Source organism: Anabaena sp. CCY 9402-a (assembly GCF_963920945.1).
Classification (GTDB): Bacteria; Cyanobacteriota; Cyanobacteriia; order Cyanobacteriales; family Nostocaceae; genus Trichormus; species Trichormus minutissimus.
This window is the reverse complement of the sequence record NZ_CAWUDL010000017.1, coordinates 1-57,671: the sequence shown is the minus strand read 5'-3', so window position 1 is coordinate 57,671 and position 57,671 is coordinate 1. Positions and strand designations below refer to the sequence as shown.

The following is a 57,671-nucleotide window of genomic DNA, read 5'->3' as shown; positions in this document are numbered from 1 at the left end:
CTACTACAGATGTTAACGAGTTTACAAAATCCTTTAGTTAAGCAAATCCGCAAGCTGCACTCTACCAAGGAACGGCATAGACAGCAGTTGTTTTTATTGGAAGGGACGCACTTGCTTGAGGAAGCGTGTGCGGTGAGTTACCCGCTAGAGGTGGTGTGTTGTACTCCAGAATGGGAAACAGCCCATATAGAATTATGGGATTTAGCTTGTAGTTTATGCGATCGCGCTGAAATTGTCAGTCCCGAAGTTTTAAGTGCGATCGCTACTACTGTACAACCAGATGGGGTGGTAGCGATCGCTAAACGCAGTGAACACCAACAGCAAGCCCCCTACACTGGCATAGTTTTAGCTGTAGAAACCATCCAAGACCCTGGTAACTTAGGGACAATGATTCGCACGGCGGCTGCGGCTGGTGCATCGGGTTTGTGGTTGAGTCAAGATAGCGTAGATTTAGATAATCCTAAAGTCTTGCGTGCTTCGGCTGGACAATGGTTTCGTCTAGCAACGTCGGTAAGTGAAGATTTAAAGACGACAGTTCAGAATTGCCAGCAGGCGGGTATGCAGGTAATAGCCACTTTACCCACCGCACAGTTAACTTATTGGGATGTAGACTGGCAAAAACCTAGTTTGATTTTATTGGGAAATGAAGGTGCTGGCTTGTCGGCTGATTTAGCCACAATGGCAGATAAGCAAGTCAAAATTCCCCTCAGTCCAGGCGTAGAGTCTTTGAATGTAGCGATTACCTCAGCTTTAATGTTATATGAAGCCCAGCGACAAAGGCGAGTGTGAGGAGTGAGGAGTGCTGAGTAAAATACCCGGAAATTTTGTGGACGGAAACCGTCCCTACAAAATTCTTTCTTTTACAAAACGTAATTACGAATTACGAATTACGAATTACTTTTTGTTCTTCCTTCTAGATATTGTTCAATATCAGCAACAGCGTCTTCCCATGCTGCTAAATCAGCATCAGTCACATCTTCACTCTGGTCGACTGCATTGGCGTTACTCGTAGAGATATCTGGTATCGCCTCATCCTCAGTCTCACTTTCGGTTAAGATACTTTCCAACTGTTCTAGGGCTGCTTCCAACTCTTGATCAGCCTTGCGGCGATTGTGTTGCTGATTTTGCTCCATAATTTTGATTTAAAATTTTTGATTGACAAATTAGATGTTAATTGTAATGCCTATAATTTTACATTTTGCCCATCTAAAATCATATTTACAGCTATTTGCTGTATAAAGTTTACACACTTCTACACTAAACAGGTAGCCTTCAAACTCAAGAGACATTTTACCCACACACAAATTTGTAGAGACGTTACAGTGCAACATCTCTACAATGTCTAACTGTTCAGCAATTTAGCTTTTAGTAATGATTACCCGTTTTACGGTGGTTGATGGCAGTTACATCATCGGGTTTGATGAGCTTACCATTGTCAACGGTGGCGTAAACTACCCAATGGTCGCCGCATTCCATACGCTGACTAACTGAGCATTCCACATAAGCGAGGGCATCAGTTAGCACAGTACAACCGTTTTCAGCTTCTGTAGTGGTGAAGTTAGCAAAACGATCTTCTCCGGGTTTGAAGTTTTTGCGGAAATGCTTCATATATTCGCCGTGGTTCTCTTCTGAGAGGATATTCAGGGCAAATTTACCACCGGGATACATGAGGGATTCTATCGCGCGTTCTTTAGCGATCGCCACAGTTAAACCTGGAGGATTGAAGGTAGCTTGAGATACCCAAGAACCCAGCATTCCTGTAGATACTTCGCCTTGCTTGGCTGTAATCACGCAAACTGAACCAACAATCCGTCCTACAGCTTGTTCCACAGGGGTAGCGGCTTGTTGGGGTACACGTAATTTCTTGGCTTTCTTCAAGGTTTGGGCGAAGTCTGTACCCACTTCTTCGCAATACTTGAGGGTAACATCGTCGGGTTTAAACTTGACTTTTAAGGTGTCCACACCGAAGCGATATCCAGCATCGCGGAGTTTACCTTCAATCATGTCTAAGGCTTCACCACTCCAGCCGTAAGAACCAAACACCCCAGCTAGTTTGTTGTTATCACCCACCTTCAGGACAATACCCAAAGCGGTGTGAATGGGGGTTGGTGCATGACCGCCAATGGTGGGTGAACCGATGAGGAAGCCGTCCGCTTTCTCTAAATTGGACTGAATTTCTTCAGGAGTGGCAAATTCGCAGTTAATCGATTGGACTGCTACACCACCTTTAGTTAGTCCGAGTGCGATCGCCTGTGCAAGAGTTGCGGTATTACCGTAAGCTGAGGCATATAATAACGCCACAGAAATTTCCCGGTCTTTTTGAGCTAGACTCCAATCAGCGTAGGCTTGGGTAAGTGCCATTAAACTGGTACGTACCAAAGGCCCGTGACCTACAGCATACATTCTCACCTGTAAGTCGGAAATCTTCTCCAATGCTGCTTCCACATGGATAGCATGGGGGGCCATCAAACAGTTGTAGTAGTAACGCTGGTCTTCCTTGAAGGATTCCCAGTTGTCATCAAACACATCATCACTACAGATATGCACCCCAAACAGCTTATCTGTGTAGAGAATCTGGGTTTGTTGGTCATAGGTGCAAAGTCCTTCCGGCCAACGGGGGCTAGGAATCGGCAAGAACTTCAACACATGACCCTTGCCTAAATCAAGGTTTTCTTTCCCCCGCATCACCAAGATATTTAAGCTGTCATCGGGGAACGCCGCCCGTAAATTAGCTGCACCAGGAAGAGAACAAACAAAGGTAATTTGCGGAGCTAATGCTAACAAAGCCTTGAGAGTAGGTACACGGTTGGGGCTAAAGTGTCCCAGGATGACGTAATCCAATTTTTTCAAATTGAGCGTCTGCTGTAATGCTTCTAGATAGATAGCAGTAAAAGTTTCCGCAGGCGGGTCTGTAATTGCAGTTTTATCACCTTCGATTACATAAGAGTTAGAGGTAGTACCTCTTTCTAAGGCATATTCAATTTCAAACCGCAGACGTGACCAACTACGCGCTCTGAGAACTTTAGTATCTGTAGCAATGGGAAGAACTTGTACGTCACGGGGCTTGGAATCGCTCATAGATTTTTTTTCAGGTTTGTCAAAAAATTGTAAAAACCGGGTAGACTTTGCCCAGTTTTTTGCGGATTCGATGAAGCGGCTTAAATCCATAGTATTGGGAATGAGGAATTGGGAATGGGGAATTGGGAATTGGGGTAAAATCTCCTCTGCCTCCCCTGCTTTCCCTGCTTCCCCTGCTTTTTTAGTAGTAATTACCTACCTTACGGTGACGAACTGCGGTGAATCCGTCAGATTTGGAAACACGACCTTCTTGGACTGTGCAGTATAAAAGCCAGTGGTCGCTACATTCCATGCTGCTTTGGACTTCGCATTCCATGTATGCTAGAGCGTCTGTGAGGATGGGAGAACCATTTTTAGCGGTTTGGGTTCTCACTCCTGTAAAGCGGTCAGAACCGGGCAGTAAACGCTTGAGGAAGTGCTTTTTCAGTTCTTGATAATTGCCTTCTTCTAAGACGTTGAGGACGAAGCGATCGCCTACTTGCATTAAGCTATCAATGGCGCGGTCTTTGGCTACAGCAATGGTGAATCCTAATGGTTGCAAACTCGCCTGTGCTACCCAGGAAGCTAACATCGCGCTGCTAACATCACCTTTTTTGGTGGTGACAATATACAACCCGTTGCTAATCCGTCCTAAAGCCTTTTCCATGTTGACATCAAGGGCTTTGATTTGCTTGATGTTGCGTTCCCGTGTCAGCAATTGACCCAAGTCTGTACCTGCTTCGGTACACATTTGGTAAGTGGATGCACCGGGAACTTCTCGAATCCGAATGGCTGGGAAGGCTTCTTTTACACCCAAGTCGATAAACTTCCGGCGAATTGTATCAACCGGTTCGTCATCGCCACCGAAGCATTCAAACAAGCCGACTACTTGCTTATCTTTAATTACAGATAGCAAAGAACTAATACCAGCTTGGGCTGCAACGGAGGTTGTCGGCGGCATACCGATAATTAAACCAGCTGCTCTACCTGCCAATTCTTGGATTTCTTGGATGTCAGTGGTGCTGAGGTCAATGATTTCTACACCCAGACCAGTTTTTTGGATACCTTCAGCTATGGCTTGACCAAGGCGATCGCTATATCCATAATCGGAGGTGTAGAATAAACCAACAGTGGTTTCGGCTTTGGCTTGTCTTTGACTCCAACTTTGGTAGCACTCGGTCAAGACATCCAGGTGATGATACAACAACGGCCCGTGACCGTTGGCGATAATATTAATCTTGCCCAGTTCACCCATCCGCTTCATTGCGTTCAGGAGAGAACGAGCATTTGGCCCCATGAGACAGTCATAGTAGAATCTAAAATCAGCTTCGATCGCTTCTAAATCTTCATCAAAAGTGCGATCGTCACAGAAGTGCATCCCAAAAGCATCACAGGTAAAGATGGTTTGGGTTTTGCGGTCATAACTAAAGATGGTGTCTGGCCAGTGGAGGTTAGGCGCACTCACGAATTCGATTTCGTGACCTTTACCAATATCGATGCGATCGCCACTTTTGACAATCCGCTTAGAAAATGGATCATGTACCAAACCTTCCAAAAATTGCAACGCAATTTTAGAAGCCAAAACAGTTGCTCTTGGTGCTAATTGCAGCACATCTTCCACCAAACCACTATGATCTGGTTCTGTATGACTGACAATAATGTAATCAATAGTCTTGGGGTTAACCAGACCTTTTAGTGTATCTAAATACAGTTGGCGAAACTTCTGGTGAGAAGTATCGACTAAAACTGTTTGTTCGCCTCTAATTAGATATGAATTATAAGTCGTACCGTTTTGCAGTCCGAATTCGATATCGAAGCGATCGCGATCCCAGTCTAGACAGCGAATCGCCGTAGTGTTAGGGGCAATTTCTACAGTTTGTACAGTTAGCCGATGCTGAACATTTTCTGCGTTGGCGTTGCCGGTCGTAGACATCGCTACCATTATTTTCTTCGTCTCCGAGCGCAAATAAACAGTATTGTTTCTTTGCCCCATTGTGCAGCTAACTGGATTTTTAAGTTGTAATGAAAACGCTATTTCTCGAAATTCAATATGTAGCAATTATTGCGGTTTCTCGGAATCATTTTTAACTAGAAAAATCTCCGAAAAACCAGCGTGTATAAAGAGTATTAAGTTTTAATTGTTGCTGTTTCTTGGCATAATTTAAATTCCCTCACATATCATACATACCTTATTTAACATGGCAAGATTTCCGTAAGGAAAAGCATAGATTTCTCTACATTTATAAGCGTTGAAACCTCAAGATGTAGAGATACTGCATCAAAATATCCTTAATTTATTTATGGAAATTTTCTTATCATATATATAATGTTTCTCGCTGAAGTGAGATACAAGAAATCTATCCCAACCACCTAGGCTACCGTGTCAACACAAGTCTTATAAACTTACCCCACAAAGTTTTAATCCCCCCGAACCCCTCTTAAAAAGCTTTTGAACTCCGTGAACGAGTCTTTGAACTTCGTGAACGAGTCTTTGAACTTCGTGAACGAGTCTTTTAGCTCCGTGAACGAGTCTTTTAGCTCCGTGAACGAGCCTTTTAGCTCCGTGAACGAGCCTTTTAGCTCCGTGAACGAGCCTTTGAACTCCGTAAACGAGTCTTTGAACTCCGTAAACGAGTCTTTGAACTCCGTGAACGAGCCTTTTAGCTCCAATTCAAGAAATAACAACCAAATTTTCTCAACACCCTTACACCCCCCAGCAAAATGGTAAGATTTTCCATATAAAACTGATAGGAAAGCAGCGTGTCGATAACAGAGAATAAAATAACAGTAGATTCTTTAGAATGGTTTTATCGGGAAGCTACACCAATTGGACAAACTGACTTATTACCTGTAGTCTTACTACATGGAATCCCATCACAAAGTTACAGTTGGCGGAACATTTTACCAGCATTAGCCAGCCAAGGAACAAGAGCGATCGCACCAGATTGGATTGGTTCTGGCTTTTCTGCTAAACCGGAAAAACAAGAGTTTTCTTACACTCCCGACGCTTATATCAAAGCATTATCAGGCTTTATTGAAGCATTAGAAATAGAAAAATTTTCTCTAGTAGTCCAAGGTTTCTTAGCTTCTGTTGGTCTGCAATATGCTTTAAGAAATCCCGAAAAAATTGCCAACATTGCTATTTTAAATACACCCATTTCTCTGGATGCAAAATTACCTTGGAAACTGCAACAGATGGGTTTACCTTTTGTGGGTGACATGATGACTCAAGACCCCTTATTAGTTGACCGCACTTTAGAAGGCGGTAGTCGTTATCGCATTGAAGACAAAGATTTAGATGTATATCGCAAACAATATTTAAAGACTTCCGCCGTCGGACGTGCGCTGTTAACCACGATTCGCAATCTGCAACTACCAGCAGCCATGACAGAAATTACATCCGGCTTTCAACAATGGCAACAACCAATTTTAATTCAATGGGGAATGATTGACCCTTGGTTGCCTATAGATGTAGCAGAAAGTTTTGCCAAGTCCGTACCCGATGCAGAAGTGATTAAACTCAACAACGTCGGTCACTATCCCCAAGAACACTATCACGAAACAATTCTACAAGACCTACTACCCTTTGTACGTCGAAGTTAGTGAGTGCTGAGTGCTGAGTGCTGAGTGCTGAGTAGTGAGTAATGAGTAATGAGTAATGAGTAGTGAGTAGTGAGTAGTGAGTAGTGAGTGGTGAGTGGGCATTGTATTTTTCTCCCCCTGCTTCCCCTGCTTCCCCTGCTTCCCCTGCTTTCTTTTCCCCTGTCACCTGTCACCTGTCACCTGTCCCCTCCTTCTCCGGTACAGGATCATAACCACCGGGATGGAATGGATGACAACGTAAAATCCGTCGGGTAGCCATCCAGCCGCCCCGAAATATGCCAAATCTTTCTATGGCTTCGATCGCATACATTGAACAAGTCGGTTGAAAGCGACAGGTGGGTAGGAATAGGGGAGAGATAAATATTCTGTAGCCTTTAATCAACCAAATAAATAATTGCTTCATTACTGTCGCCCAAATCTTATAAATTGGTAACAAGGATAAAACGTTTTCTATCTTGTAGCATCTTTGTTAACTCAATTTCCTGATTTCATCTTAACCCCATCTCTATGGCTGCAAATTACTATTGTTGCAGCTTGGGTATTTTTTATTCTAGCGATCGCTGGATTAGTAAGTCGCTTTGCTACTAGCGATCCGGAAATCATCCGTAAAATAGTTCATATTGGTGCTGGCCATGTCATTTTAATCGCGTGGTGGCTGAATATTCCTGCCAGCATAGGTATTGGTGCTTCAATTTTAGCCAGTATTATCACTCTGTTATCCTACATTTTTCCTCTTCTTCCCGGCATTAATAGTGTAGGAAGGCAAAGCTTAGGCACATTTTTTTACGCTGCTAGTGTGGGAATTTTAGTAGCTTACTTCTGGTATGTACAACAACCCCAGTATGCAGCGATTGGGATGATGATTATGTGCTGGGGTGATGGACTCGCCGCTTTAGTTGGTCAACGCTTTGGTAAACACAAGTATAAACTTTTGGGAGCGCAAAAAAGCTGGGAAGGCTCTTTAACTATGGCATTAATGAGTTATGTCGTCTGTGGTTTAATTTTACTGGGCGTATTCGGCAATATTTGGCAAACTTGGACAGTCTCATTAGTAGTTGCATTTGTCGCCACTAGTTTAGAAGCTTTTTCGTTTTTAGGTATTGACAATTTGACCGTTCCTTTAGGTAGTGCAGCTTTGGCATTTATGTTAATGGAGCTATGGGGTATTTAGAGGGAGTGAGACACAGTAGAACAGGACTTACGCAAAAACTCTCTCAAACCCTTATTTCTCTGTGTTCTCTGCGTCTCTGTGGTATGCGCTACGCGCACGTTATTCCGTAATTTGTGCGTAAGTCCTATAGAATAACTGACTTCATCCCTCTATTATCCAATGTCGGCAATAGTTTTTTCCTCTGCTGTTCCCTGTTCCCTCTATTGGCATATGTACCAGTAGAGTTAAAATACAGACATTCTTCTGTGCGGTGGGCTATGCTCTACCGGAGGTAATCGCCTTTATGTTGGGTCAGTTACTAGATGGACGCTATAAAATCACCAAAGTCTTGGGTGCTGGTGGTTTTGGTCAAACCTTCATTTCCGAAGACACTAAACTTTACAACAATCATTGTGTAGTCAAACTACTCAAACCAATGGCAACTGATCCCATGACCTTACAAGTTGCTAGGCGGTTGTTTCAATCAGAAGCACAGTTATTACACAAGTTAGGTACTCATGACCAAATTCCCCAACTATTAGCGCACTTTGAAGAAAACGAGGAATTTTTTCTAGTTCAACAATTTATTGATGGTCATCCCCTCAGTGATGAACTCACCCCTGGAAAACGGCTGAGTGAAGCATATACCATTGCCTTGTTGCAAAATATCCTGCAACCATTAGCCTTTGTCCATCAAAATCAAGTCATTCACCGCGATATCAAACCGCCAAACCTGATTCGCCGCAAGAGTGACGGCAAAGTTGTGCTAATTGATTTTGGGGCGGTGAAAGAAATTAGTACGCAGGTGGTGACTGGCGAAGGTGTCACGAAAATGACCGTAGGTATTGGTACGGCTGGCTATATGCCCAGTGAACAGAGTCGGGGTAGCCCCAGATTAAGCAGCGATGTCTACGCTGTGGGGATGATTGGTATTCAAGCTTTAACGGGGTTAATGCCCCATCAATTGGAAGAAGATATCCAAACGGCGGAAATTGTCTGGCGACAATTAGTACAAGTCAGCTCGGCTTTGGGGGATGTATTAGATAGGATGGTACGCTATGACTTTCGCCAACGCTATCCTTCGGCGATGGAAGCTTTAGTAGCTGTACAACAGTTGGGGAATGCTTACGCAGCAACACAAACACCTACTAATCCAGGATATACACCGACGATACCGTTTGATCCCGCACAGCAGCAACCAATTAATTCTCAGCCTCCCTTGTATTCGCCTCCACCGCCAGTTCCAGTCCAGTATCGTCAAGAGATTCCCCAACAACCTCAGTCTGCTGCACCTGCTGTATCTGGCGATAGTCCAAAGGTAGGGTTTGGTTTTTATTTGCAATGGGTGTTAGTGAATGTTGTGGGTTTGATTGGAGGGGGCATTTTTGCGGCGATCGCTCATGTAATAGTAGAGCCTATCTTCGGTACAATCCTGAGTTATCAAGCTGTAGTTGCAACGATGGCCTTGACAATCGGCTTCATGCAATTACTAATGCTGCGAAGACACATCCCCATATCTGAAAAGTGGTGGCTATTAGGAACTACTTTAGGTGCTTGTATTTCCGTTCTCCTAGGGAATATGATGTTTAGCGGTGATTTGGATAGTGTAATCGGACTGTCCTTCATGTCAGTAGGCCTCATCGTCGGAATTATCCAATGGTGGCTACTGCGGCGATTTGTTAAGCAAGCTGGCTGGTGGATTTTGGTTAATTTACTGTTTGGTTGGATAGGCGGTATTCTTTCGGGAGCAGTATTAGTATTGCTGTTAAAAAATCCCAAAGAACACCAGTAAACATCAGCAAGTTTCTTATTCGTAATGATAACGACAACAAAGAAAATCAATTTGAGTATTTCCCACCCGATACATCAGCCGATGTTCTAAATCGACGCGTCGTGACCAAATATCTGCATCTAAATACTTTAATGGTTCTGGTTTACCAATCCCCTCGAAGGGATTTTGCATCACAGCCGTCACCAAATCCAAAATTTTCGATGCTTTCTGAACATCTTGCTTGAACCACCAAGCTAAATCCTCTTTAAACCTAAAGCTAAAACCAGGACTGCGATTAACTATAACTGGTTGAATTTCCTCGCTGTCAGCTTTCTTGTTTTTCCTCTTGCCCAATTCCCAACTCCTGCTGAAGTTCTGCAATAGATCGAGGTTGAATCTTGCCGGTTTTCGACTCCTCTATTGCATCAAATAATCGACGTGCATTTGCAGGAGAACGCAAAAGATAAACTGTTTCTACCAAACTTACCAAATCTGATTCAGCAATCAAGGCTACATTCTCACTGTCACGACGGTTGATGATATACACTTGATGATTTTTTACAACTTGGTCTAACAACTTGAAAAAGTCATTTCTCGCATCGGTGGGAGATGTGATTTCGTAAGAAAACATGGATTTATGTACATATTCCTGTACATAAATTATAAGACACTATTAATCATATTGCTATTATTTTAGTGAGATTAAAGCATGGCTCATCAAACTTACATAACTGATGTGTTAGTTGTTGGTGGTGGAACTGGAGGGACTGCTGCGGCTATCCAAGCAGCGCGGCGCGGTGCTAACACTATCCTAGTGAGTGAATTTCCTTGGTTGGGAGGAATGTTAACTTCCGCCGGAGTCTCTGCGCCTGATGGGAACGAATTAATGGCGTTTCAGACGGGTTTATGGGGCGAATTTTTACGAGAATTACAGCAACGACAACCAGGGGGATTAAATAATAGTTGGGTGAGCTTTTTTAGTTATGATCCCCGTGTGGGAGCAGAAATTTTTGCTGATTGGGTAAAGGAACTAGCAAATCTGCATTGGATTTCTGGACAAGTCCCTCTAGAAGTTTTAAAGCAAGATAACTGTATTACTGGTGTGCGGTTTGCAGATTTTACAGTGCAAGCCAAAGTTATTCTCGACGGGACAGAGTTAGGCGATTTATTAGCCTTAGCAGAGATACCCTACCGTTGGGGTTGGGAATTACAGTCTGAATGGGAAGAACCCAGCGCACCCATTGAATTTAATGCTATCACGACCAAATATCCTGTACAGTCACCAACTTGGGTTGTTGTAATGCAAGATTTTGGTGCAGATATCGCACCCGAAATTCCTCCCTTGCCAAATTATGATCCTTCGCTGTTTGTCGGTGCTTGGGAAAAATATGGTGCAGAGAAATTCTTGAATTATGGACGCTTGCCGGGTAATCTATTTATGATTAACTGGCCTATATGTGGTAATGACTACGGTGAAGGAGTAGGACGACTGATAGAGTCAGCAGCAGCTAAAAGTGAATTTTTACAAGAATGTCATTTGCAAAGCCAAAATTTCGCCCATTATATCCAAAATCAGCTAGGTAGGCGTTACGGTTTGGCAGAGTCAGTTTTTCCCCATACCCATCCTGCTTTTGCACTGCATCCCTATTACAGAGAAAGTCGCCGCTTGGTAGGACTCACTACTGTCAGAGAACAAGATATTCTACCAGTTGCAGGGGGTCGGGTGGCAGCTTTATTCCCTGATGCGATCGCAATTGGTAATTACGCCAACGACCATCATTATCCCAGCTTTGACCTACCGCTACAACCAAAATCCATTCGTTGGGGAGGAAGATGGACGGGAACGCCCTTTACCATTCCCTACCGTTGTTTAGTTCCAGTAACCACAGATGGTCTATTAGTGTGTGAAAAAAATATTTCTGTCTCTCATATCGCCAATGGCGCAACTAGATTGCAACCTGTTGTCCTGGGTATCGGTCAAGCGGCGGGGATGGCTGCTGCTATGTGTGTGGCGTTAAATTGTCAGCCGCGAGACATACCTGTACAAGCTTTGCAGAAAGCTTTATTGCAAGGCGATCGCTCTCCTGCCGCTATCATACCTTTATTTAATCTTTTACCTAATCATCCAGAATGGCGGCAATGGCAAACGTATTATCTCAATGAGCCTCAAGCCTATCCCCATAGTGGCAATTGTCCCGCTTCATCGGTGGATAATTACTATCATTCAGATACCCAGCAAGTATTCACACGGGGAAATGACTGTTTCACAGGGATTCTTCAGATTTTAAATCAGCAGGATTACAGATTCACTATCACTACTCCATCTGCTAATCTAGGGCAAACTTGGCAGCTTGTGACCTGGCGATCGCATATAGACGCGCAGCTGCAAGAATTGACCCATGAGCAACAGTTAACTGTTTGGGGTCGTCTAAATTATTCTGGTAACTGGTTATTAGTGGAAAGTTTGGTAGTATAGCCGACTTTATTTTTTTTTTCGGTAAAAAGCACTACTTTTTTGAGAATTTTCCGGACTCGTTACATAAAACTCAGTAGCAATAGATAGGAAAAATCACAAAGAGATATCTACAATGCGTGCTACTGTTAAGTTTTTAATTTCGAGTCTGGTCTTTGCTTCACTAACAGTTAATTTTTCACAACTGGTCAATGACAATTTCTTCATGTCATCAACTACTTCACAAAATTTAGTCTCATTAAAACCTAAACCTCAGCGTAATGAGCCAGAAGGTGCTACCCCTGTTCGGGGTAGTGGACGGAGGAGTTTAATGGAATCGCAAAGGAATACTTATCCTACTGTTTAGTAGATCAAAGATGATACCTGTTGTGACATGAGAATTTTTCTTGTGACCAGCAAATTCAACACTATTTACCTCTTTTAACTAGCCTTTTTAGCAAGAATACAATTTTTTAAATTCTGCCATAACAACTACCAAGTAATTAACCACCCCAATTGACAGCATCACCACTCTTCAGACTAGACATAACGCTTAATTTTATTTCCAGGGTATCATTCAGGTTAATTCACAATATTACAACAGGGTCAATAACTTCATAGTAGGCTAGATTTAGCCCTAATTTTTTCAACACACAAGACACAAATCTGCGGTTAAGCTACATCGAAACAAAATGCGGAGTTTCGAGCTTCTCGTCTTGCTTGATAACTGATTAGACCTCTTGCAAAAGTCCGAAAATCAGATGTGTCATTCTGAATGAAATATAGAATATTTGAGATGTGACAGCTTAAGCATTTATGCAAAAGGTCTATTGAATGGGGGTGCAAAGCTGTACACCCCTAAAGATTTACCTCTAAACCTGCTATCACTCTATTCATTTAACGTGAGTTCGACGAATTTTAAAAACCCCTCTCCATATCTTGCTCCTGCAAGGAGAGAGGCTTCAAAACCTTTATTTTTCGTTGATATTTCCAGATATTTAAGCCCCTCTCCGCGTCGGAGAGGGGTTGGGGAGAGGTCATCGAACTCACGTTAATTTATATTTTGGTAGTTCACGAACATTTCTTCATGTTGATGCAAGTTTGTTTATTTTTTCATCGCTGGATAATGTTGCAAGACATTCTGCAAATATTGTCCAGTGTAAGACCTGGGATTTTTGGCAACTTCCTCTGGTGTACCGACGGCGATAATTTCTCCGCCTTTATCGCCACCTTCTGGCCCCAAATCTATTACCCAGTCAGCACAACGAATTACATCTAAATTGTGTTCAATTAATAAAATAGAATTACCTTTATCTACCAATCTTTGCAAGACATCTAATAATTTATGCACATCATAAAAAGATAACCCCGTTGTTGGTTCATCGATTAAATAAAGTGTCTTACCTGTGGCGCGACGGGATAATTCTGTGGCTAGTTTCACTCTTTGTGCTTCGCCACCAGATAAGGTAGTTGCTGGTTGTCCTAACTGCACATAACCCAATCCAACATCAACTAATGTTTGTAACCGATTGACAGCTTTAGGAATATTTTCAAAAAACTCTAAACTCTCCTCAACTGTCATATTAAGAACGTCAGAAATAGACTTATTTTTATATTTCACCTGCAAAGTGTCGCGGTTATATCTTGCACCTTTACAAACTTCGCACTGTACATAAACATCAGGGAGGAAATTCATTTCAATGATATTTACACCCTGTCCACTACACGCTTCACAACGTCCACCTTTAACGTTGAAAGAAAATTGTCCTGGTTTGTAACCCCTGGTTTTAGCTTCTACGGTTTGCGAAAATACATCCCGAATTACATCAAAAACCCCTGTATAAGTCGCAGGGTTAGAACGGGGTGTGCGTCCAATGGGCGATTGATCAATGACGATGGCTTTATCAACACTATTTAATCCTTGAATTTTATCGACATCTTTAGGTATAGGAACTTTTTTAGTTAAATGATGTTGTAATGATGGGTAAACTAATTCGTTAATTAAAGTTGATTTTCCAGAGCCAGAAACACCAGTAACCGCAACAAGTTTACCTAAAGGAATTTCGACATCGATATTTTTTAAGTTGTTGCGATGGGCATTTTTAATGATTAAAGTGCGACCATTTCCTTCGCGACGTTCTGCTGGGGTATGAATTACTTTGCGTCCTGATAAATATGCACCTGTTAACGATGTTTCGGCTGTGAGTAATGCTTGGAAATCACCTTGGGCGATAATATTACCACCATGAACACCTGCACCGGGGCCAATATCAACTATATAGTCGGCGGCGCGGATGGTTTCTTCATCGTGTTCTACGACAATTAAAGTATTACCCAAATCACGTAATTTGGTTAATGTTTTGAGCAATCTATTATTATCTCTTTGATGCAAACCAATACTTGGTTCATCTAAAACGTAGAGAACTCCTGTTAACCCAGAACCAATTTGTGTGGCTAGGCGAATACGTTGCGATTCCCCACCAGAAAGGGTCATGGCTGCTCGATCTAAGCTGAGGTAATCTAAGCCTACATCTAATAAAAATTGTAATCTAGCTCTGATTTCTCGTAGCACTAAATCGGCAATCTTAATTTGCCGATCGCTCAACTTTAAATGATCAATTCTCTGCCGACAATCACGAATCGAAACACTCGTTAAATCTAAGATGTTATATTGACCTAACCTCACTCCTAAAGCTTCCGGTTTTAATCTTTTACCACCGCATACTTCACATGGTTGATCAACTACATACTGCTCTAATTTTTGCTTAATTAATTCCGAACCGCCTTCATATTGTCGCTGTAAAATGGGGATAGCACCTTTATATTGCGGTGTTTTTTGATTGTCTGTTGCCTTTTCACCATACAAAATAACTTGCTGCTGTTCTGGTGTTAGCTTGTGCCAATTTGTTTGTAATTCAAAACCATGATTGCTACCGACACTATAAAGTAATTCTAAATAATAAGAATTGTCTTTATCTGACCAAGGTGCGATCGCAGCATATACTGGTGCTTCAGGGTCAGGTACGACCAACTCTGGGGAAAATCTTCTTAACGTTCCCAAGCCGTGGCACTGAGGACAAGCACCGTAGGGGGAATTAAACGAGAATAAGCGCGGTGATAATTCATCCATCACCGCCCCATGTTCGGGACAAGCAAAGTTTTCCGAGAAGACTAATTCTTGTTCTTCCTCTGGAGGATTCTCAGTAATAGGACTCACCAAAATTTTGGCAATACCGCCCGATTGTTTGAGACACGTAGATAAAGAATCGAATAAACGTTCTTGAATCTCCGGCTTTTTCACCAAACGGTCAATGACTACTTCAATATTATGGGTATAATTTTTATCTAGTTCAATTGAGTCTGACAGTTCCCGGACTTCGCCATTGATGCGGACACGGACAAACCCTTGGGAAGCCAAACTAGATAATAACTTGCGATGAGTTCCCTTTTTACCCCGCACCACAGGCGCGAGAATTTGGAACTTAGTCCGGTCTGGTAGTTCCATAATGCGATCGCACATTTCGTCTATAGTTTGAGGTGCAATAGAGCGATCGCATATAGGACAATGGGGTTCACCAGCCCGACCAAATAACAGCCGCAAATAATCGTAAATTTCCGTTACTGTCCCCACTGTGGAACGGGGGTTATGAGATGTAGATTTCTGGTCAATGGAAATCGCCGGACTTAAACCTTCGATTGCTTCCACATCTGGTTTATCTAATTGTCCCAAAAACTGGCGAGCGTAAGCACTAAGAGATTCTACATAACGCCGTTGACCTTCAGCGAAAATCGTATCAAACGCCAAAGAAGACTTACCCGAACCTGAGACACCAGTAAACACGATTAGGCGATCGCGCGGCAACTCCAGGTCAATATTCTTCAGATTATGCTGTCTTGCGCCGCGAATCCGAATTGTATTCTGGGGGTTGGTGTAGGGGAGGTGTCCATTTAGGGATGCGGCTAGCTTGTGATCTGACATATTGACAGGCCAATAATGAGAGGCAGCGTGAAACAGTTCTTAATAATACTATCTTTATCAAGGTTTGTTATCACTATGTCTATAGCAGTACAATAATACTACTTTGCTTCACCTTTGAGCTATTTACACCTGAACCTGTTTTTAGTAAGGACTTTAGTCCTTAGAATATTCAGGCATAAACGTCTGACTACAAACTGCTCAAAATTTTTGCGATAGACTACTACTGTGGCTGAACTGAAATAATTTTACACTCTTGCAATCGTCTTTCTAGAAGATATGCCACCGGAGGAAATGATAATTTAATTGTTAAATTTTCTCCTTGCAATTCTCGACAATCTGGCTGTAAGTAATCACCGTTTCCATTACCCCAATCACAGCGATTTTGTGTATATTTACGCCATAATTCTGCAATCTCTTGGAGAGTTTTACAAGGTAGTAAATTTTCTTCTCCTTCTGTGAGATAACCATCATTATTTACATCGGCTTTCGCTCCTGATTCTCGCATGAGCATGGCATAAGATATTTTAAGTGCGCCTGTATATTTATTTTCAAATTTAGCAAAATCAGTTACAACTAACTCACCAAAATTACCTTGTTTGAGTTCTGCTTCTAACTGGGGTAAGCGAGATTTGCTAATAATTTCTGCCAGTTTATTTTCAGCTTTTTGGGATGCTTGTTTTAAAGTAAGTTTTGCCTGTGTGATATCAGTAAAATTTTGCGGCTCTTGGATAACTTTTTGGTGAATATTAGTAGTAACTGCCAATATTTGACGGTAGTCATCAAGTGCTTGCTCTACTTTACCAGATTGTTGATTGATTGCGGCATTATTTAGCAGTGTAGATAAACTATTGACTACACTTTTAGCAATATCTGGTGTAATCACGTTAAATGAACTATAGCGAATTAATTGCGCTAACTGATTCTGCTGTTGTTGTTGCCAAGCGATGATACTGGAAGCGAAAATAAATAATAGAGAAATCGCTGTCGCACTTCCTAATAAGAAACGATTTTTCAGTCGGGCTTGTTGACTAGCTCGAATATATCCTTTTTCTTGGGGTGTGACATAATCTTGGTATTTATTATAATAGGTTTCAGCTTCAATAAGTTGTTTTTTTGGTAAGAGAAAATCAGGGTGTTTTTGGTTGTGTTCCCATTCCTGAAGTTTCTTTTCTAACCGATGTTGTTGATGCAGGCGATCGCGGTTTTCATCTAACCACCAACGTAAGTTAGACCAGTGACGAATTAAAATTTCATGGGCTACTTCTACTGTCACCTCACTTTTCATTAATTGTAATTCCTGGGTGATGCCATCTGCACTTCGGCTTTGACTAATATTTGATTTATCTTCTAGCATATTGACAATAATTAACTTAGCTGCAATAAACTTTTCTAGAGTTGCTTCTACTAAAGCTGGAGGATATTTACCCCGCAATAAATCAGACTTTAATACCTGTTTTTTAGTATCTGGTGTACCTTCACCCAGGCGCGTTAATGAAAGAAAAATCCATTGAGCAATAGTCTGTGCTTTTGCTTCTAAACTATCATAAACAGTTTGAGCTTTACGTTCTAAAGCTAACTTAATTCCACCAATTTTTTCTTGATACGCTGAAACTGTTAATTCACCAGTATTTTGATTGCGGTATTCCCATAACTGTTGTAAAACAAACTGCAATAAAGGTAAATCGCCAGCAGATTCTTGTAAATCCTGTAGCAGTAATTCAACTAAACCCGGCTGTACTTTAAGTTCTACTTGTGCTGCTGGTTTTTCGATAATCTGACGGTAATTTTCTGGTGTAAGTCTTGGTGGAACTAACACATGAGACTCTTGCAACTTTTGAGATAGCCAAGGTAATTCTAGACAGGACGAAATAAAGTCAGCACGCAGGGTAATGATTAACTTGAAACGATCTGCCGCATATTCTAAAGCTTCCTGAAGTATATCTAAAAAAACTTGGCGATCGCTACTAGCAGCTAAAGTAAAAATTTCCTCAAATTGGTCGATGACTAACACTACCATCGGTTCAGTGCGTCTGCGTAACCAGTGAACAAAACCCTCACCACCTAAATGTAATAACCCTTCCATTTGTAATAGTGTTTCCTCACCATCAGCCATAATTCTTGCTAATTCTTGAAGGGGATTTTCCCCAGTACGTAGATATTTTATCCACCAAGTTTCACTGCTAGGAATTTGTTTACCTTGACGTAATTGTGCCATTAATCCAGCTTGTACTACGGAAGATTTCCCACTACCAGAAGCACCAACTATAGCTAAAAAAGATTTGTGATTAACTTGATTAATAATCCTTTGGGTTAAAACTTCTTGGCCATAAAAATATTTAGCATCTTGCTCACTAAAAGCTTTTAATCCCATATAGGGACAAATTCCTAAATCAATGCGTTGTGATTGTGGTTGTAAAGTCGCAGGTATGACTTCAATTACACCTTGTACACCGCCTAACCAATAATTAATTTTACTGCTTGCAAGTTCTTTATCTAATCCTGTAATCCAACCAGCAACAGATAAACCTGTTTCTAAATTAGTTGCTTCTAAAGTTTTCAGTAAAGCTATAGTAAATTCTGTGGAATTTTCCGCAGTAGCTGCACCTATAATTAAACATTGACTAGATTCAGCTTCCTGTCGTAAATCCTCTAACCAATTTTGCATTTCAGAGATATATTTAATGTCAACAAGACAATCTAAAACTACTACTTGTTGAGCAATATTTGATTGACGTAATTGTTGACGCAACCAATCACGACTGAGTTTAATGTCATTATTAATAACTAAAACAGCTTCACCTGTGGCTGTTGCTGCAATGCGTCCCCGCAGGTAAAGTAGAGATGTCCCATCTACTAAAAGTGCTTCACTTTGTTGATAGAATAAGCAATGATGAATAGCTTGATGTACATCAGATAAATCTCGGATTTGACAGAATTTGAGGTCAAAACCACCCACAGCAGCCAATTTTTTACCGATAGCTAGCGATAATTCCCCATTTGATAGCCCATCTACTATTAAAGCTTGGCGGAGCGATCGCAATTCAAATTCTGCATTTTTGTAACCTAAAACCAACTCCCCCACCGCTTCAACAATTAACTTGGGAGTTTGTAAAGGCTGTTCTTGAGGAAGATTTTCAGTTTCCCCTCGACTGCGTTTTTGCTGATAAATTAAACGTAGTCCTTGATTAAGTTTATCAATATATTGTAAAGTCCGATGATAAACGTATTTATATAGTGTTTTAGCTTCAATCTCTCCTTTAGCATCAGCCGCTTCACCCAATAATCCCCGTATCAAAAAATAGGTAAATACCCCATGACCTAATTCGGGAAATTCCCACGATTCTTGGTCTTTGTCACAGGAAAGTAAAGCATAAAATCCCTTATTATAACGTGTCGCAGTTTGTAATTTTTCTAATAGCTTGGGAGTCAAAGCATCCCTCAAACTTAAACCGCCACTATGACAAGCATCCAAAATAACTATCTGTTGCGAAGTTTGACAATTAGCTAATCTTTGTAAAAGTTCATCTATTAATAAACCAGTGTTGAGTAAATTATGTTTTTGAGTATCAGTTAGAGACAACACAGCCTGTTGAGTATTAACTTCAAGCTTACCGTGTCCACAAAAATAGAATAAAAGGATATCTTGAGGATTAGCAGATGTGACTATTTGTTTGAGACTATGACGAATTTCTGAGAGAGATGGGTTTTCTAAAGTTTGAATTTCTATTGAGATATATTTTTGATTTGCTTGTTGTAAAGCTTGAGCTACTCCTTGACAGTCTGCAACTGCGTAGGATAATGAATCGAAATTTTCATCTTGATATTCTCCTACGCCAACTAGTAAACAACGAAATGTTTTTTTAGTTGTTTGTGTTACTTGAGGCTGAGATATTTGACGAGATAAAGGCATATTTGTTAAAATCGCAATATTTCTCTATCATAATTGTCTGGATGTGGTTCAATCTCCCATACCAATCCTTCACCTGGTTCAAATAAAAGCTCAAACTCTAATTTTTGTGTAGCTTCTGTAGCAATGCGTTCATTATCAGCAAATGATTGTAAATCCTCAGTGAACAACCTTAACTTAAATCCACGAGGAATCAACCCATTTAACGATAAACTACGTAACTCAATTCGCCAAATTCCCGCCGTTATTTCTCCTTGTAGTTTGACTTGCAACTCATATAATTCGCCAGCAATTGTTAGCTGACGACATAAAACACCTCTCTCACTTTTAGGTGTTGTACCTCGACTCACAAAACTACTTTTTAAATCTAAATAACTCCAGCCAACTTCTTGTGCTAAATCAGAAATTCCAGTTTGCGCCCATTGTATAATTGACCATTGTTCTGGTAATCCTAAACGTAGTTCATATAACCGTTGTCGCCAACCCCCATGTTCTAATAACGCTCCCCATAAACTAAAGGGAACTGCACGACGAGGAAAAGCTAAAGCGGGATTTCCTAATCTTACGAGTAAATTATTTGCTTGGGTTAATGGTAAACTAGTTAGAGGCTCAATTTCAGTCTTAGTTACTACATCAGGACACAATTCCTTAGTTATCCACAGTAAATTAATATCCCGTGTGAGATTTTCTATATCTAAAGAATAGGTGCGATAGCCTCCGTTATAATTCCCTTGTTGTTTGAGTTCTAAATGTGTCGTATAACCCCAAATTTTCACCCAACCATCTTCAATATTCACTTGTACAGCCACATAATAATCAGCCACCCAACTAGGAATATCCACCCATTCTTGAGGAACACGAATTTCCTGAGTATCAATAGCTTGACTGGGGATTAAAACTATCCTTGTTTGATCAACATTAATAGCTGTACCATTAGTAAATTCCCAAATACTATTGAGCGCATTGAGATTAAATAGAGGTTTTGCTGTCACTTCCCAAGCAGCTTCCAACCAAGGTAGAACAGTTAACAAAGCCAGCCGATTGATATAAGCTTGAAAACGCGTGCTGGGGGATGATAAACACTGGCTTTGCTTCCAAGCTTTATCTTGTGTAGTTGCCGATATTTCTAATAGTACTTCCATAGGAATTGGCAGTATAGCCGAATCAAAATTCATATATCCATCCAAACTTAGTCAACAGAGAACAGCATTTTATTAGTGTATTACTTAGGGAATACTCCGCGTTACTCTGCGTTGAAAAATTCCTGATTATTCCTCAAGGTGATCCCAAACCAATTTCATCAACAGCCTGTAAATAATAATTGATAGTATCTACTTGCTCCTCCAAACTTTCAACTAACAGATGAGATTGGCTAGAAGCTGCAAACTCATCATCACTTTCAATGCGAGTAAACCTATTTTGAAATTCCAACTCCAGCGCATCTAAACGCAAAAAATACTCATCTTTCAATAATTCCAGCTTTTCAACTGCTTTAGATATTCGAGATTGTAAAGCCTTGAGTTTTTCTTCACGCTTTAAACTAACATATTCATCCTTGTACACATCATCAAACTTATGTTGTACATCTTTGATGTATTCTTCATACTTCACGAGAAAATCGTGTTTTCTTTTAAAGAAATAATTTGATACCTCACTTTCATTAATGATTTTACTTCTGGATTTCTGCAATTTCTTTTTGTAGGAAATCCATGATTTTAAGTAAGCCTGAAAGGAAATAATTAAAGGTATTAAAACCAAAGATATTATGAATATGATAAAGTAGTAATAGACTTGTGCAATCGCAATTATTTTTAAAAAGAAACTAATTACAGAAAGCACAAATATCAGAAATGATGAGAGGATAAGAAATAACCAAATAAAAGCCCAAATTGCATGAGGAAAGACTAATTTCAACTTCGGTTTTTGAGATTTTGTTTCTGCAATACGTTGAGAGATGATCTCTTGGATGAACTCATATTCTGAGATATGAAGATTGATAGTTCGCCAGTCAAAACTCATAGTTATTACTTCTTTAAATTAATTTTTCTTGATTTATATAACATTTATAACATTAATTATCGAACTCAAGATTTCCTCAAGTTTTTGAAAATTTTCTTGGAAATTATTCAAAGTGACAGATTTTTCTGCTACTTGATTAAAGAATATTAAGTTTTTATTTGTATTGAAGACTGTTAATTTCTGTGATTGATTGCTTTTGTTGTAATTAACACTGCTAAATTCCATCCAAAATTTCGGAATTTCTCGCTGATTTCCTAAAAGAAATTGTATCAGTTTCGGTTGAGATACATCTTGCGGTTTATCTGATATAAGTTTGACAATAGTTTCCATCATCCGATATGATAACGATTTTCTAGAAGCAGTTTCATTATTGGTAAAAACGTAAAATTCATCTTCCATTTCCATATTTTCAGGACTATACTCCTCAAAGCCTCGCTGGATAAATCGATCTGGACGACCCTTGAGACGGTTCACAAGTATTAACTGGGGATAATCTCTGCTAACTGTCGTTCTATCATTCCCGAATCCTACAGTTTTAGTTGGGCTATTAGGCAGTTTCTTGGGAGTAATGATTGTAGAATGATTACCAGTAATATTCCTATTGAGATAGTCTATATGATAAAGAATACCTTTACAAAAGTAAATATTTTCCCTGGTTCTACCATCAATAAATTTATCAAGCTCGACGCTTTCTTTAGCCGAACTAGTAATAAAAATAGGTTCAACATCAGCTATGTAAAATGTCTTTTTATTGATAGTAAAGGAAAGTGTATTATTCTGTGTATATTGGTAAAAATTACTGGAGAACAAATTGGATAATGTAGGCTGCAAAGTATTACTTGATGATGCTTGTGGATCAAACATTATCTGTTCTGCATTAGGAAAAATAATTTTTACAAAACTTTCAACCGCTTCTTTTCTCAGATAAAACAATAAAGTTTTATGTTTGTTAAAGAAAGATTTAATTTGTTTATTTGTTAAATCAATATAGTGTGCTAGTCCAATAATAATTACTCCACTAATTATAGAAATAATAGCTAAGTGAATCCCTGAACCTGCAAAAAATAATGAGAATGAACTCAAGCAAATCAATGACAGAATAACTATTAAAATTAAAGCACCAATAATTAATCCCCCAAAAATCAGTTTATTTTTTTCTGCTAATTTCCTGGCTTCTTCTAACTGAATCAGTTTAGTATTAAAACCATAATCAGTAAATAACTTTTGAACTGCATAATTTTGTTGAGCATCCATATCCTATTCACCTCTATTTTATTTGGCAGCTTTCTTAAATGTAATTGTAATTACTAGCTCAAGGAGCAATGTTACAGTCTATTTTGAAAACTATAAATTTCCAAAATAGACTGAAGATGTTTATACATCTATGTTTTGTCTTTCCTCAGTAGTTGCTTCAAAATAAGGTCTTTGTTGGAACTGTTTGAAGAAAAGTTGAGCAATAAATCCAGTTGGAAAACTCATCAAATAAGTATTAAACCTTTCTACACTGGCGTTATAATTTCTTCTCGATGCAGCTAGTTCTTCTTCTAATTCGGCAATCTGTTTGTTCAAGTCTCGAAAACCAAGGATGTTTTGTATTTGAGGTAAATTAAGCAACTGATTCCACATTCTGGATATCTGCTTTTCTGTGTCAAAATAAGCTTGTGGGTTGCTACGTTGTAAGTCAGCTTTTTCAACCAGTTTAGTCAACGCCTCAAATTGATCCATAACACTTTTTTGTTCTCTGCCTACACTTCCCAGCAAATTCTTAATTACAGCGTGTCGTCTTGATAGTTGGGTATCTATTCCAGAAAAATTTCTGTCAACTCTGGAATTGAGTCGAGCTAATTCGTTATAAAGTTGGGATACCAAATATCCAAGTAATCCAATAATCCCAATCAAAAATAAAAATATGTTCTCCATGATTTACTCCTTGCTATTTTTTAAGGTGATTTAACGATTAGGAATGTGAATCGAAAATGGTTTACGGTTGTTAAAACATTGCCGTAAATAGGGATTGTTAGAAAGCTCGTTATCACTCACATTATTTTGACTATTGGCAGAATTATCTCCCATACTATCCAGACGATATCCACCAGAAAGATTATTATTAATAACGTGTTTTAAATCTCCAAAAGATATGGATTCTCTACTTTTTTGAGCCACAAATGAATCAGGTGAACCAGCAAGCTTGTAAACATTTGGATACTTAGGTACAAGTCTAATAGAAGCATATCCTAAGCCGTAATTTGAGCTTCCTATGTAGCAGTATTGCTTACCCTTCTTAGCGATACTAATGTATCTACTACCACCACCATAATAAACACCAGGTTGCAGAGGTATGGGTGCAGCAACAACAGCGTTTACTAAGGGAAATGAAGCAAGAAATGCAGATATAAACAAAGATTTCAGAACATTTTTCATAAATTTATATTTTGATAAATCTGTGCTAGTAAATAGCATTATTAACAGCAATAAAAAACACCTTAATTGATGTAGGCTTTCTATTTATTCAAAAATTATCAAATATTCGTGAATAGTTTTAATAGCCTTAATCAATGTAGAGATTTCTATTGTCTTAATAACAATAATTCTCACCCCATTTTATTTCTCTACTCAGTTCGCCTGGAACTATCGGTTCAAATATTTCGATTGTGCCATTACGCATCAATCCAAGATAAACAGGACAGCCAGCTTGGAATGTACTGCCAAAATAAACTGCACCAGTTGAAGCACATTTACTGATGATATTTTGGCTAATACTTTTTATTAACTGCGGTGATTGAAGAATGTTCTGTATACCGACTCTTACTTGAGGACGTGGATCTTTGAAATAGTCAAGATAAAATACTATCACCCGTTTACGATTTACTGGTGCGTCAGGATAATCATGTGCAGCATTTTTTATCGAAACAACTAAGCTAGACTTAGCACTTCTTTGTAACCGGGTTTTAGCATTATTAATTACCTGTTTACAAGCTCCATTTGAATTTTGTGCTTTCACAGTTGTATTCAAACTCAAAATATTGCTAATACTTAGCAGAGCGATTATGGTTAACAATCCCAATTTTTTGTTCATTTCAAACATTGTCTTAGACTATATAATTGAAGCTTTGCCAGTAACGAATTTATTTCAAAATCCGAAAAGATGACTGAATCTGCTCGATCTCTGCTTCAGAGATAGGTGGTGTATCACTGTAATATGTAGCAACAAATCCTACTTTATTCTTTGTATAACGAACATAAGTAAAAATTCCTCTTTGAAAATCTTCTAGGTTGTTTCTATCCCAAAACCTAATAGCTTCTCTACCATTAATTGTAATTTTCTTACTTTTGACAATACCCTGCTTTTGATGCTCTGAAACTAAAGTTGTAAAGTTACCTTCAATTACTCCCACATCGGTTTTAACCATACTTTTAGGCGCAGCACCACCTTCTCGACCGAGAGGTTGATTAGAGAAAATTACATATTCATCACTGCGACTAATAGTTAACCAATTTGCGGGATAGCGGAGGGAAAATAATTTAGTTCTCAGATTTTTTGTACTAATTTGTCGTGCTTGAGTTGGAGCAGAATCAACATTGAGTAGCGAAATTACTGGAAAACTGATTAATAAACTAGCAAGAGCCGTTTGCGTAATAATCGACTTTAGTGTCATATTCAAGGTTATAGAAACGATATTTACTTTGACTCAAGTTAATGAACTTCACATCATCAAAAACATCCCAATTCAGAAATCTTTGAATTGGGAATTGTGAATTGATCATTGCTAGGCTGTTATACTTCGTTGTAATCTCCGTAGTATTGCTCTAGCCATTCATCCATCAACCCGTTCATGTTTTTAATTACGTCAGGAGTCAAAGAAATATTCAGGCTGGCTTGTAATTTCTTAAAAACCTCGTTTTTGAAGCTTTTGAGCCGTCGAGAAATTGTTGGTTGGGATATTTCCAACCGGGAACGTATTTCTTTTTGAGTCAGTTTCCCAGCGTAAGTCATCCCCAGTAACTCTTGTGTTTGTGTGTCAGCAGTAGCTATGGCGTTGCTTAACACTGAGTTCATCTGTTGGTATAAAGCCTTGCGCGTTTCAGTTTCTACGACGTCTATCAGTTGCTCGATGGGGGTAAGTTCATCACTGGGTAAAGTATCTTGTAAGGTATTGTCCTCGTTAAATAGCAACGCATTTAAGGACTGGATGCGCGGTGTAGAATGCGCTCTAATGGCTTGGATGCTATTTTCCATCCATTGCTGGATAGTTGTGGTATTTACTGATGTAGATTGTGATAACTGGGAGAGTTGTTCTTGATTGTAAAGTTGGGCGACCGCCTCCCATGTGGTAGAGTCAGGAGCAGGGAGTTGTTTGTTACCTCTGGGTGTTTGGGAAACATAAATTATCTTGAAGCATTCCCAAGCCAGAACATAACGCTCAATGTCTGCTGATGATAACCCCCGCTGTTGCAAAGATTCGTAAATCCGCTTTTCACTGCTGTTTTTCAATAATGACCAGTCGCTTCTAACTTCTACTCCGGCTCTTCTCAACTCATCTTGGATGTCATGACACAACGTATAAAACGCGTACTTTTCTAAGTTGGGGTTACGGATGGGATCAAAAGATTTGAGAACTTTATCAGTGTTGGCGATCGCCATCAAGAAAAAATCTTGTAAACTATATTCTGGTAATCTCAATCTTGATTGGGTTTTTTTGGCGGCTTTATAACTCACCTCTTGCAAATAAGCATATAAATAACCCCTTGCCAAGAGAAAAGCTTTACTATCTTGAGGCTGATGTCGCCAAACCTGATGCCAGTATAAGGCCCAATCTGAACTAGAACGCTCTAGAGATAGATACTGTGCAAGATAATCGCTGATGTTGCGTTCTAGTGCTTTATCCGTCAACCATTTCGTAGAATCGTCTAACGAAAATTGTAGAAAGGTTGAAAAAATCTCAACAATCTCTTGACGAGGGTGCATGAAGGCGGTGTATAAGTGTGTTTTCATGTACTACACAGTATATTTACATATTTTGCCGCAATTAGACGAAATAACTACGAATATTTTCAGAAATGACACAGTATATTCACATAGGTAAAAATTTCTGGTAGGAATTGGGGATGAGCAGCCGTAACTTGAAACAATCGCAAACAACCACAAAAAAATGGATGTATGCTGTCGCTACATTGATGATTCCTATGTATACCCTAGCTACAGCCACAGATAGCTATGCTGTTCTTCCTGAAAAAGCAGAGATATACCAAATTTTGGGAAGCCGTCATGAACTATCAGTCCGTCGCGGCTCTCAGTATGGCCCGGCGGTAGTGGGTACACTTTTGCAAAGATTTTCCGATGCTTTATACTTACCCGGTAATGGCAGGTCTTTCGCTCAATTACGCTTTCAAGATGCTGCTGGTAAAGATATGGGACTGCAACTCCAAGCTAGTACCAAACAAAATAAATTAACTCTTTATTACTTACCTTGTAAAGCACAACAAGGGGATTCATTACTAATTGAATGGGCTAATCAACCACAGGGAACAAGAGCTTGTGAAGCTGGTGTAAGGGTACAGCGAGGTATTCGTAATCAAGCCAAATTTAAAAAGCAAAATTTATCTCATATTACTCCCCTCAAACAATTATTAATTGCCCAAAGTTCTGGGAGTAAATTGCAATATTGCAGTGTAGTAGCAGCCAATGGTAAAAGTTGGAGTGCAGTTGCACCCAGCGAACCCTGTAAAGAACCACTCCAAGAATGCCAAACCATTGGTGGGAAAGAATGTATAGCCATTACCAGAGATGAATGGTTTGTCAGAAATTCCAATTTAACAGCCATGATTAAATGTGCCAATAATCAACAATTCACAGACACAGGTAGCGGCTCAACAATGAAAGATGTAGTTACCAAACTTTGGGAACAATCTCAAGCCCAAAAAGCGAAATTCTGTGGACTTCATGTGCTAAATTCTGACCAAGAGTAAGTAATTGTTGCTCCTGTGAGTCCCGTGAAAAGCTTGATTCAAACTAAGAATACTGAGAATGGGATTCAAGTGGATGTCATCGCTGGTTCTGCCAATGTTTTTTCCATCAAAAATCCCCAGGGAGTTAACCTCAAATCAGGAGAAAGATACAACTATGTTAGCGGAAATCAACAAGAACAAATAGAAAAATTTAATAATAAGAATGAATCGATTGAATTGCAAGTTTATTTAGCACCTGAACGGGGTTTAAAACTATGCGACCAAGAGCAAGTTAGTGGAGGGCAATTAGGAGACAGTCGGGAAATTCAACTTACAGCCAATGAAGGCAGAATTAATATTGATTATGAAATGTATGTCATTCCCGATCAATTAAAAGTTACTTATCAAGGGCAAGTTCTTGTAGATACAGGTGAAGTGTCAGGTAATAATAAGATATCTACAACATTTAAAGGTAACTCTGGTAGAGTGAAAGTAGAAGTTATCGGCAATCCAAACAATTCATCTACGCAGTGGAAATATACCCTTTATTGCCCACAATGACAGAGAATAAGTAGGTCGGCGTAAATAATTATCGTTGGGATAAGGCAGGGGGCAGGGGGTCACGAACTTTTGCTAGTGGGGAAGTGCGATCGCTTAAAATGGAGTAAGTAATCAAATACTCAATTCATTCATCTTTGCAAATGGCTTCTTACTCGGTCAACTTACCTGTTCAACTACAGCAAGAAGTAGAACAGTGGGCAAATAACCAGGGAATATCCCTTGATCAATTTATTTTGTGGGCAGTAGCAGAAAAAGTCGCTTCTCTTCGCTACCAATTAAATGATCCTGCTTTTCCCTTAATTAGCTATCGTCAAGGTAGCAGTGGTCAAAAATTTCCCATTGTTAAAGGTACAGGAATTAGAGTACAAACCCTAGTGATTGTGGCTCATCAGTGGGGATGGCCTGTCCATCAAATTGCTCAAGAGTATGATTTAACTGAAACTCAGGTGAATGAAGGGTTGGCTTTCTATACTGCCCATCGTACCGAAATTGATGGAGCGATCGCCACAGAACAGGTGATTGAAACTACTAGTGTCTAAACTCCTGCTCCATTTAGATGCAGATACCTCGATTAAAGCATTGCATACTGCTCTAATAGCCCGTGGTCATGATGTTACTCGTACTCCTAATGAATGGATGCCAGAAGATGCCAGTGATGAAATGCAATTGTTGAAAGCTACTGCTCAAGGGCGTTGTATTTTTACCTTTAACATTAAAGATTTCTTGTCCTTAGCTATTCAATATCCTCAGCACAAAGGCATTATTCTGGCAGCACAAAATAGTTGGAAGTTGTCTAATCTAATTCAAGCATTAGATCGCTTACTATCAGACACTCAAGCTGAAGAATGGCCAGGACAAGTATGTTGGTTAAATCAATGGCGATAATTCTGCTGTAAGTTCATTTAGAGACGTAGAACTGCGATCTCTCTCATTAGACTGGTAGCAACCGATTTAACTTGGTTGATGTTTAACTAGAATGAAATACGGAAAACCCTGCCGCCGCTTGTACTTTCTTTGATAACTAAGGTTAAATTTTGTGAACCTTGGTTTTTCCAAGCTTGTCCTAATACTTGTACCGTACCTTTCATAGTACCACCTGCTGGTACTAGTGCTTCTGCTGATGAGAATTTAGTAGTCAATCTTTTACCACCTTCTGTCACCACTTGAGCATATAAAGGCACAAAACCAAAGGCGCGATCGCTGCCGTTTTCGACAATAAAATTAATGCTAAAATTGCGATCGCTTTCTACCTTACCGCCATCTAAACGAATCTCCACATTCTCACGGGTTTGCCCGCCAGTAATCTCTACAACACCCCTGATGGGTTTAGTTCTCTGGGTATTTTGGCTACCTGTTGCGGGTTTTTTGTCAGATGGCTGAGATACAGCAGGTGTATCATTGGCAGTAGGAGAAATTCCTTGTAATAAATTTTGAATTTCTTTGTGCTGTTTTACTCCTTCATAAGTATAACGATTGTAATTATTTCTTTGAATTAAACTTTCTAAATACTGCACCCTTTCCGTCGGAGCAGGGTGAGTTGACTGCCAAGTAGTGCGCTCTTTACCTCCTGACAGAGTATTCAGTGTTACCATTAAATTACGTAAACCATCGGCAGCATAGCCAGCTTTACTTAATACCCTAGCACCTAAAATATCAGCTTGACGTTCATTCTCACGGCTATGTTCTTTCCCCACCATTTCTTGCAACATATCAGATAGAGGAATTACATTACTTAAACTACTGATAAACTGACTTTGGGTAACGCGTTGAAATCCGTGAGACAGTACAGCGTGAGCTATTTCATGACTTAATAAACCAGCTAATTCTGCTTCCGAATTAGTCGCCATAATTGCCCCTGTATGGATAAAAATTTTTCCCCCAGGTACAGCAAAAGCATTTACAGAATTGTCTTTAATTACATAATATTCGTATTCAAAATCTCGCCCCATTAAAGCAGTTAATCTATTGCTAATTCCTTTAACGTAGTTGAGAACTTGCGGGTCATCCACCAGCTTACTTTGCTGACGATATTGCTCAACATATTTATCAGCTAAAGACTTACCAAATACTGATTCACCCTGGGAAAGCATTGCTAAAGTTTGCAATCCTGAAATCCCAGATTGCCAATTTTGGGTCTTGAAGGATGTCACCGCACCAACTAAGGTATTAAAAATACCTTGAGTTCGCAAGCGTTCATTCAACTCAGATTTATGACGCTGGAGATTTTTTTCAGCTATCTTTTCAAATTCTGGAGCTTCTGGATAATTAATATAAATTATAGCAAATTGTCGCGCTGCAATTGCTGCGTCTAAAAACTGTTTTTCACTTTCTAATGTCTTAATTTTAGCCTTGAGCAAATCCGGCTCATCAGGATATAATTCTCCGGCTTGTACCAATACTTCTAAAGAATTTTTAGGTTGATCGGATTTAGCATATTTTTTACAAGCATCGACCTTTTTTTTGCAAGCTTCAGCTAACAATAAGTGACCAGGAATAAACTCAGAATAATTAGTAGTCAATCGTTGCAGCGATTCAAAAATATTAGTATCGAGATTTTGTCTTAAACCTTCATTAGCATTTCGCCAATAAACTTGAGCATCACCTGGTAGTTGCTCAATTTCATAAACAGTAGTACGTCTCTTCTCTCCAGGTGGAAATTCAGGTTTAACTTTGCGGTAGAGGATTTCTGCTGCTTGTAATTGCCCTTTTTTATGGAGTTCATCTGCTTCTGCTAAAGTTTGAAAACGGCTGATAGCTGGAGATTGTTGGGCTATTTGGATACTTTTGATGGGAATTTGATGGTGTGCAACTATTTTAGACTTAGCATCAGCACTGATATTCGCTCCTAGCAATAAACCGCTTGTGGTTGTGGTTAAAATCAAGCTCAACTTTATACCTTGGGCAACTTGAGAAGCTTTAGTCATAAAATTTGCCGATCAGTAAACTCTGTGGTTATATACTGCTGAGGTTGATTATATATTCATGAGTATTTATCACTCAGCCAGTTTATTAGTTGCGCAGGTAAGGAAGAGTGCTGAGTATTGAGTATATTTTCTCCCCCTACTCCCCAGTAAAAATGATGTGATTAATTTTTATCAAAAGTAAGATTTCCAGTATAGATAGATTCAATACATTGGTAACTTTCTTAACAATACATAAAATCAATGTTAAAAATTATTCACTGAAATGTAAAGTCTGTTAACCTTACCTACAGGTCATGCCCGCAATTTTTGGAGTTCTATTTTTAGATTGATGCCAGTGTAGTCAATGACGAATAAACCTTAATTTTTCCGCATAAATTGGAAAAATTTGTCATGGGTAAGATGACCTTCTGACTGTAGATAACTACACTGGCATAGAGAAGAAATTCGGCACAACTATATGTAATGGAGAGTGATATGACCTTAGCAAGTCCTCCACAGACAAAGCCTTTAACCGATGCAGAATTGCATAAAATGAATGCCTACTGGCGGGCAGCTAACTATTTGTCAGTTGGGCAAATATATTTACTTGACAATCCTCTACTCAAAGAAAAGCTCACTCTAGAACACGTCAAACCTAGACTGTTGGGACATTGGGGAACAACCCCAGGATTGAACTTTATCTATGTTCATCTCAATAGGATCATCAAAAAGTATGACCTAGACATGATTTACATTGCTGGGCCTGGTCATGGGGGGCCTGGACTGGTAGCGAATACTTACCTCGAAGGAACTTACAGTGAGTATTACCCCAATATTTCCCAAGATGCTGAGGGGATGCAAAGACTGTTCAAACAATTTTCATTCCCTGGTGGTATTCCCAGCCACGTAGCACCGGAAACGCCCGGTTCTATCCACGAAGGCGGGGAATTAGGTTATGCCCTTGTCCATGCCTTTGGTGCTGCTTTTGATAACCCTGATTTAATCGTGGCTGCGGTTGTTGGTGATGGGGAAGCAGAAACCGGCGCATTAGCTACTAGCTGGCATTCCAACAAGTTTCTTAACCCCGCTACCGATGGGGCTGTGTTACCAATTCTGCACCTAAATGGGTATAAAATTGCTAACCCCACAGTCTTGGCGCGGTTGAGTTACGAGGAATTGAAAAGCCTATTTGTAGGGTATGGTTACAAACCTTACTTCGTGGAAGGTTCTGATCCTGCGGATGTGCATCAGCAGATGGCAGCAACTTTAGATATCATCACGGCAGAAATTCACAACATCCAAAGAGAAGCCCGTATACATGGGTTTACCAAACGTCCCCAATGGCCAATGATTATCCTCAGAACCCCTAAAGGTTGGACAGGGCCAAAAGAAGTAGATGGGAAAAAGACAGAAGATTTTTGGCGATCGCATCAAGTACCATTTGGTGATCTAGCTAGTAAACCCCACCACATCCAACTCCTAGAAGAGTGGATGAAGAGTTACAAACCCGAAGAACTCTTCGATGCTAACGGTACACTGTTTCCTGAACTGGCAGAACTTGCTCCCAAGGGACATCGCCGCATGGGTGACAATCCCCACGCTAACGGCGGGATCTTGTTGCGGGACTTGAAGATGCCCGACTTCCAAAACTATGCCGTTGATGTTCCCCAACCAGGCAGAGTCATTGCTGAAGCTACCAAAGTAACAGGTGAGTTGCTGCGGGATGTGATGAAACTTAACCAAGACAGTCGTAACTTCCGCGTCTTTGGCCCTGATGAAACAGCCTCAAACCGCATCAATGCTGTATTAGAAGTCACAAATAGGACTTGGGTAGCCCAAACCCTCCCAGAAGACGACCATCTGTCCCCCGATGGTCGAGTAATGGAAATCCTCAGTGAAACCAACTGCCAAGGATGGTTAGAAGGATATCTACTCACAGGTCGTCATGGTTTCTTCTCTTGCTACGAAGCATTTATCCACATTATTGACTCCATGTTCAACCAACACGCCAAATGGTTGAAAACTACCCGCGAAATTCCTTGGCGCAGACCAATTGCGTCCCTGAATTATCTACTGACTTCCCACGTTTGGCGGCAAGATCATAACGGATTCTCTCACCAAGACCCTGGTTTTATTGATCATGTAATGAACAAAAAAGCCGAAATTGTGCGCGTGTATCTGCCCCCCGATGCCAACACCCTCTTGTCAGTGACAGATCACTGCTTAAGAAGCCGTCAGTACGTCAACGTCATCGTGGCAGGGAAACAACCAGCACTGCAATATTTGGATATGGATGCAGCGATTAAACACTGCACCAAAGGGATCAGCATTTGGGAATGGGCAAGTAACGACCAAGGGGGCGAACCAGATGTAGTCATGGGTTGTGCTGGAGATGTCCCCACCTTAGAAACCTTAGCGGCTGTGGATATTTTGCGGCAAAACTTCCCAGACTTAAAAGTGCGGGTAGTCAACGTTGTAGATTTAATGACCTTGCAACCCAACACAGAACATCCCCACGGTTTAAGTCCCAAAGACTTTGACACCCTATTTACTACAGATAAACCGATCATCTTTGCCTTTCATGGCTATCCTTGGTTAATCCATCGCCTTACCTATCGCCACACCAACCATAAAAACCTCCATGTGCGTGGTTACAAAGAAGAGGGAACTACCACCACCCCCTTTGATATGGTTGTCCTGAACGATTTAGATCGCTTCCATTTAGTTATGGATGTAATCGATCGCGTCCCCAAACTAGGGTACAAAGCCGCTTATGTAAAACAACATCTCCAAGACAAGTTGATCGAACACAAGCACTACATTGAGAAACACGGCGAAGATATGGCAGATATTCGTGATTGGCAGTGGCCGTATTAAGAGAGGCAGGGGAGCAGGGAGCAGGGAGTAATGGGGAAAGTCTTCTCCCCATTCCAAAACCTTAAAAGATGCCAAGTAATTGGGCTTTTGGCTTCTGGGACTGTCACGATCATCTAAGTCATACCAAAATTCACCCGGCGAAATCCAGTGTTGAAGCTAGGGTAATAAGTTCGTTCGCCTCAAATTTGAGGCGATCCAAGATTAAGAGGAGGTTTGTTTTGACGAAGTTAAAAGTTGGCATCAACGGATTTGGTCGTATTGGGCGGCTTGTGCTTCGCGCTGGCATGAACAACCCCAATATTGAGTTTGTGGGTATTAACGACCTAGTACCACCAGATAACCTGGCTTACCTATTAAAGTACGACTCTACTCATGGTAAGTATCAAGGTCAGGTGGAAGCCAAAGAAGATGGCATTTTGATTGATGGTCACTTCATTCCTTGTATGTCAGTCAGAAATCCCGCCGAATTACCTTGGGGTAAACTTGGCACAGATTATGTCGTAGAATCGACCGGACTATTTACAGACTATGAAGGTGCATCCAAACACCTACAAGCAGGTGCAAGGCGCGTAGTTATTTCTGCGCCTACCAAAGAACCAGAAAGAGTCAAGACATTGTTGGTAGGTGTTAACCATCAAATCTTTGATCCCAGTAAGGATCTGATTGTTTCCAATGCTAGCTGTACTACTAACTGTCTAGCCCCCATTGCCAAAGTAATTAATGATAACTTTGGTTTAGCAGAAGGGTTAATGACTACAGTTCACGCCATGACTGCAACCCAACCCACTGTAGACGGCCCCAGTAAAAAAGACTGGCGGGGTGGTCGCGGTGCAGCCCAAAATATTATTCCTTCTTCCACAGGTGCAGCGAAAGCAGTAGCACTGGTTTTACCAGAATTGAAGGGTAAGTTAACTGGGATGGCGTTCCGAGTTCCTACCCCTGATGTCTCTGTAGTGGATTTAACCTTCAAAACTAGCAAATCCACCAGCTACAAAGAAATTTGTGCAGCTATGAAAGCGGCTGCTGAAGGAACACTTGCCGGGGTTTTGGGCTATACAGACGAAGCAGTAGTGTCTACAGATTTTCAAGGCGATCGCCATTCCAGTATTTTTGACGCAGGTGCTGGTATTGAATTGAACTCAAACTTCTTCAAAGTGGTCGCTTGGTATGACAACGAATGGGGCTACTCTCACCGTGTAGTTGACCTAATGCTGTCAATGGCACAGAAAGAACAACTGGTCACAGTTTAAGAGAGTGCTGAGTATTGAGTGCTGAGTGCTGAGTGCTGAGTGCTGAGTAAGGGTAAACTCACTCATTGCTACTTGTTTTACTCCTGATGAGGGTGCTAAAGCATTACCGCCACTCATGACTCATTACTCATGACTCATGACTCACCACTGATTCCCATTCCCTAACTCCTCACACCATCACCCCTATGCGTCGAACAAAAATTATCTGTACTGTAGGGCCTGCTACCTCTGCACCAGACAGACTGCAAGCGTTGGTAGAAGCCGGGATGAATGTGGCGCGGCTAAATTTTTCCCACGGGGCTTATGAATTTCATGCCCAAACTGCTCAGTATATTAGACAAATCAGTGCTGATAAACACAAGCCCATAGCTTTGTTGCAAGATTTGTGTGGGCCGAAAATTCGCTTGGGAACTTTACCGCCAGAAGGGTTGACGGTAGAAGCTGGTGATGAAGTTACCTTTGTCTTAAAAGAGAAGGGTGACAACATTCACGAATTACCCTTACCATTGCCGACTTTGTTTGCAATGGTACGACCGGGAGAACCGATTTTAATTAATGATGGTCGAGTGAAGATGATTGTATGCGATCGCGATGCCGACCATATTCATGCTCAAGTCAAAATCGGTGGGGTAATTTCTACCCGTAAGGGTGTAAACCTACCTTTAACTCGCTTACCCGTCAGTTCCATCACCGAAAAAGACTTACATGATTTGCGCTTTGGGATGGAATTAGGTGTTGATTGGGTAGCTGTTTCCTTTGTCCAGTCACCCTACGATTTAGAACCTGCCCAGCGCATGATTGAATCGGCGGGTTTGTCAATTCGGGTAATCGCCAAAATTGAGCGTCCAGAGGCGGTTGAGCAAATTGATGCCATTATCGCCGCCGCCGATGGGATTATGATCGCCCGTGGTGATTTGGGGGTAGAAATGCCCATTCACAAAGTCCCCATGATTCAAAAAGATATTATTCGCCGTTGCAATCAAGCGGGTAAGCCAGTTATTACCGCCACCCAAATGCTAGAGTCAATGATTGGCGCACCCGATCCCACCCGTGCGGAAGCTACCGACGTGGCTAACTCCATCCTTGATGGTACAGATGCCGTCATGCTTTCCGGAGAAACGGCCGTGGGAGAGTATCCTGTGGCGGCTGTGCAGATGATGCACGATATTGCCATTGAAACGGAAAAGTCTTTGCAAGAGGGTAGTAGACACTGCTGGACAAATGATGCAGGTAGTCTCAGCGTCACTGAATCCGTAGCCGAAGCCGTCTGTCGTATTGCCTATGAAACCGGCGCACGGGCTATTTTGTGTAACACTTCATCAGGAAGTACAGCACAACTTGTGTCTAAATACCGCCCCCAGACACCGATTTTTGCTTTAACCCCCGATGAATCAGCCTATCACCAGTTGGCTTTATCTTGGGGTGTCGAACCCTTGCTGATCCCACCTGTTTATAATGCTGAAGAAATGTTCACGAATTTGGTTAGTACCATCCTCAGAACAGGTCTTGTACATGAAGGGGATAAAGTAGTAATCACCTCTGGAGTCCCAATTGGTAAATCAGGAACAACTAGCTTAATTAAAGTGCATTCTATTGGACAGCCCATCACAGCCTAACACCCCTAAAATGAAGCTGAGACTTCAGCTAATCGGCAATAGTTAAAAAAAATTGCCAAAATCAGAATTGTAAGGAATAAGAACGGGTGTGAAGAAGAGGGGAATTGTAAATCCTACATAAACAACAATCATGGAGTATTTTATGTCTAAAAATTTACTAGAACAATTGCGAACAATGACCGTTGTGGTGGCAGATACAGGTGATATCCAAGCCATTGAAAAGTTTACACCTCAAGATGCCACCACAAATCCCTCTCTGATTACGGCAGCAGCTAAAATGCCGGAATATCAAGATATTGTTGACCAAACCTTACTGCAAGCAAAAAAAGACGCAGGTGCAGGTGCTAGCCAAAGTCAAATCGTGACTTTGGCTTTTGATCGTTTGGCGGTTGCCTTTGGTCTGAAGATTCTGCAAATTATCCCCGGTCGTGTGTCTACAGAAGTAGATGCTCGTTTATCCTACGATACTGAAGCGACCCTCACTAAAGCACGGGAATTGATTGCTCAGTATAAAGCTGCTGGCATTACCCCAGAGCGCGTTTTAATTAAAATTGCCTCAACTTGGGAAGGGATTAAAGCGGCGGAAATCTTGGAAAAAGAAGGGATTCACTGTAATTTAACACTACTATTTGGTTTGCATCAGGCGATCGCCTGTGCTGAAGCTGGTATCACCTTGATTTCCCCCTTCGTCGGTCGCATTCTCGACTGGTACAAAAAAGAAACAGGTAAAGATAGCTACCCCTCTGCGGAAGACCCTGGTGTATTGTCAGTCACTACAATCTACAACTACTACAAAAAATTTGGTTATAACACCGAAGTTATGGGCGCAAGCTTCCGTAACATCGGCGAAATCACTGAACTTGCTGGTTGTGACTTGTTAACCATTTCCCCAGCTTTGTTGGGTGAATTACAAGCCACCATCGGCGACCTACCCCGTAAACTTGACCCCGCCAAAGCTCCTACTGCCGGCGTAGAAAAGATTGCTGTGGATAAAGCGACCTTCGAGAAGATGCACGCTACTGACCGCATGGCATACGACAAACTAGACGAAGGTATTAAAGGCTTTACCAAAGCACTGGAAGATTTAGAAAAACTATTGGCACAAAGACTAACTCATCTAGAAGGAGTAGTTGCCAGTCATTAGGAGATAAATGGTGATCGCCATTTTTGAGAAGTTAGGAGTTGGCTGACCACTAACTTTCAAGAAATACGTGGCATAAAGATCCTGGTATTTGTACTCGTAGTAGTCCATACCAGGGTCAGTAAAAATGAGTAGGCCGACAGTAATTAGCTCTAAATAATACGCTACAGAAATTTTATTTTTTCTTTATAAATAACTCATTCCATGAATTAGGACAATAATGATACTCTTGCTTTGTAGCAACTTTTACAAAACCCATGAAAAAAGCAGGACAATTCTTAGCTGTTATTGGTTTATCTATTTTCTGTACAGAGTCTGCATTGGCAGCTTATGATGTTCCCGGCTGTAAAGAAGCATTTACTAGTATCGATCAAGCATCTTTAATTAAACCATTAAAGGATTTAATTGCTCTTGATTGCGCTATCATGTACAAGGAAGGATGGCGTTTGCCTGCCACAGGAGGAGTAGCCAATCAAACTGTCTGTGCACCAGCTTGGAATGTGCTGGGTCAATCCAATAAACTAGGAGATGCAAAGTTTATCGTAACTCACAACTGCCCAGCATTATACAATCTTGGATGGGTAAAACCACAACCATAGGATGGATGAAATAACGTTTTCTTGTCCTTCAAGAAACACTTGGCGTAAAGCTTATGTAGTAGAAGTTTTAGGTCACAGAATTGAGAGTCTGGCTGTCCTTCGGTCTTAGGCACAAGTTGAAGACCAAAGGCATCAGCTGTTTTCTGAAGGTTTTTCAGTATGAGATCCTGGTATTTGGACTCATAGTAGTCCATACCAGGGTCAGCAGAACTTTATGCTGTAGTCAACATCCGATGGAAGATAAGTACCAATTGACGGGCAGTAGCAGTAATTGCTTTGGGAGTACCTAAACACGATCGCAATCGTCGATAAAAAGCCCACAGAGTAGAGAGACTTTGAGTCAAAGAAAAGGCAGCAATCCGAAAAGCATTTGCCGCCCGATTCACAACTTGACGAGTCTTAGAGCTTTTGACCTTGCTACCAGCAAAACTTTTTGACCATGTTCTAGACTATAGTCTCCAGTTAAAGCTTTAGCAATCTCTGTGGCAGAGCTTTTAATCCGGGGGTTTTTGAGGGACGCTAGAACTTGTGGATCTTGCGCCCCGACGACAATTGCCTTGATCATCACCATTCCCGTTAGACCAGTAATATCACTAATCATCTTGTGTAGGTGTAAATTCATTAGTAATCGTAACGCCGCCGGATTTGCCGCCGCCGGATATATACTGGTCGTAAATTCTGCCGCCGAATAAATCTCCGTCTGGTATTCTGCCGCCGGATTTGCTGCCGCCGGATTTGCTCCCGTCGCACATTCTGTCTCCGACGGATATACCGTCGCCGACCATCATCATCCCGTCTAGCTAAGAGTAGCTCTCCATTGTCATCTGCAACGAAGTTTGTCTCTGTGCCGAAACCTTGTGTATAAAGGTTATCTAGAGAAGTATCCTTCGCCTGAGCTATTGAAGATGGATAAATGAAGGCACACACCAATACGGCTATTGAAGATAGCTTTTTGATACTTTTCATTTTATTCTTCCTTGGTAAAAAAACAATTCAGTAACACTTAGTCATAAGGGAACACTAATAAAGTGTGTATACTGAAACCTCTATCTTAAGATAGATATGGTTGATTTATCTGATTAAGATTTTTGAATTTTCGCTGTGCTGTATAAAAAATTTCAATTTTATGGTGTTTTATTTAACTGATTCTATAGGAGAAATATTTAATATAAATAACTATTAATTTTGATGGATAAAAATTTACTTATTAATGCTACATATTCCACTATAAAAGGCTTTTGACCTATTTTGATATTAAGTTCATCTAACTACAACAGTGTTATAAAACTCATGTTAATTTGCTTTTAAGCTCTATTTAAGTCAACGACATATTTTTATTAATACAGTTTTACAGGGCATAAAGTTTACAGAGGACTTGATTGATTTATGTTTTTCAACTTATTACGAGATGTAAAGATTGACACTCCCCAATTTTTTAATTCAGGGAATGTCAAAACAATTCGCTTGTTTTCGTTTGTAATGGCCTCTCGTTCTCGTAGCGTCTCCCTTTGGGCTACGGTGTACACACATCTTTGTACTAGGCGCAAAATGTGTTTTGATCCCCCTAAATCCCCCTTAAAAAGGGGGACTTTGAATCTATTCCCCCCTTTTTTAAGGGGGGTTAGGGGGGATCAAAAGGTTGTACGACTAGGTTATTAGACTTGTGTTTACACAGTAGCTCCCTTTGGGAGAAGAGAACGTAGAGAAGATCGCAATTTCAATTAATGAGGGCTGGAAACCCACAAATTATTCAGTTGACGTTCAAGGTATTTTAATGGCGAATTGCTTTAATATCGCCGCCAATGATATATGTATCGTCCATGACGATCTCGAACTCTCTGCCATCGTCCATGACGATAATATTGTCCGTAATAACGTCTATGACGATTGCGTCGTCGATAATAATGCCGTCTATGCCGCGATCGCCGATAATAATGCCGTCTCCTCCGTCGGTGAGCTAGTAAAAGTTCTTCACTTTTATCGCTAACTAAGTTGGTTTCAGCCTCAATACTCTGCTCATTGAGAGCATGATTTTGTGTACTATCTTTAGCTTCAGCCATAGCAGGCGGATAGATGAAGGCTAATAACAGGAGTCCGATTGAGGACAACTTCTGGAAACGGTTCACGTCTTGGCTTCTCCCTGACTACCGATGATAAGTTTAATAAATACTTGAAATTGAGAAACCATATAGTTCACACTTCACTAACCTAAAATCCACAAAAGTAATGAAAGTACTAGTTTTGAATGCAGGCTCTAGCAGCCAAAAAAGTTGCCTGTATGAAATCCCTGATCATGCCATGCCAAATGAAGCACCCCAACCTCTGTGGGCAGGGAAAGTTAACTGGACTCAAGACCGGAGTGTGGCAGAAATTGAGGTGAAAACCGCCACAGGTGAAAAGCTACATGAGTCTATCTATGGTGATTCCCGTCAGGCGCACGTTGCCTATATGCTGTATACTCTCAGTCGTGGTGCTACCAAAGTAATTGGTGAATTATCAGAAATCGATGTCGTAGGACATCGGGTTGTACATGGTGGGCAAAGTTACCGTAATAGCGTAATTATTACTGGGGAAGTAAAACAGGCGATCGCGCGTCTGTCAAACCTAGCTCCAGCACATAATCCAGCCGCCTTAGAAGGGATAGAAGCTATAGAAAAAAGCTTGGGTAATGTTCCCCAAGTAGCAGTATTTGATACCGGGTTTCATTCCACCCTACCTGATGCAGCCGCCATCTATCCCGGCCCCTATGAGTGGGTAGAACAAGGTATCCGCCGCTATGGTTTTCACGGTATCAGTCACCAATACTGTTCTCATCGTGCAGCGCAAATCCTCGGTCAAGATTTAGCATCTCTGCGAATTATTAGCTGTCATCTCGGTAATGGTGCTTCTCTAGCCGCCGTAGAAAATGGTCGCAGTATTGATACCACAATGGGTTTCACACCTTTAGATGGGTTGATGATGGGTAGCCGTTGCGGTTCATTAGATCCGGGGATCATTGTTTACCTCATGCGGCAACATAATTACTCCGCCGAAAGACTAGATTACGTATTAAATAAAGCTTCTGGACTCAGAGGTATTTCGGGGGTATCCAGCGATTTACCCCAAGTGATGGAAGCTATTACCCAAGGTAACTACCGCGCCCAACTAGCTTGGGATATCTTTGTGCATCGCTTAAAGGCTAATATTGGTTCAATGCTGGCGAGTCTCGGAGGTTTAGACGTATTGATATTCACCGCCGGTATCGGTGAAAAATCCGCCGGAATTCGTCAGGCTGCGGCTGAAGCCTTCGGGTTTTTAGGGTTAAAAATCGACCCCCAGAAAAATCAAAACAAACCCGTAGATGAAGATATATCCACTCCTGATTCTACAGTTCGGGTGTTAGTAATTCATACTCAAGAAGATTGGGCGATCGCTCAGGAATGTTGGCACTTATTAATTAATTCGTAATTCGTAATTCGTAATTCGTAATTATTTTGTAGAGACGCGATAAATCGCGTCTTTTTATTGCAACTTCACAGCACGCGACGCAAAATTAGCTTCCAAAGTTGCGGCCAAATAAAACTTAAAACTTGCTGAATTACTAGAGGTACAACAACTGATATAATTGAGAATAACATGATATCAATTGCTTGAATTTTTTGGGTTGATATCATAGCGATCGCCGGAATCATACAACTTATTCCCCACGCCAACCAATTGAGATACTTATAATTAATAGCAGCCAGTTTTTGGAGTTGTTTGAAAATTATATATCTGCTAGTGGAAACTAATAAAGCTAATCCTAACCAAGTCAAAATCAACCAGATTACACTATTATTAGAATTAAATATATTTACTTTATTTATTTTACTAACTAAGAATCCAGAGGGAAATAAGGAAGCGAACTCCCAAACTAGCATATTTAACTTATTTCTTAAGGAACTTAGTAACTGATCTACCAACCAATAATGAGCAGAAATAACGTTTACTAAATTAGCATTATTGTGCAGAAAATCCTTTTTAACTTTCTGGATAACATCACCATAAAACAAGACAACACTTTGTAAAAGACAGTCTTTTTCTCGATAATCTTCGGCAGTTAATTCCTTTTGGCTATAGTAAGAATTAAAAGTACATCCAACCTGGAAGCTTGTCTGATTTTGTAAATACTTACTCCTCAATATTCTCAAGATGTTCATGAGAAAAATTAGGTAAGACCTAGTGCTTTTATTTTTATCTTGTTCCACTCTACTATCTGGAACAAAATTATGCTGAAAGCAAGTACAGTACCAAAGATAAATGAGTAACTTGGGCGGAATATTTACAGAAAGACCTGTTTTTTGAGCTTGCTGAATTTGCTCTACAATCTTCTGGTTTAGGTAGAAACTACATTGAGACTGTTCAACCTTAATTTCAACACTATTACCTTGAGGAATAGGCAATAAAAAAACCAAGGTAACATCAGCAAGACTCTTTGCGTATGTATTATCGTTGACCATTCGTAGATATATTTGCCAGACTTTTTACCAAATTAATCATGAAATCTAATATTCCCCGCCATTGTTTTTCGCCAGCAACGACTCCTTCATTGTGAATTTGCAGAATTAAATTTTTTGAATCTTCTGATAAATCGAATAGGTCTTTGTGATATCTGGTGATAATATCACCATCTAACTGCATAACAGTTTGGGCATAAATTGTATCAATCTTGTTACTAGTAACATCACCACCATCCAAAGCCGCTTTCAGTTCAATAATTTTACGCAGTGTCCGCACAAACTTTTCATTATTTAAAAGTGCTTGAATTTCGTCACAATTGCTTTGCCATTCTTGTTCCCAGTTCTTCTGCTTTTCCTGATTAATATCATCTATCACTGGAGCAGGTGCAGGTAATATTGGTCTAGCTAATTCTACATATCTGGGATCAGATTCAACTATTTTTCCTCTCTGAAGTTCCTTTAAAAGATGTAGTCGCTGATGATATTTTCTAACTTTTTCATGTTGCAAATCATTCATTGTGTGATTTACATCTTCAATGAGAAGATAGAAATACTCTCTTTCTAATTCTGAAAATAAACTTTTATAGCGAGCGTGTAATTCTTCAGGAATTCCCATAACATCAAAGTAATCTTTATCATTTATGGAATATATTTCTTGGTATGCTTCCCAAGCACTAAATTTAGTACCACTAATACTATTAACAATCATTGTATTGACTTCTAATGCTGTAATATCTTCAACTAATACCTGCACTGAAGATACAAATTTATTTAATAAACTTATAGACTTAGATTGAATTCCTTCTCTACCTTGAGTAGTATTTGATACCTTGATTTTATCTGCATTTTGATTTGCAAGACTATCTCTAGCTTGAGCTTGAGTCCTATTAACCACAGTTACTACCTCTTTAATCTTGGCAAAAACTTGTAATAATTTGGTGTTTTTACAATCACAAGCAAAGTAACCTACAAGTCTAGATAATCCACTGTAGGTATTTGGCTATATAATTCACTAATTTAACAACCCAAAAATTGTATTAATTAGTTATATTGTCCTGCGAGAATTTGCCATCTCCATCAGAATCTTATAGACTTTATGCACACTTTCTATATTCTTTTGCATGATTTCTCGGCTATCCTTGACTTGATCTAAATGAAAGCTGAGGAGTTCTGCATAAGGGCCACTACAAAGAAATTGACTACCAACCTCATTTTCAATATCGCCATCAATTAAATTTATCTTGGTATAAATTCTGTTACCTGCTTGAGCAGATGTTGTACTAGGTTCTAATTCTTCATTTAACTGAGTAGATGGTTCTACAACCCAAGTAGTAATTTCTAACTCGACAACTTCAGCTATTGCTGCCTTCATCGCATCAATAATGTTGTTACTACCTAGGTTACTAGAGTTTAGCTGCTTGATGATTGATTGAAAATTGCCACTTTCAGCCTTGATAAGTTGACCGTTTGTACCTGACGCTTCTTTTACAGTAATTTCCATGAGCTAATTAAAGATCAAAGGTTTCAATGTAGACGAGTACAATTCTAATAGATGTGGGAAATTTGACAAGCTTTACTTCATAAAATTAAGTAAAGATGACAAGGAATAGCTGTGTATAATCTAGAATTAAACAGTACAAGCAGTATAAAAAGTAATCATCAAGTGTGGATTTACGTTAACTATCGAAAAGACTTAGGGAACACCAAAAAATAAATTATCCGCAATTGTATGGTTGGGTAGGGTGCGTCAGTGCGATAGAACCTAACTATACTCAGAAATTATTCATACTGACGCACCCTACAGTTTAGATATTTTTTGATCTGGAAGTACCTTATTACGGGAATAATACTATACACAATGAGCAACTCTGCCGAAAAAGATAGAAAAACTATGTTGATATCGCGTCAAAGTGTCATAACACCTCTTGTAGTGAGTTTATGTATCTTAGGGATTGGCTTTATGCAATCGCCTAGGCTACAAAAATTATTAAATAGTCGGGAATATATTCCTTTAGATACTTTAGAAAAAGGACTACAGCAAGAAAAATTAAGGCTAAATCTACTCAAGCAAACCCCCAGTTTTGGCTATGATAATTTAGTTGCAAACTGGGCTTATCTAAATTTTTTGCAATACTTTGGTGATGATGAAGTCCGTGAGAGAACTGGATACAGTCTAAGTCCAGAATATTTTGAAGTTATTTTAAAACGTGACCCCAAATTTTTAGCAGCTTATCTGAGTCTTTCTAGCAGTACATCTATCTATGCTGCCATGCCAGAACGCTCAATAGCAATAATAGAAGAAGGTTTAAAATCATTATCTCCTCATGTTCCAGAAAAATCTTATTATATTTGGCGTTATAAAGGTATTGATGAGTTATTATTTTTAGGAAATTCTCAAGCTGCCCAGAAATCTTTTGAAACAGCAGCTAATTGGGCTAGTGAATATAAAGATGAAGAAAGTCAACTTGTAGCTTTCACTTCTCAAAAAACTGCTGAATTTCTTAGCAGTAACCCTGATAGTAAATATGCCCAGATTGCTACTTGGTCAATGATATTAAGTAATCCAGTTGATGAACAAACTCGTAAAAGAGCAATTAGTGCTATTGAGAAATTAGGAGGAGCAGTAATCACCAACCCCAACGGTACTAATAGTATTAAATTGCCACCAAAAGATTAAATTTTAGTCATTAAATCTCTTACAAAAGTCTGAAAATGAGATGTGTCATTCTGAATGAAATGTACAATCTTTGAGATGTTTCGCTTCACTCAACATGACAGCTTTAGCATTTATGCAAGAGGTTTATTAGTCATTTTCTTTGTCCCCAGTCCCCAGCTTTTCAATGAGTGGATTTTAGATTATTCAATCCAAAATCTAAAATCTAGAATCTAAAATTCCTAGTCCCCAGTCCCCTGTTTCCAAAATGTTCTGGTACAACGGTAGTTTAATTCAGTCCCACACTCTGGAATTAGATATTAATGACCCAGGGTTACTATATGGTGCAACGGTTTTTACAACTTTACGGGTGTATGACGGCTCGCTAGATAGTAGTTTAACTAACTGGCAGGCACATTGCGATCGCTTATTTTTCTCCCTACAAGCTTTTAGTTGGCAACAACCAGACTGGAAACTGGTACGCCAAGGTGCAGAAGCAATGTTAACGCACTTCCCCGTTCTCAGAATTACGATCTTCCCCGATGGTAGGGAATGGATAATTGGCAGAATATTACCAGAGGATTTGGCAGCAAAGCAAAAACACGGTGTCGCTTGTGCTGTTGCTAGTTCAGCATGGTCTCGTAGTCTTCCTTCTCATAAAACTGGTAACTACCTTGGTGCTTGGCTAGCTAAAACCACAGTCTCCGGAAATGCCCAAGAAGCCATTCTGGTAGATGGCACAGGAAATTGGTTAGAAACCAGCACAGGTAATCTTTGGGGGTGGGTTAATGGTAGTTGGTGGACACCACCATTAACTGCGGGTATATTACCTGGAATTAGCCGCCAGCAATTAATGAGTCGGCTAAACAATCATCAACAGGTGGTGCGAGAAGAACCTTGGACACCTAAATTCGTCCAAAGCTTAGAAGCGATCGCCTACACTAATAGTGTGGTGGAAATTATCCCCATACATACCGTTAATCAGCCTACAGGGTCGCTACAATATAATCCTTACCATCCAAGCTTGCAAAAACTTAGGGGACTATTATTTATCATGACAGAAGGATGATTTTGTTATACCTTAAGATAAGTTAACATAATTCTAATAATGCCCTACGCACACGAATACGGGAGGATCAACCTCAGTGAATAAAAGATGGAGAAATGCGGGGCTGTACGCGCTGCTATTTATTGTTGTAATCGCACTTGGCACAGCTTTTTTTGATAAACCGCGCGAAAGTCGGGAAACATGGCGATATAGCCAATTTATTCAAGAAGTTGAAAAAGGTAGAGTAGAAAAAGTCAGCTTAAGTGCAGACCGTTCTACCGCTTTGGTAACACCCAGATACGACCCCAGTAAAAAACTTGTTACTTTAGTCAACGACCCAGACCTTATAAATACTCTTACTACCAAAGGCGTTGATATATCCGTTTTACCTCAAAGCGAAGACGGATTCTGGCTCAAGGCACTAAGCAGCTTATTCCTCCCAGTATTACTGCTGGTAGGCTTATTCTTCTTGCTCCGTCGCGCTCAAAATGGCCCTGGTAGCCAAGCCATGAACTTTGGTAAGTCCAAGGCGAGGGTGCAAATGGAGCCTCAAACTCAAGTCACTTTTGGCGATGTTGCCGGTATCGATCAAGCCAAATTAGAACTAAATGAAGTTGTAGACTTTTTGAAAAACGCCGATCGCTTTACCGCCGTCGGTGCAAAAATTCCTAAAGGTGTGCTATTAGTAGGCCCTCCCGGTACAGGTAAAACCCTCCTGGCGCGTGCGGTAGCCGGGGAAGCAGGTGTACCATTCTTCTCCATCTCCGGTTCTGAGTTTGTGGAAATGTTTGTTGGTGTGGGTGCATCCCGTGTCCGTGACTTATTTGAGCAAGCTAAAACCAATGCTCCCTGTATCGTCTTCATCGATGAAATTGACGCTGTAGGTCGTCAACGGGGTGCAGGTTTAGGTGGTGGTAACGATGAACGGGAACAAACCCTGAACCAGTTACTCACAGAAATGGATGGATTTGAAGGTAACACCGGCATTATTATTATTGCCGCTACCAACCGTCCTGACGTACTAGACGCAGCTTTATTACGTCCCGGTCGTTTTGACCGTCAAGTCGTCGTAGACCGTCCCGACTATGCAGGACGTAGCGAAATCCTCAAAGTCCATGCTCGTGGTAAGACCCTAGCGAAAGACGTAGACCTAGATAAAATTGCTCGCCGTACCCCTGGCTTTACCGGTGCAGATTTATCTAACCTGCTGAATGAAGCCGCAATTTTGGCAGCAAGACGCAACTTGACCGAAATTTCGATGGATGAAATCAATGATGCCATCGATCGCGTCTTAGCTGGCCCAGAGAAGAAAGACCGGGTGATGAGCGAAAAACGCAAAACCCTGGTAGCTTATCATGAAGCTGGTCACGCTTTAGTTGGTGCTTTGATGCCCGACTATGACCCAGTACAAAAAATCAGCATTATCCCTCGTGGTCGTGCTGGTGGTTTAACTTGGTTCACCCCCAGCGAAGACCGCATGGATACCGGCTTGTACAGTCGCGCCTATCTAGAAAATCAGATGGCTGTGGCTTTAGGTGGTCGTTTAGCCGAAGAAATTATCTTTGGTGAAGAAGAAGTTACCACGGGTGCTTCCAACGACTTACAGCAAGTTGCTCGTGTAGCGCGTCAAATGATTACCCGATTTGGGATGAGCGATAAACTCGGCCCCGTCGCCCTCGGTCGTCAGCAAGGCAATATGTTCCTCGGTCGCGATATCATGTCAGAGCGTGATTTCTCCGAAGAAACTGCGGCGGCTATTGACGAAGAAGTTCGGAAATTAGTAGACACAGCCTACGATCGCGCTAAAGACGTGTTAGTCAGTAATCGCCACATTTTAGATCAAATCGCGCAAATGCTGGTGGATAAAGAAACCGTAGATGCCGATGAATTGCAAGAAATTCTGGTAAATAACGATGTGAAAACCGCCGCGTTTGCCTAGTTTTGCAAGTTTGTAGTCAGCACTAAAGTAAGTGCTGAAAAACATAAAAAATGGGGTCTTTCTGGTGAGGAAGACCCCATTTTTTAATGATAAAAGTTTTTCTGCTGATTGAAATATTGTAGAGTCGTTATTAGCGTGAGCCAGAAACTTTGTAGAGAAAGAGTATCGCTACATCTCTACAGTATTTTGCAAAGATATCTAATAGAGTTGAGTCAAGTATTGTTCCAACAGTGAGGCGATCGCTTCAGGACAGTTTTTCTTGTATTTCTTCTTACCTAGCATTAAAACACAGTTGGGCGCACTGCTACAGCGTTTTTGACAGTCTGTGTGTTCGATAGTTACTTTGTCGAGTAAACCGCGATCGCACAAAGTCTGTTCTAAATCTGATAATAAACCTTTACCACCGCGTTTCATGCAACCAGATTTTTGACACACCATAATCTTGGCTGATGGTTGCGGTGGTAAATCTTCATGGAGATGGGAGCGTAGTCCATCGCTAAGTGTTGTTACTTGATAAGCTTTGAGTTTAATTGTACCTTTATATCGATTTAATTTACCGACCCCATAAATATTAATTCGTTCACCTATTTCTAAAGATGAACTCAAAGCAGTCCGTAATTTTTTTGGTAGTTTAATTAACACATCTCCAGAGGGAATTGCTAAACTTAAGTATTTAATTTTTTTAGGTTTATTGCCAATAAAACCTAAGAAATCACCCTCAAGATTAAACTCTGATAACGTTAGAAACTTGTCACCCATGTTCAATAACCCAAAAAGTTTTGGTTAGAAAATACTTTGTGTCTTTGTGCCTCTGTGGTTCAATATTTTTTTACCACTCCAGACACAAAGACACAGAGAGAAAAATGGTTTTCTACTTTTTACCTGCTGCTAAAAATTTTAGGAAATCCTTTTAGCTTCTAGGGTTTTAGGTAAATTGCTAGCATCTGGTATTTCTGGAAATTCTAATTCCCAACCGTTAGCTAGGGTCAGAATCTTGCCTTCAGCACCATCGGTTTGTTTAACTACTATTTCCTCTAGGTCTTTTTTAGGAACATAGACTGTTAAGTTACCGCCATTATCCATTCGTAACATCACTTTCATGGTTTTCCTCAGCAGATTCTATTTCTCTTTCCCGACAGCCAACAATGATTCCTTTATCCAAAAAATGTATTGCATAAATATAGGAACGCTGTAGAAAAGTTCCTATACTCGATACATAACCAATCTCTCCCTTTTTCGCTAAAATTTCCCCCAGTTCTCTCCCTGGAAATGTGCCATCATTCTTAATTTGTTTGCGAAGTCTGACCTTTTCTCCAAGTTCAAAAGCGGGTTCTAAATCCAACTCGTATTCATCGCGCTGCATGAGAATACCTCTGTTCTTTTACCAAGTTCAGCAGTTCTTCGGTGGTTAAACTGCGCTTTTTCTTGACTGATTGTTGGCGGACTGCATCTAAAACAGACTGGGTTTCTTCTGCATTGAGAAAAATCCCATTTTGCTCTAGTAAACTAGATACCAAGTGTCGTCCAGAATGTTTACCTAGTACCAAGCGACGTTCCCAACCGACTTCTTCCGGTGCAAAGGGTTCGTAGGTGTTGGGGTTTTGCATGACACCATGAGCATGGATTCCTGACTCGTGAGCAAAGGTATTTTCACCAACGATCGCTTTCCAAGGTGGTACGCTAGCACCAGAGGCAGCTGCTACCAGTTGTGATAATTCCAACAACCGGGCTGTTTTGATACCCATATCTACGCCATAGATGCGTTTGATGGCCATGACCACTTCTTCTAAAGCAGCATTACCAGCTCTCTCACCCAAGCCAATAACTGTAGTATTTACAGATGCAGCTCCAGCTTTAATTCCAGCTAAAGCGTTGGCTGTAGCCATACCAAAATCATTGTGAGTATGAATTTCTACGGGAATTGATAAAGCAGAAACCAGTTGCTTTATTTCCCCATAGGTGCTGAAAGGATCAAGAACGCCTACGGTATCGCAGAAGCGAAAGCGTGATGCACCCCACTCTTGGGCTGAAAGTGCGACATCCAAGAGGAAGCTTTCATCCGCTCTGGAGGAATCTTCGCCTCCTACGGCTACCCAAAGACCTTGATCAACCGCGAAGCTGATACAGTCTTTGAGTCTTTGCAGACTTATCCGCCATTGACCGTGGAATTTCGCGGCGATTTGAATACCCGAAACCGGGATAGCAATATGTATACGCTTCATTCCACAAGCAATAGAAGCTTTAATATCTGAGATGACAGCACGATTCCAAGCCAGGAGATCAGCACTTAAACCTAAGTTAGAAATTGCCGAGATAGCACGCATTTCTTCCTCGCCCATTGCCGGTATCCCTACTTCTAATTCGGGAACACCAATGCTATCGAGAAATTTAGCGATCGCCACTTTTTCTTCTAAGGTAAAAGCAACACCTGCGGCTTGCTCGCCATCACGTAATGTAGTGTCATTAATGAGAATCTTGTTCATCTCAAACATCCCTCTTAGCAATTTTCTTAATATATTTTCTGTGGGGAAAAGTGCATTTTTTACAAGCCCTGGTATTGGTAAATGCTGAAAATAACTGGTGAAGAATGAACGGTAAATGCTCTAAGCTCCCACTCTTAATAATTCATCTTCATCATTTCTAAATATTACCTAAACAATAACAATATATCTGTATGACAGTAGACAGAAACTATGTATAGTTTAAGAATCTCTTTGCAAGTTTTACACAATTTTTAAATATCAAATTATCCGAATATAGATATTTAAAAATATCCGCAAATACTGGAAAATAGCGGATAATTACAAGATTTCTTTTTGCATTATCGTGAAAATTTAATATTTTTTAAATACTATTTCACAAACTAATAGATACATTAATAGCCTGAGAAAAAATATAATTATTTTTCAGTAAATCACTAAAATAATCAGCTTTTGTTGACAATATAATTTAAATTTATCAAATACTCTTAGATATATAACCAATCTAAAATTTTTTCCAATTGTTCTAAATTAACTAAGCCATATTGCCAAAGTAACATCGGTAAAGGTGCAGGATCAAACTCGCGGTGTTTTAAAGCTATAGCAATATCTTTATGGGAAAGCTCAAGTTCATTATGTAAAAAATATAGCAATTCTATATCTTTGTTGTGAGTAGTCACGTCGCTTTACTCCGAAGTCAAAAGTCAAAAAAAAGAATGCTTATTTTGTCAGCTTTTTGTTGCGCTGTAATAGTTACTACTCAATATGAGTTTACACTTCGCCAAACTAACAGCACCCTGATCCGAATTACGAATTAATAACTCCAACAACGCTCTAGCCAGTCAAGCAGTTCTTGACGAGGAGCTAGAAATTGCATAACTGTACTGTGAACTAAAATTGCTGTCAAGTAACTGTTCACTTGTACCCGCAACGAGCCATCAGGGGGACAGGAACAGGGAATCATCAACTCTTGCAAACGGTGATAAATTTGCCAGCGATCGCACAATGGTATCTGCAATACGATATCACCTAACATATCAGAACCCAACATCATGACTTATCCTTACTCACAAGTTTTTCTGCTTGGGGTTGACTGGTGAGAGTTTGCAGTTTTTGTTCCAGTTGCTCAATCCGAGCCAGCAGCGATCGCATCACATTCGCTTCCACATCAGGTAATTTCCCATGATCCAGGGGACATGAGTTATTTTTTTCCTTGCGGGAAATAATCCGTCCGGGAATCCCCACAACGGTAGAGTCTTGGGGGACATCACGCAACACAACCGAGCCAGCACCAATTCTGACGCGATCGCCAATTTGAATATTACCTAAAACCTTCGCGCCAGTACCCACCACAACATTTTTCCCCACAGTCGGATGGCGTTTACCAGTTTCCTTCCCAGTACCGCCCAGAGTCACACCTTGATAAATTAGGCTATAGTCTCCCACAATCGCCGTTTCACCAATCACAACCCCCATCCCGTGGTCGATAAACACACCTTTACCAATCTCTGCACCTGGATGAATTTCGATTCCTGTGAGAAACCGAGCCACATGAGAAATCAACCGGGGGAAAAACACCACACCCCGCAGGTGTAACCAATGGGAAAGACGATGTAAACAGATAGCGTGCAAACCGGGGTAGCAAAAAACCACCTCCAGCCAATTACGCGCGGCGGGGTCACGTTCAAAAATAATAAGAAAATCACTCAATAATGGCTCTAAGAAACTGCCAGAGAGAAGACTTTTCAGCCAGGATGTATGAGTTGAATCAGGTGGATTATCGATATTATCTAAAGACTGTTGCATCGGTACTGTCTGGGTAAAAGAGCCGTGTGCTTTTATGCTTATAGCAGGCCACTCCCAACAGGACAGTACAACCCATCTTGATTGGATTTATTGGATTAATTAAGCTTGTACTCAACCCCCCCAACCCGCAACTTCCATCAGCTTCAAATTTCTCTTGGGTTAGAGGGACTAGTGTTTTAGATATGGGGTACTAGTATTTTTAAGTGAGGGGTTCAGAATTTTTGTACTCGCTACAAAAAACTTAATATGTAAGACTCTGATACGATTTTAGCCAGATATTTTGCGATATATTAAGCTGTACTCAAATTCCCTGGAATATCAAGTAGACAAGACTACAACCCAAATTTCTGTATTCCCAGTTACTATATCTATCTTATGATTTTGGTACTTCAACAACCAAATTCTTCACCTTATTTTAGTCTTTCAACCAGAAACTCAAAAATATCTGTATCTGGTAAGAGGCTTTTGGTCAAACTGTAATGCAAACATCATAAATTATGGCTGCTACCAAACCCTAGCCATTCACAAGTGCATCGATGAATAAGACAAAAAACAACACACTCGGTTCTGGGATGACTGATGAAGATTGTTTTAGCTTGGGAAAATCTGATGCTTGGGCGGGAAAACCCAAAACGCCCCCAGAGCAAGATGCTCAAGCTGCTAGTATGTACGATCTAGGTTACAGCGAGGGGGAAATTACACATCCGCCAACTGAAACTCCAAAAGCGGATCAGTTGCATTAGATTTTGTAGGTTGGGTCGAAATATGAAACCCAATTTCTCAATCAATGTTGGGTTTGCCTACAGCACGCTACGCGATCGCAAAGCCTCAACCCAACCTATATCTAACGCACTATTTTAGCTGTGTCAGTCCAGTATGGTGTGTTAGCGCAGCGTAACGCACCGCCTGTATTAAATTAAGTTACAGCTTGACTAATGAACGGAGCAAAAACACTCGTCGATGAGTATCTGAGATAGATAAACGGAGCAAAAATACTCGTCAACGAGTATCTGAGATAGATAAACGGAGCAAAAATACTCGTCAACGAGTATCTGAGATAGATGAACGGAGCAAAAATACTCGTCGATGAGTATCTGAGATAGATGAACGGAGCAAAAATACTCGTCGATGAGTATCTGAGGTAGATGAACGGAGCAAAAATACTCGTCAACGAGTATCTGAGATAGATGAACGGAGTAAAAATACTCGTCAACGAGAATTAATTGATCAAGAACCCGATGTAACTTTAGTAGATTTACTTCTAATAGCCTTAAAACGCTCCCCTAATTGTTCAGCGACAGTTTTTAAACCCGGAGTCTTTTTCGCCGCAGTCTTCACATAATCATAAACAGTCAAACTGCTAGTCATAGCTTCACTACTGACTGCCATTAACGTATCATCCACCTGTTCAGCAAGTTGGTGCATAGAGGTTAAAACCTCAGCGAGTGTAGTAGCTAATTGATAATCCCGCACCAGTTCATCAACATCAAAACTAGCTGGCAAAATTTCTGGGTTAGACTTAGCCGCCGAAACACTATTGTTTACAAAAGCCAGACTTTTATCACCCATTTTTACCAACTTGCGCCGTTCTTCAGGACTCAGAGTAATCAAAAAAGGTAACTTGCGTTGAATTGTCTGTAGTGCTGCTTTAATTTCTTGAATATCTGCTGGCGACAGGGAGGCTGTAATATTTTGATAGGGCATCGTACAATTACCAGTGTAATTCTATGGTTTAAGTAGCAATAGCTGCTAAGTATAAGATGCCCATTGATAAGAGCAAATTAACACATTGAGCCTACTTATTTATCCGCTTTAGTGCCGATGGCGATGGATACTGATCAGATACGATGAAAGCTTGTCGTTCAATCACCCGATCATCAGCATTAAAATCTAGAATACGTGCGGTTACTTCGCCAATATCCGTTAGTGATTAAATCACACCCTCATCTAATCGAAAATGCTCCCCCCAAAAGTCTCGACGAGGGTTAAAAAACCTCACAAGTTCACCAGTCAGCCAATTAATTGAACCCAAATCTGACCCTTTTTGCAGCTTACAGAAAATACAGGCATAACAGAGATTATCAATAGATAGAAAACATTATATTGATGCTACTTGAAATGAATTTCCTAATGTTCTCGGCTCTGGCAAAGATTCACCATTTTCTAAAGCTGTCTCAATCAGCATTTCTAAAACTTCCTGAGCATTTCTTAAAGCTTCCTCATACGTATCTCCATGAGTACAAGGCTGCATTACATTGGTAAACTCAGGTAACAAAACCACATAACAATGGTCTTCCTCAGACCATTGAATAATAACTGTGTATTTCATTCTTCTGTCTCCTCCTCTGCTGCTATTTTCTGTAATTCTGCAAGTGCTTGATTAACTTGTTTTTCTAAATAAGGTTTAGCATCACTCCCATCTTTGCCAGCGATGATAATAGCTTGAGATAATAGCGGATGTATCCATTTACTATGACTACCCTTTGCAGGTTTATCAGTAAACCCTGCTTGCAGCAATAAGCTTTTGAGTTCTCTAATTTTCTTGGGCATAAACTCAGCTTACATTGCGATAGGTGTTTGATAACATTTGGCAGACACGCACACAGACTTGTGCTTGTTCGTTTGTGGGATTAATTATCTGTTTCTCAATTGTGGCACAAATAATCATAAGTCCTACCAGCAACAGCCAAACTCAAGAAAGCTTCAGAAATTTTGCGGTATCTACCCAAAGTAATTTGTATTTAAGCGATAATAAATACACTTTGTCCATATAAGCACAGTTATGACCTGCTGCCTAAATCCAGCTTGCCACAACCCACCCCATCCCGACGGTGTAAAGTTCTGCTCTAGCTGCGGCGTTCCCTTAATCGTTTTGAGAAACCGCTATCGCCCAATCAAAACATTAGGTGGCGGGGGATTTGGTAAGACTTATTTAGCAGAAGACATCGACAAATTAAATGAGCATTGTGTCATCAAGCAATTCGCACCGCAAGTACAGGGAACAGCATCACTAAATAAAGCCACAGAACTATTTGAGCAAGAAGCCAAGCGACTGCAACAGTTAGGTAAACATCCGCAAATTCCCACACTGTTGGCGTATTTTAACGAAGATAATCGCCTGTATTTAGTGCAGGAGTTTATCGAAGGGGAGAATTTATTAAAAGAATTACAACAGCAAAGTAATTTTAATGAGCAGAAAGTCAGGGAATTATTGCTGGATTTATTAGATATTCTCAAAACTGTTCATCAACAGAAAGTAATTCACCGTGATATCAAGCCAGAAAATATCATTCGTCACAGTGATGGGAAGTTGGTACTGATTGACTTTGGTGCATCCAAGCAACTGACAGCCACAGTGATGACTAACCCAGGAACTGCGATCGGTTCGTTTGGTTATGCACCATTGGAACAAATGCAGGGTGGTGAAGCTTACCCAGCAAGTGATTTATATAGTGTCGGTGCAACTTGCTTTCACCTGTTGAGTGGGATTCATCCTTGGGAGTTGTGGAAACGACAGGGTTATGGTTGGGTTGGAAGTTGGAGACAGCATTTACCGCAACCAGTCAGTCAAGAATTAGGGCGAATGCTGGATAAATTACTGCACGAAGAACACCAGCAGCGTTATCGTTCAGCACAAGAAGTTTTACAAGCTTTAAATACCCCACCACCTTCACCAATACCTCCAACCCAGATAGTAATTACAACTCCACCGTCATCATCGTCTGTACCCCCAACTCAGCCTGTAATTCCTACCCCACCACCTTCTCAACCACAAGCAACACCAGCAGCAGCATCGGTAAAGCCACCTGCAAAGCCAAAAATAGCACCAAAAAACCTATTCATACAAAACCCTAAGTTGAGAAAAAGGTTATTGGTGGGTGGTGCTATTACCTTAGTAGGATTAGTTGGAAGTCAAATCTACGGTTATGCTCGCTATGGCTTATTTCCCACTAGTCCGATATTTTTAGTTGACAGCTTTCCCAGTAGTTCTTTCCTAGAAAGAACCCTCAAAGGGCATTCTGAGTCGGTTAATTCCGTCGCCATTAGCCCAGATGGCAAAACCCTTGTCAGTGGTATTGGGGACAACACCATCAAACTGTGGAATCTGGCAACAGGAGAAGAAATCCGCACCCTCAAAGGGCATTCTGAGTTGGTTCGTTCCGTCGCCATCAGCCCAGATGGCAAAACCCTTGCCAGTGGTAGTTGGGACGACACCATCAAACTGTGGAATCTCGCCACCGGAGAGGAAATCCGCACTCTCAAAGGGCATTCTGACCATGTTTCTTCCGTCGCCATCAGCCCAGATGGCAAAACCCTTGCCAGTGGTAGTTGGGACGACACCATCAAACTGTGGAATCTGGCAACAGGAGAAGAAATCCCTACCCTCAAAGGGCATTCTAGCAGTGTTCAGTCCATCGCCATCAGCCCAGATGGCA

56 protein-coding genes are annotated in these 57,671 nt (G+C 40.5%); 21 read left to right on the top strand and 35 right to left on the bottom strand.

Going from position 1 to position 57,671, the window contains the following annotated elements; all coding sequences use genetic code 11:
* Positions 1-9 precede the first annotated feature (9 nt).
* On the top strand, positions 10-789 hold the full coding sequence (locus ACM0OR_RS08480; RefSeq protein ID WP_414575873.1) for a TrmH family RNA methyltransferase: 780 nt from the start codon (positions 10-12) through the stop codon (positions 787-789).
* A 98-nt stretch (positions 790-887) separates the two neighbouring features.
* On the opposite strand, the gene ACM0OR_RS08475 is transcribed toward ACM0OR_RS08480, so the two are convergent.
* From ACM0OR_RS08475 to ACM0OR_RS08465, 3 genes are all read right to left on the bottom strand, one after another.
* The gene (locus ACM0OR_RS08475; protein WP_414575872.1) at positions 888-1,133 is read right to left on the bottom strand and encodes a hypothetical protein; all 246 of its coding nucleotides are present in this window, start codon (positions 1,131-1,133) and stop codon (positions 888-890) included.
* 232 nt (positions 1,134-1,365) lie between these two features.
* The gene (locus tag ACM0OR_RS08470) at positions 1,366-3,078 is read right to left on the bottom strand and encodes a diflavin flavoprotein (RefSeq protein ID WP_414575871.1); all 1,713 of its coding nucleotides are present in this window, start codon (positions 3,076-3,078) and stop codon (positions 1,366-1,368) included.
* Positions 3,079-3,259: 181 nt separating this feature from the next.
* On the bottom strand, positions 3,260-4,999 hold the full coding sequence (locus ACM0OR_RS08465) for a diflavin flavoprotein (RefSeq protein ID WP_414575870.1): 1,740 nt from the start codon (positions 4,997-4,999) through the stop codon (positions 3,260-3,262).
* Between the two features lie 818 nt (positions 5,000-5,817).
* Here ACM0OR_RS08465 and ACM0OR_RS08460 point away from each other — a divergent pair.
* The gene (locus ACM0OR_RS08460) at positions 5,818-6,660 is read left to right on the top strand and encodes an alpha/beta fold hydrolase (protein ID WP_414575869.1); all 843 of its coding nucleotides are present in this window, start codon (positions 5,818-5,820) and stop codon (positions 6,658-6,660) included.
* A gap of 169 nt (positions 6,661-6,829) precedes the next feature.
* On the opposite strand, the gene yidD is transcribed toward ACM0OR_RS08460, so the two are convergent.
* Positions 6,830-7,063, bottom strand: coding sequence for a membrane protein insertion efficiency factor YidD (gene yidD / locus ACM0OR_RS08455; protein ID WP_190698884.1), 234 nt, complete (start codon positions 7,061-7,063; stop codon positions 6,830-6,832).
* A gap of 63 nt (positions 7,064-7,126) precedes the next feature.
* Here yidD and ACM0OR_RS08450 point away from each other — a divergent pair, with 63 nt between their 5' ends.
* Entirely contained in the window at positions 7,127-7,831 is a 705-nt protein-coding gene (locus ACM0OR_RS08450; protein ID WP_414575868.1) for a diacylglycerol/polyprenol kinase family protein, read from the top strand.
* 283 nt (positions 7,832-8,114) lie between these two features.
* Positions 8,115-9,602 carry a protein kinase domain-containing protein gene (locus ACM0OR_RS08445; protein ID WP_414575867.1) on the top strand — a complete coding sequence of 496 codons (1,488 nt, stop codon included), beginning with the start codon at positions 8,115-8,117 and terminating at the stop codon, positions 9,600-9,602.
* A gap of 15 nt (positions 9,603-9,617) precedes the next feature.
* On the opposite strand, the gene ACM0OR_RS08440 is transcribed toward ACM0OR_RS08445, so the two are convergent.
* Together ACM0OR_RS08440 and ACM0OR_RS08435 are read right to left on the bottom strand one after the other, a co-directional pair.
* Complete coding sequence (locus ACM0OR_RS08440; RefSeq protein ID WP_323265229.1) at positions 9,618-9,935, bottom strand: Txe/YoeB family addiction module toxin; 318 nt, start codon at positions 9,933-9,935, stop codon at positions 9,618-9,620.
* Positions 9,907-10,212: a type II toxin-antitoxin system Phd/YefM family antitoxin gene (locus ACM0OR_RS08435; protein ID WP_414575866.1), complete on the bottom strand. Its 306-nt coding sequence runs from the start codon at positions 10,210-10,212 to the stop codon at positions 9,907-9,909. The genes ACM0OR_RS08440 and ACM0OR_RS08435 overlap by 29 nt, the downstream gene beginning before the upstream one ends.
* Before the next feature lie 78 nt (positions 10,213-10,290).
* On the opposite strand from ACM0OR_RS08435, the gene ACM0OR_RS08430 reads away from it, so the two are divergent.
* Together ACM0OR_RS08430 and patX are read left to right on the top strand one after the other, a co-directional pair.
* Complete coding sequence (locus ACM0OR_RS08430; RefSeq protein ID WP_414575865.1) at positions 10,291-12,057, top strand: FAD-dependent oxidoreductase; 1,767 nt, start codon at positions 10,291-10,293, stop codon at positions 12,055-12,057.
* 112 nt (positions 12,058-12,169) lie between these two features.
* On the top strand, positions 12,170-12,400 hold the full coding sequence (gene patX / locus ACM0OR_RS08425) for a heterocyst-inhibiting protein PatX (RefSeq protein WP_414575864.1): 231 nt from the start codon (positions 12,170-12,172) through the stop codon (positions 12,398-12,400).
* A 738-nt stretch (positions 12,401-13,138) separates the two neighbouring features.
* Here patX and uvrA read toward each other — a convergent pair.
* The 10 genes from uvrA to ACM0OR_RS08375 form a co-directional block, all read right to left on the bottom strand.
* Positions 13,139-16,012: an excinuclease ABC subunit UvrA gene (uvrA, locus tag ACM0OR_RS08420; RefSeq protein WP_414575863.1), complete on the bottom strand. Its 2,874-nt coding sequence runs from the start codon at positions 16,010-16,012 to the stop codon at positions 13,139-13,141.
* Between the two features lie 220 nt (positions 16,013-16,232).
* Complete coding sequence (locus tag ACM0OR_RS08415) at positions 16,233-19,922, bottom strand: caspase family protein (RefSeq protein ID WP_414575862.1); 3,690 nt, start codon at positions 19,920-19,922, stop codon at positions 16,233-16,235.
* Positions 19,923-19,927: 5 nt separating this feature from the next.
* A complete protein-coding gene (locus ACM0OR_RS08410; RefSeq protein ID WP_414575861.1) occupies positions 19,928-21,061 on the bottom strand; it encodes a DUF1822 family protein in 1,134 nt (377 codons plus the stop codon).
* 133 nt (positions 21,062-21,194) lie between these two features.
* Positions 21,195-21,938, bottom strand: a complete 744-nt coding sequence (locus tag ACM0OR_RS08405) for a hypothetical protein (protein WP_414575860.1) — start codon at positions 21,936-21,938, stop codon at positions 21,195-21,197.
* 33 nt (positions 21,939-21,971) lie between these two features.
* Entirely contained in the window at positions 21,972-23,192 is a 1,221-nt protein-coding gene (locus ACM0OR_RS08400) for a hypothetical protein (protein WP_414575859.1), read from the bottom strand.
* A 120-nt stretch (positions 23,193-23,312) separates the two neighbouring features.
* Complete coding sequence (locus tag ACM0OR_RS08395; protein WP_414575858.1) at positions 23,313-23,858, bottom strand: LemA family protein; 546 nt, start codon at positions 23,856-23,858, stop codon at positions 23,313-23,315.
* Positions 23,859-23,888: 30 nt separating this feature from the next.
* Complete coding sequence (locus ACM0OR_RS08390; protein ID WP_414575857.1) at positions 23,889-24,359, bottom strand: hypothetical protein; 471 nt, start codon at positions 24,357-24,359, stop codon at positions 23,889-23,891.
* A gap of 154 nt (positions 24,360-24,513) precedes the next feature.
* On the bottom strand, positions 24,514-24,939 hold the full coding sequence (locus ACM0OR_RS08385) for a hypothetical protein (RefSeq protein WP_414575856.1): 426 nt from the start codon (positions 24,937-24,939) through the stop codon (positions 24,514-24,516).
* A gap of 124 nt (positions 24,940-25,063) precedes the next feature.
* The gene (locus ACM0OR_RS08380; protein ID WP_414575855.1) at positions 25,064-25,594 is read right to left on the bottom strand and encodes a hypothetical protein; all 531 of its coding nucleotides are present in this window, start codon (positions 25,592-25,594) and stop codon (positions 25,064-25,066) included.
* A gap of 119 nt (positions 25,595-25,713) precedes the next feature.
* Complete coding sequence (locus ACM0OR_RS08375) at positions 25,714-26,931, bottom strand: sigma-70 family RNA polymerase sigma factor (protein WP_414575854.1); 1,218 nt, start codon at positions 26,929-26,931, stop codon at positions 25,714-25,716.
* A gap of 113 nt (positions 26,932-27,044) precedes the next feature.
* Between ACM0OR_RS08375 and ACM0OR_RS08370 the strand changes: the two genes are divergently transcribed.
* The 4 genes from ACM0OR_RS08370 to ACM0OR_RS08355 all read left to right on the top strand — a co-directional run bounded on the left by ACM0OR_RS08370 (position 27,045) and on the right by ACM0OR_RS08355 (position 29,330).
* Positions 27,045-27,905, top strand: coding sequence for a hypothetical protein (locus ACM0OR_RS08370; RefSeq protein WP_414575853.1), 861 nt, complete (start codon positions 27,045-27,047; stop codon positions 27,903-27,905).
* 24 nt (positions 27,906-27,929) lie between these two features.
* Positions 27,930-28,445: a hypothetical protein gene (locus tag ACM0OR_RS08365; protein WP_414575852.1), complete on the top strand. Its 516-nt coding sequence runs from the start codon at positions 27,930-27,932 to the stop codon at positions 28,443-28,445.
* A gap of 140 nt (positions 28,446-28,585) precedes the next feature.
* On the top strand, positions 28,586-28,984 hold the full coding sequence (locus ACM0OR_RS08360) for a DUF433 domain-containing protein (protein ID WP_414575851.1): 399 nt from the start codon (positions 28,586-28,588) through the stop codon (positions 28,982-28,984).
* Positions 28,977-29,330: a DUF5615 family PIN-like protein gene (locus ACM0OR_RS08355; protein WP_414575850.1), complete on the top strand. Its 354-nt coding sequence runs from the start codon at positions 28,977-28,979 to the stop codon at positions 29,328-29,330. Before ACM0OR_RS08360 ends, ACM0OR_RS08355 begins: the two co-directional genes overlap by 8 nt.
* 86 nt (positions 29,331-29,416) lie before the next feature.
* On the opposite strand, the gene ACM0OR_RS08350 is transcribed toward ACM0OR_RS08355, so the two are convergent.
* Positions 29,417-31,369: a M48 family metallopeptidase gene (locus tag ACM0OR_RS08350; protein WP_414575849.1), complete on the bottom strand. Its 1,953-nt coding sequence runs from the start codon at positions 31,367-31,369 to the stop codon at positions 29,417-29,419.
* A gap of 474 nt (positions 31,370-31,843) precedes the next feature.
* Here ACM0OR_RS08350 and ACM0OR_RS08345 point away from each other — a divergent pair, with 474 nt between their 5' ends.
* The 5 genes from ACM0OR_RS08345 to ACM0OR_RS08325 all read left to right on the top strand — a co-directional run bounded on the left by ACM0OR_RS08345 (position 31,844) and on the right by ACM0OR_RS08325 (position 38,831).
* Positions 31,844-34,225, top strand: coding sequence for a phosphoketolase (locus ACM0OR_RS08345; protein WP_414575848.1), 2,382 nt, complete (start codon positions 31,844-31,846; stop codon positions 34,223-34,225).
* Positions 34,226-34,443: 218 nt separating this feature from the next.
* Positions 34,444-35,475, top strand: a complete 1,032-nt coding sequence (gene gap, locus ACM0OR_RS08340) for a type I glyceraldehyde-3-phosphate dehydrogenase (protein ID WP_414575847.1) — start codon at positions 34,444-34,446, stop codon at positions 35,473-35,475.
* Between the two features lie 185 nt (positions 35,476-35,660).
* Positions 35,661-37,091 carry a pyruvate kinase gene (gene pyk, locus ACM0OR_RS08335; RefSeq protein WP_323265223.1) on the top strand — a complete coding sequence of 477 codons (1,431 nt, stop codon included), beginning with the start codon at positions 35,661-35,663 and terminating at the stop codon, positions 37,089-37,091.
* Between the two features lie 142 nt (positions 37,092-37,233).
* Positions 37,234-38,235: a transaldolase gene (locus ACM0OR_RS08330; RefSeq protein WP_414575846.1), complete on the top strand. Its 1,002-nt coding sequence runs from the start codon at positions 37,234-37,236 to the stop codon at positions 38,233-38,235.
* A gap of 254 nt (positions 38,236-38,489) precedes the next feature.
* On the top strand, positions 38,490-38,831 hold the full coding sequence (locus tag ACM0OR_RS08325) for a hypothetical protein (protein ID WP_414575845.1): 342 nt from the start codon (positions 38,490-38,492) through the stop codon (positions 38,829-38,831).
* A 212-nt stretch (positions 38,832-39,043) separates the two neighbouring features.
* Here the strand turns inward: ACM0OR_RS08325 and ACM0OR_RS08320 are convergent, their stop codons facing one another.
* The 4 genes from ACM0OR_RS08320 to ACM0OR_RS08305 form a co-directional block, all read right to left on the bottom strand.
* On the bottom strand, positions 39,044-39,217 hold the full coding sequence (locus ACM0OR_RS08320; protein ID WP_414575844.1) for a hypothetical protein: 174 nt from the start codon (positions 39,215-39,217) through the stop codon (positions 39,044-39,046).
* Positions 39,214-39,453: a hypothetical protein gene (locus ACM0OR_RS08315; RefSeq protein WP_414575843.1), complete on the bottom strand. Its 240-nt coding sequence runs from the start codon at positions 39,451-39,453 to the stop codon at positions 39,214-39,216. Before ACM0OR_RS08315 ends, ACM0OR_RS08320 begins: the two co-directional genes overlap by 4 nt.
* On the bottom strand, positions 39,453-39,797 hold the full coding sequence (locus ACM0OR_RS08310; protein WP_414575842.1) for a hypothetical protein: 345 nt from the start codon (positions 39,795-39,797) through the stop codon (positions 39,453-39,455). Before ACM0OR_RS08310 ends, ACM0OR_RS08315 begins: the two co-directional genes overlap by 1 nt.
* A gap of 821 nt (positions 39,798-40,618) precedes the next feature.
* Entirely contained in the window at positions 40,619-40,957 is a 339-nt protein-coding gene (locus ACM0OR_RS08305; RefSeq protein WP_414575841.1) for a hypothetical protein, read from the bottom strand.
* Between the two features lie 100 nt (positions 40,958-41,057).
* On the opposite strand from ACM0OR_RS08305, the gene ACM0OR_RS08300 reads away from it, so the two are divergent.
* Entirely contained in the window at positions 41,058-42,278 is a 1,221-nt protein-coding gene (locus tag ACM0OR_RS08300; RefSeq protein WP_414575840.1) for an acetate kinase, read from the top strand.
* 65 nt (positions 42,279-42,343) lie between these two features.
* Here the strand turns inward: ACM0OR_RS08300 and ACM0OR_RS08295 are convergent, their stop codons facing one another.
* The 3 genes from ACM0OR_RS08295 to ACM0OR_RS08285 form a co-directional block, all read right to left on the bottom strand.
* On the bottom strand, positions 42,344-43,309 hold the full coding sequence (locus ACM0OR_RS08295) for a hypothetical protein (RefSeq protein WP_414575839.1): 966 nt from the start codon (positions 43,307-43,309) through the stop codon (positions 42,344-42,346).
* Complete coding sequence (locus tag ACM0OR_RS08290) at positions 43,296-44,204, bottom strand: hypothetical protein (RefSeq protein ID WP_414575838.1); 909 nt, start codon at positions 44,202-44,204, stop codon at positions 43,296-43,298. Before ACM0OR_RS08290 ends, ACM0OR_RS08295 begins: the two co-directional genes overlap by 14 nt.
* 150 nt (positions 44,205-44,354) lie before the next feature.
* The gene (locus ACM0OR_RS08285) at positions 44,355-44,810 is read right to left on the bottom strand and encodes a hypothetical protein (protein WP_414575837.1); all 456 of its coding nucleotides are present in this window, start codon (positions 44,808-44,810) and stop codon (positions 44,355-44,357) included.
* Positions 44,811-45,200: 390 nt separating this feature from the next.
* Here ACM0OR_RS08285 and ACM0OR_RS08280 point away from each other — a divergent pair, with 390 nt between their 5' ends.
* The 3 genes from ACM0OR_RS08280 to ftsH3 all read left to right on the top strand — a co-directional run bounded on the left by ACM0OR_RS08280 (position 45,201) and on the right by ftsH3 (position 48,949).
* A complete protein-coding gene (locus tag ACM0OR_RS08280) occupies positions 45,201-45,986 on the top strand; it encodes a hypothetical protein (RefSeq protein ID WP_414575836.1) in 786 nt (261 codons plus the stop codon).
* 244 nt (positions 45,987-46,230) lie between these two features.
* The gene (locus ACM0OR_RS08275; RefSeq protein WP_414575835.1) at positions 46,231-47,031 is read left to right on the top strand and encodes an aminotransferase class IV; all 801 of its coding nucleotides are present in this window, start codon (positions 46,231-46,233) and stop codon (positions 47,029-47,031) included.
* A 76-nt stretch (positions 47,032-47,107) separates the two neighbouring features.
* The gene (gene ftsH3, locus ACM0OR_RS08270) at positions 47,108-48,949 is read left to right on the top strand and encodes an ATP-dependent zinc metalloprotease FtsH3 (protein ID WP_414575834.1); all 1,842 of its coding nucleotides are present in this window, start codon (positions 47,108-47,110) and stop codon (positions 48,947-48,949) included.
* Between the two features lie 198 nt (positions 48,950-49,147).
* On the opposite strand, the gene ACM0OR_RS08265 is transcribed toward ftsH3, so the two are convergent.
* The 7 genes from ACM0OR_RS08265 to cysE all read right to left on the bottom strand — a co-directional run bounded on the left by ACM0OR_RS08265 (position 49,148) and on the right by cysE (position 53,235).
* The gene (locus tag ACM0OR_RS08265) at positions 49,148-49,708 is read right to left on the bottom strand and encodes a (2Fe-2S) ferredoxin domain-containing protein (protein WP_414575833.1); all 561 of its coding nucleotides are present in this window, start codon (positions 49,706-49,708) and stop codon (positions 49,148-49,150) included.
* Positions 49,709-49,846: 138 nt separating this feature from the next.
* A complete protein-coding gene (nifT, locus tag ACM0OR_RS08260) occupies positions 49,847-50,050 on the bottom strand; it encodes a putative nitrogen fixation protein NifT (protein WP_323265212.1) in 204 nt (67 codons plus the stop codon).
* The gene (locus ACM0OR_RS08255; RefSeq protein ID WP_323265211.1) at positions 50,025-50,312 is read right to left on the bottom strand and encodes a nitrogen fixation protein NifZ; all 288 of its coding nucleotides are present in this window, start codon (positions 50,310-50,312) and stop codon (positions 50,025-50,027) included. Before ACM0OR_RS08255 ends, nifT begins: the two co-directional genes overlap by 26 nt.
* Positions 50,299-51,432: a homocitrate synthase gene (nifV, locus tag ACM0OR_RS08250; RefSeq protein ID WP_323265210.1), complete on the bottom strand. Its 1,134-nt coding sequence runs from the start codon at positions 51,430-51,432 to the stop codon at positions 50,299-50,301. Before nifV ends, ACM0OR_RS08255 begins: the two co-directional genes overlap by 14 nt.
* Positions 51,433-51,917: 485 nt before the next feature.
* Positions 51,918-52,109, bottom strand: a complete 192-nt coding sequence (locus ACM0OR_RS08245) for a DUF2949 domain-containing protein (protein ID WP_414575832.1) — start codon at positions 52,107-52,109, stop codon at positions 51,918-51,920.
* 134 nt (positions 52,110-52,243) lie between these two features.
* Positions 52,244-52,483 carry an Asr1405/Asl0597 family protein gene (locus tag ACM0OR_RS08240; protein WP_414575831.1) on the bottom strand — a complete coding sequence of 80 codons (240 nt, stop codon included), beginning with the start codon at positions 52,481-52,483 and terminating at the stop codon, positions 52,244-52,246.
* Entirely contained in the window at positions 52,480-53,235 is a 756-nt protein-coding gene (gene cysE, locus ACM0OR_RS08235) for a serine O-acetyltransferase (protein ID WP_414575830.1), read from the bottom strand. Before cysE ends, ACM0OR_RS08240 begins: the two co-directional genes overlap by 4 nt.
* Positions 53,236-53,771: 536 nt before the next feature.
* Between cysE and ACM0OR_RS08230 the strand changes: the two genes are divergently transcribed.
* Positions 53,772-53,978 carry a hypothetical protein gene (locus tag ACM0OR_RS08230; protein ID WP_323265207.1) on the top strand — a complete coding sequence of 69 codons (207 nt, stop codon included), beginning with the start codon at positions 53,772-53,774 and terminating at the stop codon, positions 53,976-53,978.
* Between the two features lie 484 nt (positions 53,979-54,462).
* Here ACM0OR_RS08230 and ACM0OR_RS08225 read toward each other — a convergent pair whose 3' ends face one another.
* From ACM0OR_RS08225 to ACM0OR_RS08210, 4 genes are all read right to left on the bottom strand, one after another.
* Entirely contained in the window at positions 54,463-54,939 is a 477-nt protein-coding gene (locus tag ACM0OR_RS08225; protein ID WP_414575829.1) for a hypothetical protein, read from the bottom strand.
* 394 nt (positions 54,940-55,333) lie between these two features.
* Complete coding sequence (locus ACM0OR_RS08220; protein WP_414575828.1) at positions 55,334-55,564, bottom strand: type II toxin-antitoxin system HicB family antitoxin; 231 nt, start codon at positions 55,562-55,564, stop codon at positions 55,334-55,336.
* On the bottom strand, positions 55,561-55,785 hold the full coding sequence (locus ACM0OR_RS08215) for a type II toxin-antitoxin system HicA family toxin (RefSeq protein WP_190698793.1): 225 nt from the start codon (positions 55,783-55,785) through the stop codon (positions 55,561-55,563). The genes ACM0OR_RS08220 and ACM0OR_RS08215 overlap by 4 nt, the downstream gene beginning before the upstream one ends.
* A 4-nt stretch (positions 55,786-55,789) precedes the next feature.
* The gene (locus ACM0OR_RS08210; protein ID WP_414575827.1) at positions 55,790-55,903 is read right to left on the bottom strand and encodes a DUF6888 family protein; all 114 of its coding nucleotides are present in this window, start codon (positions 55,901-55,903) and stop codon (positions 55,790-55,792) included.
* Positions 55,904-56,017: 114 nt separating this feature from the next.
* Between ACM0OR_RS08210 and ACM0OR_RS08205 the strand changes: the two genes are divergently transcribed.
* Positions 56,018-57,671, top strand: a 1,654-nt coding sequence (locus tag ACM0OR_RS08205) for a protein kinase domain-containing protein (RefSeq protein ID WP_414575826.1), incomplete at its 3' end; no start/stop codon positions are given.

Bases quoted from the DNA above. Each gene is read 5' to 3' on its own strand.
- ACM0OR_RS08295 (WP_414575839.1), bottom strand. From the start codon at position 43,309: ATGGTCAACGATAATACATACGCAAAGAGTCTTGCTGATGTTACCTTG.
- ACM0OR_RS08215 (WP_190698793.1), bottom strand. From the start codon at position 55,785: ATGCCCAAGAAAATTAGAGAACTCAAAAGCTTATTGCTGCAAGCAGGG.
- ACM0OR_RS08300 (WP_414575840.1), top strand. From the start codon at position 41,058: ATGAAAGTACTAGTTTTGAATGCAGGCTCTAGCAGCCAAAAAAGTTGC.
- ACM0OR_RS08350 (WP_414575849.1), bottom strand. From the start codon at position 31,369: ATGACTAAAGCTTCTCAAGTTGCCCAAGGTATAAAGTTGAGCTTGATT.
- yidD (WP_190698884.1), bottom strand. From the start codon at position 7,063: ATGAAGCAATTATTTATTTGGTTGATTAAAGGCTACAGAATATTTATC.
- ACM0OR_RS08390 (WP_414575857.1), bottom strand. From the start codon at position 24,359: ATGAAAAATGTTCTGAAATCTTTGTTTATATCTGCATTTCTTGCTTCA.
- uvrA (WP_414575863.1), bottom strand. From the start codon at position 16,012: ATGTCAGATCACAAGCTAGCCGCATCCCTAAATGGACACCTCCCCTAC.
- ACM0OR_RS08415 (WP_414575862.1), bottom strand. From the start codon at position 19,922: ATGCCTTTATCTCGTCAAATATCTCAGCCTCAAGTAACACAAACAACT.
- ACM0OR_RS08430 (WP_414575865.1), top strand. From the start codon at position 10,291: ATGGCTCATCAAACTTACATAACTGATGTGTTAGTTGTTGGTGGTGGA.
- ACM0OR_RS08255 (WP_323265211.1), bottom strand. From the start codon at position 50,312: ATGCAGCGCGATGAATACGAGTTGGATTTAGAACCCGCTTTTGAACTT.
- ACM0OR_RS08410 (WP_414575861.1), bottom strand. From the start codon at position 21,061: ATGGAAGTACTATTAGAAATATCGGCAACTACACAAGATAAAGCTTGG.
- ACM0OR_RS08265 (WP_414575833.1), bottom strand. From the start codon at position 49,708: ATGGGTGACAAGTTTCTAACGTTATCAGAGTTTAATCTTGAGGGTGAT.
- ACM0OR_RS08370 (WP_414575853.1), top strand. From the start codon at position 27,045: ATGAGCAGCCGTAACTTGAAACAATCGCAAACAACCACAAAAAAATGG.
- ACM0OR_RS08470 (WP_414575871.1), bottom strand. From the start codon at position 3,078: ATGAGCGATTCCAAGCCCCGTGACGTACAAGTTCTTCCCATTGCTACA.
- patX (WP_414575864.1), top strand. From the start codon at position 12,170: ATGCGTGCTACTGTTAAGTTTTTAATTTCGAGTCTGGTCTTTGCTTCA.
- ACM0OR_RS08435 (WP_414575866.1), bottom strand. From the start codon at position 10,212: ATGTTTTCTTACGAAATCACATCTCCCACCGATGCGAGAAATGACTTT.
- ACM0OR_RS08475 (WP_414575872.1), bottom strand. From the start codon at position 1,133: ATGGAGCAAAATCAGCAACACAATCGCCGCAAGGCTGATCAAGAGTTG.
- ACM0OR_RS08225 (WP_414575829.1), bottom strand. From the start codon at position 54,939: ATGCCCTATCAAAATATTACAGCCTCCCTGTCGCCAGCAGATATTCAA.
- ACM0OR_RS08210 (WP_414575827.1), bottom strand. From the start codon at position 55,903: ATGATTATTTGTGCCACAATTGAGAAACAGATAATTAATCCCACAAAC.
- ACM0OR_RS08395 (WP_414575858.1), bottom strand. From the start codon at position 23,858: ATGGAGAACATATTTTTATTTTTGATTGGGATTATTGGATTACTTGGA.
- pyk (WP_323265223.1), top strand. From the start codon at position 35,661: ATGCGTCGAACAAAAATTATCTGTACTGTAGGGCCTGCTACCTCTGCA.
- ACM0OR_RS08220 (WP_414575828.1), bottom strand. From the start codon at position 55,564: ATGAAATACACAGTTATTATTCAATGGTCTGAGGAAGACCATTGTTAT.
- ACM0OR_RS08310 (WP_414575842.1), bottom strand. From the start codon at position 39,797: ATGAAAAGTATCAAAAAGCTATCTTCAATAGCCGTATTGGTGTGTGCC.
- nifV (WP_323265210.1), bottom strand. From the start codon at position 51,432: ATGAACAAGATTCTCATTAATGACACTACATTACGTGATGGCGAGCAA.
- ACM0OR_RS08275 (WP_414575835.1), top strand. From the start codon at position 46,231: ATGTTCTGGTACAACGGTAGTTTAATTCAGTCCCACACTCTGGAATTA.
- ACM0OR_RS08240 (WP_414575831.1), bottom strand. From the start codon at position 52,483: ATGATGTTGGGTTCTGATATGTTAGGTGATATCGTATTGCAGATACCA.
- ACM0OR_RS08400 (WP_414575859.1), bottom strand. From the start codon at position 23,192: ATGGATGCTCAACAAAATTATGCAGTTCAAAAGTTATTTACTGATTAT.
- ACM0OR_RS08325 (WP_414575845.1), top strand. From the start codon at position 38,490: ATGAAAAAAGCAGGACAATTCTTAGCTGTTATTGGTTTATCTATTTTC.
- ACM0OR_RS08230 (WP_323265207.1), top strand. From the start codon at position 53,772: ATGAATAAGACAAAAAACAACACACTCGGTTCTGGGATGACTGATGAA.
- ACM0OR_RS08315 (WP_414575843.1), bottom strand. From the start codon at position 39,453: ATGAATTTACACCTACACAAGATGATTAGTGATATTACTGGTCTAACG.
- ACM0OR_RS08380 (WP_414575855.1), bottom strand. From the start codon at position 25,594: ATGACACTAAAGTCGATTATTACGCAAACGGCTCTTGCTAGTTTATTA.
- ACM0OR_RS08375 (WP_414575854.1), bottom strand. From the start codon at position 26,931: ATGAAAACACACTTATACACCGCCTTCATGCACCCTCGTCAAGAGATT.
- ACM0OR_RS08480 (WP_414575873.1), top strand. From the start codon at position 10: ATGTTAACGAGTTTACAAAATCCTTTAGTTAAGCAAATCCGCAAGCTG.
- ACM0OR_RS08280 (WP_414575836.1), top strand. From the start codon at position 45,201: ATGTTGATATCGCGTCAAAGTGTCATAACACCTCTTGTAGTGAGTTTA.
- ACM0OR_RS08285 (WP_414575837.1), bottom strand. From the start codon at position 44,810: ATGGAAATTACTGTAAAAGAAGCGTCAGGTACAAACGGTCAACTTATC.
- ACM0OR_RS08345 (WP_414575848.1), top strand. From the start codon at position 31,844: ATGACCTTAGCAAGTCCTCCACAGACAAAGCCTTTAACCGATGCAGAA.
- ACM0OR_RS08465 (WP_414575870.1), bottom strand. From the start codon at position 4,999: ATGGTAGCGATGTCTACGACCGGCAACGCCAACGCAGAAAATGTTCAG.
- ACM0OR_RS08445 (WP_414575867.1), top strand. From the start codon at position 8,115: ATGTTGGGTCAGTTACTAGATGGACGCTATAAAATCACCAAAGTCTTG.
- ACM0OR_RS08360 (WP_414575851.1), top strand. From the start codon at position 28,586: ATGGCTTCTTACTCGGTCAACTTACCTGTTCAACTACAGCAAGAAGTA.
- cysE (WP_414575830.1), bottom strand. From the start codon at position 53,235: ATGCAACAGTCTTTAGATAATATCGATAATCCACCTGATTCAACTCAT.
- nifT (WP_323265212.1), bottom strand. From the start codon at position 50,050: ATGAAAGTGATGTTACGAATGGATAATGGCGGTAACTTAACAGTCTAT.
- ACM0OR_RS08330 (WP_414575846.1), top strand. From the start codon at position 37,234: ATGTCTAAAAATTTACTAGAACAATTGCGAACAATGACCGTTGTGGTG.
- ACM0OR_RS08405 (WP_414575860.1), bottom strand. From the start codon at position 21,938: ATGAGTTTTGACTGGCGAACTATCAATCTTCATATCTCAGAATATGAG.